Source organism: Candidatus Mycobacterium methanotrophicum (genome assembly GCF_023515995.1).
GTDB lineage: Bacteria > Actinomycetota > Actinomycetes > Mycobacteriales > Mycobacteriaceae > Mycobacterium > Mycobacterium methanotrophicum.
The window spans coordinates 57,672-115,342 of the sequence record NZ_CP097320.1 but is presented as its reverse complement, the minus strand read 5'-3'; the positions used below and the strand labels follow the sequence as shown (position 1 = coordinate 115,342).

General features: G+C 66.7%; 47 protein-coding genes and 6 pseudogenes (2 of these 53 cut by a window edge). 25 read left to right on the top strand and 28 right to left on the bottom strand.

From position 1 onward, the window contains the following. A protein-coding gene (locus M5I08_RS00545) for a GNAT family N-acetyltransferase (RefSeq protein WP_219066531.1) crosses the window boundary here: on the top strand, nt 1-636 show its 3' portion. 603 nt of this gene lie to the left of the window's left edge; only the last 636 of its 1,239 coding nucleotides appear in the window; its start codon lies off the left edge, out of view; the stop codon is at nt 634-636. A 176-nt stretch (nt 637-812) separates the two neighbouring features. On the opposite strand, the gene M5I08_RS00540 is transcribed toward M5I08_RS00545, so the two are convergent. The 13 genes from M5I08_RS00540 to glf all read right to left on the bottom strand — a co-directional run bounded on the left by M5I08_RS00540 (nt 813) and on the right by glf (nt 21,211). After that, nucleotides 813-1,235, bottom strand: a complete 423-nt coding sequence (locus tag M5I08_RS00540; protein WP_304502938.1) for an Hsp20/alpha crystallin family protein — start codon at nt 1,233-1,235, stop codon at nt 813-815. 247 nt (nt 1,236-1,482) lie between these two features. Continuing rightward, entirely contained in the window at nt 1,483-3,039 is a 1,557-nt protein-coding gene (locus M5I08_RS00535; RefSeq protein WP_219066532.1) for an acyl-CoA carboxylase subunit beta, read from the bottom strand. Next, nucleotides 3,036-8,321 (bottom strand): polyketide synthase Pks13, encoded by a 5,286-nt coding sequence (gene pks13 / locus M5I08_RS00530; RefSeq protein ID WP_219066533.1) that lies wholly within the window; start codon nt 8,319-8,321, stop codon nt 3,036-3,038. The genes M5I08_RS00535 and pks13 overlap by 4 nt, the downstream gene beginning before the upstream one ends. 7 nt (nt 8,322-8,328) lie before the next feature. After that, the gene (gene fadD32, locus M5I08_RS00525; protein WP_219066534.1) at nt 8,329-10,218 is read right to left on the bottom strand and encodes a long-chain-fatty-acid--AMP ligase FadD32; all 1,890 of its coding nucleotides are present in this window, start codon (nt 10,216-10,218) and stop codon (nt 8,329-8,331) included. Between the two features lie 239 nt (nt 10,219-10,457). Then, nucleotides 10,458-11,480, bottom strand: coding sequence for a carboxylesterase Culp6 (gene culp6, locus M5I08_RS00520; protein WP_219066535.1), 1,023 nt, complete (start codon nt 11,478-11,480; stop codon nt 10,458-10,460). A gap of 111 nt (nt 11,481-11,591) precedes the next feature. Beyond that, a complete protein-coding gene (locus M5I08_RS00515) occupies nt 11,592-12,482 on the bottom strand; it encodes an esterase family protein (RefSeq protein WP_219066536.1) in 891 nt (296 codons plus the stop codon). A gap of 157 nt (nt 12,483-12,639) precedes the next feature. Then, nucleotides 12,640-13,689 (bottom strand): esterase family protein, encoded by a 1,050-nt coding sequence (locus M5I08_RS00510; RefSeq protein WP_219066537.1) that lies wholly within the window; start codon nt 13,687-13,689, stop codon nt 12,640-12,642. A gap of 371 nt (nt 13,690-14,060) precedes the next feature. Beyond that, nucleotides 14,061-14,561 (bottom strand): SAM-dependent methyltransferase, encoded by a 501-nt coding sequence (locus M5I08_RS00505; protein WP_219066538.1) that lies wholly within the window; start codon nt 14,559-14,561, stop codon nt 14,061-14,063. 20 nt (nt 14,562-14,581) lie between these two features. Continuing rightward, entirely contained in the window at nt 14,582-16,567 is a 1,986-nt protein-coding gene (gene aftB / locus M5I08_RS00500) for a terminal beta-(1->2)-arabinofuranosyltransferase (protein WP_370328547.1), read from the bottom strand. Nucleotide 16,568: 1 nt separating this feature from the next. Then, complete coding sequence (locus M5I08_RS00495) at nt 16,569-17,492, bottom strand: decaprenyl-phosphate phosphoribosyltransferase (protein ID WP_219066539.1); 924 nt, start codon at nt 17,490-17,492, stop codon at nt 16,569-16,571. Then, nucleotides 17,489-18,049, bottom strand: coding sequence for a phosphatase PAP2 family protein (locus tag M5I08_RS00490; RefSeq protein WP_219066540.1), 561 nt, complete (start codon nt 18,047-18,049; stop codon nt 17,489-17,491). Before M5I08_RS00490 ends, M5I08_RS00495 begins: the two co-directional genes overlap by 4 nt. Continuing rightward, nucleotides 18,030-20,009 (bottom strand): glycosyltransferase, encoded by a 1,980-nt coding sequence (locus M5I08_RS00485; protein WP_219066541.1) that lies wholly within the window; start codon nt 20,007-20,009, stop codon nt 18,030-18,032. The genes M5I08_RS00490 and M5I08_RS00485 overlap by 20 nt, the downstream gene beginning before the upstream one ends. Then, nucleotides 20,006-21,211 carry a UDP-galactopyranose mutase gene (gene glf, locus M5I08_RS00480; protein ID WP_219066542.1) on the bottom strand — a complete coding sequence of 402 codons (1,206 nt, stop codon included), beginning with the start codon at nt 21,209-21,211 and terminating at the stop codon, nt 20,006-20,008. Before glf ends, M5I08_RS00485 begins: the two co-directional genes overlap by 4 nt. A gap of 285 nt (nt 21,212-21,496) precedes the next feature. Between glf and M5I08_RS00475 the strand changes: the two genes are divergently transcribed. Together M5I08_RS00475 and M5I08_RS00470 are read left to right on the top strand one after the other, a co-directional pair. After that, nucleotides 21,497-22,348 (top strand): hypothetical protein, encoded by an 852-nt coding sequence (locus M5I08_RS00475; RefSeq protein WP_219066543.1) that lies wholly within the window; start codon nt 21,497-21,499, stop codon nt 22,346-22,348. Between the two features lie 167 nt (nt 22,349-22,515). Further along, nucleotides 22,516-24,162, top strand: coding sequence for an N-acetylmuramoyl-L-alanine amidase (locus M5I08_RS00470; RefSeq protein ID WP_219066544.1), 1,647 nt, complete (start codon nt 22,516-22,518; stop codon nt 24,160-24,162). Between the two features lie 18 nt (nt 24,163-24,180). Here the strand turns inward: M5I08_RS00470 and M5I08_RS00465 are convergent, their stop codons facing one another. The 4 genes from M5I08_RS00465 to M5I08_RS00450 are packed head-to-tail and all read right to left on the bottom strand — an operon-like array spanning nt 24,181 to nt 27,382. Beyond that, on the bottom strand, nt 24,181-24,996 hold the full coding sequence (locus tag M5I08_RS00465; protein ID WP_219066545.1) for an HAD family hydrolase: 816 nt from the start codon (nt 24,994-24,996) through the stop codon (nt 24,181-24,183). A gap of 28 nt (nt 24,997-25,024) precedes the next feature. Beyond that, complete coding sequence (locus M5I08_RS00460) at nt 25,025-25,810, bottom strand: lysophospholipid acyltransferase family protein (protein ID WP_219066546.1); 786 nt, start codon at nt 25,808-25,810, stop codon at nt 25,025-25,027. A 35-nt stretch (nt 25,811-25,845) separates the two neighbouring features. Continuing rightward, on the bottom strand, nt 25,846-26,598 hold the full coding sequence (locus M5I08_RS00455) for a lysophospholipid acyltransferase family protein (protein WP_249763446.1): 753 nt from the start codon (nt 26,596-26,598) through the stop codon (nt 25,846-25,848). Between the two features lies 1 nt (nt 26,599). Next, on the bottom strand, nt 26,600-27,382 hold the full coding sequence (locus M5I08_RS00450) for a lysophospholipid acyltransferase family protein (RefSeq protein WP_219066586.1): 783 nt from the start codon (nt 27,380-27,382) through the stop codon (nt 26,600-26,602). 122 nt (nt 27,383-27,504) lie between these two features. Here M5I08_RS00450 and M5I08_RS00445 point away from each other — a divergent pair, with 122 nt between their 5' ends. Both M5I08_RS00445 and M5I08_RS00440 read left to right on the top strand, forming a co-directional pair. Beyond that, complete coding sequence (locus tag M5I08_RS00445) at nt 27,505-29,055, top strand: MBL fold metallo-hydrolase (protein ID WP_219066548.1); 1,551 nt, start codon at nt 27,505-27,507, stop codon at nt 29,053-29,055. After that, on the top strand, nt 29,052-29,393 hold the full coding sequence (locus M5I08_RS00440; protein WP_219066549.1) for a hypothetical protein: 342 nt from the start codon (nt 29,052-29,054) through the stop codon (nt 29,391-29,393). The genes M5I08_RS00445 and M5I08_RS00440 overlap by 4 nt, the downstream gene beginning before the upstream one ends. 211 nt (nt 29,394-29,604) lie before the next feature. Here M5I08_RS00440 and serS read toward each other — a convergent pair whose 3' ends face one another. After that, nucleotides 29,605-30,861 (bottom strand): serine--tRNA ligase, encoded by a 1,257-nt coding sequence (serS, locus tag M5I08_RS00435; protein ID WP_219066550.1) that lies wholly within the window; start codon nt 30,859-30,861, stop codon nt 29,605-29,607. A gap of 101 nt (nt 30,862-30,962) precedes the next feature. Here serS and M5I08_RS00430 point away from each other — a divergent pair, with 101 nt between their 5' ends. The 3 genes from M5I08_RS00430 to M5I08_RS00420 all read left to right on the top strand — a co-directional run bounded on the left by M5I08_RS00430 (nt 30,963) and on the right by M5I08_RS00420 (nt 32,946). Then, nucleotides 30,963-32,279: a septum formation family protein gene (locus tag M5I08_RS00430; RefSeq protein WP_219066551.1), complete on the top strand. Its 1,317-nt coding sequence runs from the start codon at nt 30,963-30,965 to the stop codon at nt 32,277-32,279. A 4-nt stretch (nt 32,280-32,283) separates the two neighbouring features. Next, the gene (locus tag M5I08_RS00425; RefSeq protein WP_219066552.1) at nt 32,284-32,634 is read left to right on the top strand and encodes a metallopeptidase family protein; all 351 of its coding nucleotides are present in this window, start codon (nt 32,284-32,286) and stop codon (nt 32,632-32,634) included. Nucleotides 32,635-32,754: 120 nt separating this feature from the next. Further along, nucleotides 32,755-32,946, top strand: a complete 192-nt coding sequence (locus M5I08_RS00420; protein ID WP_219066553.1) for a hypothetical protein — start codon at nt 32,755-32,757, stop codon at nt 32,944-32,946. A gap of 2 nt (nt 32,947-32,948) precedes the next feature. On the opposite strand, the gene M5I08_RS00415 is transcribed toward M5I08_RS00420, so the two are convergent. Beyond that, nucleotides 32,949-33,638: a histidine phosphatase family protein gene (locus tag M5I08_RS00415; RefSeq protein WP_219066554.1), complete on the bottom strand. Its 690-nt coding sequence runs from the start codon at nt 33,636-33,638 to the stop codon at nt 32,949-32,951. Continuing rightward, nucleotides 33,635-34,576 carry a prephenate dehydratase gene (gene pheA / locus M5I08_RS00410; RefSeq protein ID WP_219066555.1) on the bottom strand — a complete coding sequence of 314 codons (942 nt, stop codon included), beginning with the start codon at nt 34,574-34,576 and terminating at the stop codon, nt 33,635-33,637. The genes M5I08_RS00415 and pheA overlap by 4 nt, the downstream gene beginning before the upstream one ends. 174 nt (nt 34,577-34,750) lie before the next feature. Here pheA and M5I08_RS00405 point away from each other — a divergent pair, with 174 nt between their 5' ends. Together M5I08_RS00405 and M5I08_RS00400 are read left to right on the top strand one after the other, a co-directional pair. Further along, the gene (locus tag M5I08_RS00405) at nt 34,751-35,488 is read left to right on the top strand and encodes a CPBP family intramembrane glutamic endopeptidase (RefSeq protein ID WP_219066587.1); all 738 of its coding nucleotides are present in this window, start codon (nt 34,751-34,753) and stop codon (nt 35,486-35,488) included. 5 nt (nt 35,489-35,493) lie between these two features. Then, a complete protein-coding gene (locus tag M5I08_RS00400) occupies nt 35,494-36,609 on the top strand; it encodes an LCP family protein (protein WP_219066556.1) in 1,116 nt (371 codons plus the stop codon). Between the two features lie 16 nt (nt 36,610-36,625). Here the strand turns inward: M5I08_RS00400 and M5I08_RS00395 are convergent, their stop codons facing one another. The 3 genes and pseudogenes from M5I08_RS00395 to M5I08_RS00385 form a co-directional block, all read right to left on the bottom strand. Continuing rightward, a complete protein-coding gene (locus tag M5I08_RS00395; protein WP_219066557.1) occupies nt 36,626-37,429 on the bottom strand; it encodes a glycerophosphodiester phosphodiesterase in 804 nt (267 codons plus the stop codon). A gap of 4 nt (nt 37,430-37,433) precedes the next feature. Then, the gene (locus tag M5I08_RS00390; protein WP_249763013.1) at nt 37,434-38,192 is read right to left on the bottom strand and encodes a DUF4328 domain-containing protein; all 759 of its coding nucleotides are present in this window, start codon (nt 38,190-38,192) and stop codon (nt 37,434-37,436) included. 427 nt (nt 38,193-38,619) lie between these two features. Then, nucleotides 38,620-38,921, bottom strand: a pseudogene (locus M5I08_RS00385) (rhodanese-like domain-containing protein). 522 nt (nt 38,922-39,443) lie between these two features. On the opposite strand from M5I08_RS00385, the gene M5I08_RS00380 reads away from it, so the two are divergent. The 12 genes and pseudogenes from M5I08_RS00380 to M5I08_RS00330 all read left to right on the top strand — a co-directional run. Further along, nucleotides 39,444-39,602 (top strand): hypothetical protein, encoded by a 159-nt coding sequence (locus M5I08_RS00380; RefSeq protein WP_219066559.1) that lies wholly within the window; start codon nt 39,444-39,446, stop codon nt 39,600-39,602. 164 nt (nt 39,603-39,766) lie between these two features. Then, complete coding sequence (locus M5I08_RS00375; protein ID WP_219066560.1) at nt 39,767-40,390, top strand: superoxide dismutase; 624 nt, start codon at nt 39,767-39,769, stop codon at nt 40,388-40,390. Between the two features lie 204 nt (nt 40,391-40,594). Further along, a complete protein-coding gene (locus M5I08_RS00370; protein WP_219066561.1) occupies nt 40,595-41,128 on the top strand; it encodes a peptidase in 534 nt (177 codons plus the stop codon). A 392-nt stretch (nt 41,129-41,520) separates the two neighbouring features. Further along, nucleotides 41,521-41,919: a helix-turn-helix domain-containing protein gene (locus tag M5I08_RS00365; RefSeq protein ID WP_219066562.1), complete on the top strand. Its 399-nt coding sequence runs from the start codon at nt 41,521-41,523 to the stop codon at nt 41,917-41,919. An 86-nt stretch (nt 41,920-42,005) separates the two neighbouring features. Further along, a complete protein-coding gene (locus tag M5I08_RS00360; protein WP_219066563.1) occupies nt 42,006-42,662 on the top strand; it encodes a DUF6474 family protein in 657 nt (218 codons plus the stop codon). A 62-nt stretch (nt 42,663-42,724) separates the two neighbouring features. Further along, on the top strand, nt 42,725-43,420 hold the full coding sequence (locus M5I08_RS00355) for a YcnI family copper-binding membrane protein (protein WP_219066564.1): 696 nt from the start codon (nt 42,725-42,727) through the stop codon (nt 43,418-43,420). Next, nucleotides 43,417-43,929, top strand: a complete 513-nt coding sequence (locus M5I08_RS00350; protein ID WP_219066565.1) for a copper resistance CopC family protein — start codon at nt 43,417-43,419, stop codon at nt 43,927-43,929. The genes M5I08_RS00355 and M5I08_RS00350 overlap by 4 nt, the downstream gene beginning before the upstream one ends. Nucleotides 43,930-44,016: 87 nt before the next feature. Beyond that, the gene (locus tag M5I08_RS00345; RefSeq protein ID WP_304502939.1) at nt 44,017-44,547 is read left to right on the top strand and encodes an Rv3852 family protein; all 531 of its coding nucleotides are present in this window, start codon (nt 44,017-44,019) and stop codon (nt 44,545-44,547) included. 9 nt (nt 44,548-44,556) lie between these two features. Then, the gene (gene rraA / locus M5I08_RS00340; protein WP_219066566.1) at nt 44,557-45,057 is read left to right on the top strand and encodes a ribonuclease E activity regulator RraA; all 501 of its coding nucleotides are present in this window, start codon (nt 44,557-44,559) and stop codon (nt 45,055-45,057) included. Between the two features lie 78 nt (nt 45,058-45,135). Next, nucleotides 45,136-45,474: pseudogene (locus M5I08_RS00335) on the top strand (TetR/AcrR family transcriptional regulator); the annotation flags it as partial. Nucleotides 45,475-45,497: 23 nt separating this feature from the next. Then, nucleotides 45,498-45,614 (top strand): annotated as a pseudogene (locus tag M5I08_RS27215) (Y-family DNA polymerase); the annotation flags it as partial. Beyond that, nucleotides 45,612-45,776: pseudogene (locus M5I08_RS00330) on the top strand (DNA polymerase IV); the annotation flags it as partial. The pseudogenes M5I08_RS27215 and M5I08_RS00330, both read left to right, overlap by 3 nt. Here M5I08_RS00330 and M5I08_RS00325 read toward each other — a convergent pair. Both M5I08_RS00325 and M5I08_RS00320 read right to left on the bottom strand, forming a co-directional pair. Then, nucleotides 45,773-46,780 carry a PHP domain-containing protein gene (locus M5I08_RS00325; protein WP_219066567.1) on the bottom strand — a complete coding sequence of 336 codons (1,008 nt, stop codon included), beginning with the start codon at nt 46,778-46,780 and terminating at the stop codon, nt 45,773-45,775. The pseudogene M5I08_RS00330 and the gene M5I08_RS00325 sit on opposite strands and share 4 nt — an antisense overlap. A gap of 112 nt (nt 46,781-46,892) precedes the next feature. Then, the gene (locus M5I08_RS00320) at nt 46,893-47,327 is read right to left on the bottom strand and encodes a hypothetical protein (RefSeq protein WP_219066568.1); all 435 of its coding nucleotides are present in this window, start codon (nt 47,325-47,327) and stop codon (nt 46,893-46,895) included. 209 nt (nt 47,328-47,536) lie between these two features. Here M5I08_RS00320 and M5I08_RS00315 point away from each other — a divergent pair, with 209 nt between their 5' ends. Together M5I08_RS00315 and M5I08_RS00310 are read left to right on the top strand one after the other, a co-directional pair. Further along, entirely contained in the window at nt 47,537-47,956 is a 420-nt protein-coding gene (locus M5I08_RS00315) for a hypothetical protein (protein WP_249763012.1), read from the top strand. Continuing rightward, complete coding sequence (locus M5I08_RS00310) at nt 47,956-48,804, top strand: LLM class F420-dependent oxidoreductase (RefSeq protein ID WP_219066569.1); 849 nt, start codon at nt 47,956-47,958, stop codon at nt 48,802-48,804. The genes M5I08_RS00315 and M5I08_RS00310 overlap by 1 nt, the downstream gene beginning before the upstream one ends. Before the next feature lie 399 nt (nt 48,805-49,203). On the opposite strand, the gene M5I08_RS00305 is transcribed toward M5I08_RS00310, so the two are convergent. Together M5I08_RS00305 and gltB are read right to left on the bottom strand one after the other, a co-directional pair. Further along, entirely contained in the window at nt 49,204-50,670 is a 1,467-nt protein-coding gene (locus M5I08_RS00305) for a glutamate synthase subunit beta (protein WP_219066570.1), read from the bottom strand. Further along, nucleotides 50,663-55,264, bottom strand: coding sequence for a glutamate synthase large subunit (gene gltB / locus M5I08_RS00300; RefSeq protein WP_219066589.1), 4,602 nt, complete (start codon nt 55,262-55,264; stop codon nt 50,663-50,665). Before gltB ends, M5I08_RS00305 begins: the two co-directional genes overlap by 8 nt. 767 nt (nt 55,265-56,031) lie before the next feature. On the opposite strand from gltB, the pseudogene M5I08_RS00295 reads away from it, so the two are divergent. Next, nucleotides 56,032-57,087: pseudogene (locus M5I08_RS00295) on the top strand (MinD/ParA family ATP-binding protein); the annotation flags it as partial. Nucleotides 57,088-57,637: 550 nt separating this feature from the next. On the opposite strand, the pseudogene M5I08_RS00290 reads toward M5I08_RS00295, so the two are convergent. Further along, nucleotides 57,638-57,671, bottom strand: a pseudogene (locus tag M5I08_RS00290) (protein kinase domain-containing protein) (its annotated part continues 361 nt past the right edge of the window); the annotation flags it as partial.

Here is a 57,671-nt window from a genome sequence, read left to right as displayed (position 1 = left end):
ATGGAAGACAGAGTGACGCAGCGGGATAACGGATCGGCGCTTAACGTCATTACTCACCCGGACGGTTTCCTGACATACCGAGTGATCGGAGCCTCTCCACACGCGTTTCGCCGCCCTTTCGGCACCATGGTTGTCCAAGACTTCTGCCCGGTCACCCAGGAGGCACACTCTGAGCTGCTCGAGGCGCTCGTGGGTTTGAAGATGTTCGACAACATAGCGATCAACGTCCCGGTCGACGACCCGCTCCCGCTCAAACTCAAGGATCAGCTCGCCGCACAGCTGACCGGCGGCAGTGATTTTCTTTGGATGCGGATTATGGACGTGCCCGAAGTGCTTGGTAAGCGGGCGTATTCGGCTGACGTCGACGTCGTACTCGACGTCACAGATCCGCTTGGTGTCGCGGGGGGACGGTTTCTGCTCCAGGCTCGGGACGGCGCCGGAAAGTGCAGCCTCCATGACGGCCCCCCGGACGTCAAGATCGCTCTCGGCGATCTCGGGACGATGTTCATGGGTGCGCATCGAGCGTGGGATCTTGCGAACGCCAACCGCATCACCGAACTGCAAAGCGGTGCGCTAGACAAGCTGGATGCCGCCTTCAGCACCAACCGGGCACCCTATTGCGGCACGCTGTTTTGACATCCCCGCCGCCCAGGGAAGAGCAATGACGGGCAGCGGGGACCCGAACTCAAGGCGTCAATTGCGCGCGGCCCACGTCGCGGTATGCCACGGCGGCGGCGGCGACGGCCGGCGTGGCGCGGGTCGTTGTCACCCCCGTTCGATCTGAAGGCGGCGATACCGCTGCCGGCTTGCGGTTAGGCGGTGACCGCGGTCTTTTGACCGGTGTGGCTGATTTCGATGCGCCGCGGCTTGGCTTTTTCGGCGACCGGGATGGTGAGCCGCAAGACGCCATCGTGGTAGCCGGCTTCGATCTTGTCGGTGTCGAGGTTTTCCCCGAGGAACAGCTGGCGGCTAAACACGCCGCGGGGGCGTTCGGCGGAGACCATTTCGCGGCTTTGGTCTAGGTCTGGACGTTCGGCCCGTACCGTCAACACATTGCGTTCGACGTCGAGGTCAATCGAATCGGCGTTTACACCAGGCACGTCGAACTCGACGATGAAGCGGTCGCCGTCTCGCCAGGCGTCCATGGGCATGACCGCAGGCCGGGCTGACGTGCCGAATACCTGTTGGGTCAAGCGGTCCAGGTCGCGGTATGGATCTGTACGCATCAACACCATGTTTCACCTCCCGTTTACGGCAGACAATCTATGTCTGTGAAGCCAGTTTTGTGATATCACAGGCCGGCGGGGTTGTGCAAGTAGGAACGACAAGGTTTTTCTGGGCGGTCCAATGTCGCGACGTAGACGGGTGAGACGGCACTTGGCCGGCGGGACGGGCGCGCCTATTCGAGTGTGAGCAGAGGCGCCGCCCGATGACCTTTGTCTAAAGGCCCCCTGTCGGCTGACCTGTCGCCGAGCGGTGAACCTAGATCGGGATCAGGCCGTGCTTACGGCCGACTCGCCGGTGGATCTGCTTGTCGCGCAACAGATGTAGCGACTTGCGCAGCAGCAGCCGGGTGTCGTGCGGTTCGATGACGGCGTCGATAAAGCCGCGTTCAGCCGCGGTCCAGGGGATCGCCATGTTGAGGTTGTAGCCGTCGATGAAATCCTTTTTGATCGCCTGCGCCTCAGGCGTGTGCGGGTCGGGGAAGCGCCTCATCAGCAGTTGCGCGGCGCCCTCGGCGCCGATCACCGCGATGCGCGCGGTGGGCCACGCGAAGTTGAAGTCGGCGGTCAGCTGCCTGGAGCCCATCACGGCGTAGGCGCCGCCGTAGGACTTGCGCACGGTAATCGTCACCTTCGGCACGTCGGCCTCCACCACCGCGTACAGGAATCGCCCACCGCGCTTGATGATGCCGTTCTTCTCCTGCTCGACGCCGGGCAGAAAGCCCGGGGTGTCGACGACGAACACCAGTGGCACATCGAACGCGTCGCAGAACCGTATGAACCGGGCCGCTTTGTCGGAAGCCTCATTGTCGATCGAGCCCGACAGGTGCGTGGGCTGGTTGGCCACCACGCCCACCGGACGCCCGTCCACCCGGGCGAATCCGGTGATGATGGCCGGCCCGCTCTGCGCAGCGACGTCGAGGAAATCGCCGTCGTCGAAGATCCGCAGCAGAATCTCGTGCATGTCGTAGGCCATGTTGTCGGAGTCCGGCACAATCGAGTCGAGCTCAAGGTCGGTCGGAGTGACCTGCGGCTCCAGACCGGGGTTGACGATCGGCACCTTGTCGAAGCAGTTCGACGGTAAAAACGACAGGAAGTCGCGCACGTACTGGAAAGCGGCTTCCTCGGATTCGACGACCTGGTGCAGGTTTCCGTAGCGGGCCTGAGCGTCGGCGCCGCCGAGCTCGTCGAGGCTGACCTCTTCGCCGGTGACTTCCTGGATGACGTCCGGCCCGGTGACAAAGAAGTAGCCCTGGTCACGCACCGCGACCAAAAGGTCGTCTTGGATTGGTGAATACACCGCTCCCCCGGCGCATTTACCGAAAATGAGGGAGATCTGCGGCACCAATCCAGATAGCGCCTCGTGGCGGCGACCCAGCTCGGCGTACCACGACAGCGAGGTCACCGCGTCCTGGATACGGGCGCCGCCGGAGTCGTTGATGCCGACGATCGGGCACGCCACCATCGCGCACCACTCCATCAGGTCGGCAACCTTGCGCCCGAACATCTCTCCGACCGAGCCGCCGAAAACCGTCTGGTCGTGGGAGAACACCCCGACCGGCCGGCCGTCGACGGTCCCGCGGCCGGTGACCACGCCGTCGCTGTAGGGCGCGGTGGAATCCCCGGGGGTGCTGCGGGCCAGCGCCCCAGTCTCGAGGAAGCTACCCGGATCCAACAGGGCGTGAACCCGGGAACGGGCGCTCGGGAGGCCCTTCTTGTCGCGCCTGGCGATTGCCTTCGGATCACCGGGTTCCTTGGCAAGTTCCAGTTTTTCCCGGAGTTCGGCCAGCAGTTCGGCGGTGGTCTTGGTGGTCACTTAGGCTCGCTCTCAGCTTGAATCTTGCCCAGCGCCTGGGTCATGTGCGCGCCGACCTTGGCGATGATCGGCTCGTCGATGGCCTGGATGTGTTCGCCGCCGATCGGCACGACTTCCAGATCCGAAACGTACTCGCCCCAGCCGCCGTCGGGCTTGCGGGTGGCATAGCGCGGCTCGAACGTGATCGCGTCGTCGTGGTAACGGTCGGCCATGTACAGCGTGACGTGGCCGTCGTAGGGCCGGACTTTGACGGTGTCGATGGCCCGGTTGTCCAGATACGAGGTGCGCTGGTGTTCGATGATCCCGCCGGGGATCTGCACTCCGCTGGCCTTGACCGCCTCCAGCACCAACTTGACCTGGCCCTCGTCGTCGAGCTCTTCGAGTTGTTCGTACGGGATTTCGGGGATCTCGACGTTGAAGGTCCGCTCGGCGAACCGCGCGTAGCGCTCCCAGCGTTTGCGGGTCTCCTCCTTGGTCTGCGGGATCTCCTCGCCGGCGCGCACCGCGTCGATCAGCCCGACGAACGGAACGTCGCAGCCCTGTTGCTTGAGTCCGATCGCGCAGGCGTAGGCCAGGACCCCGCCCAGCGACCAGCCGACCAGGATGAACGGCCCGTCGCCCTGCAGCTCGCGCAGCTTGGGAACATACTGTGCGGCGCGCTCTTCGATGCTGCCCTCGACGCGCTCGAAGCCGTACATCGGGACATCCGGTGGCAGGCGGCCCAGCAGCGGCTCGTAGACCACCGTCGATCCCCCGGCGGGGTGGAACACGAACACCGGTGGCCTGGAAGGCCCAGCGGAGCCTTCGGGCCTGGCGCGCAGCGTCCGCACGAAACCGTCGATCTGACCCGCCTCGAGGTATTCACGCACGGTGGTCGCCAGCTCTTCGATGGTCGCGGCGGCGTTGACGTCGTCGGCGGTGATCGACCCCTCGGCGCGCTCGGAAAGCCGCTGCGCCAGCTTGTCGGCAGCGTCGTCGTCGAGCTTGGGCAACGGGTTGAAGATGCCACCCGGCGACTTGCCGGTGACGATCGCCCAGGCGGCGAACGTGACCCGCTCGGCCGCATCGCGTGGCGGCACGTCGGAGCCCAGCGCGTCGGCGACGGCCTGCTGGTTGAGCGCCTGCGCGGCGGCGGCCAGGTTGGGCTGCGCGGCGGCAGCCGGGCCGGCCGGGTTGCTCGGCGGCGGCGGGACCGGCGCGTCGGAAGCCGGCGGCGGGGCCTGCGTCTGCGGTTCGGCCTGCGGGTCGGCGGCCGGGCTCACCGAAGCTGGTGTGGCACCGGACAATAGCGCCGCCTGCTCCTTGGCGATCTCCTCGGGCGTTTGGGTCTTCTGGTGTTCGTACAGCTCCGCCACCTCGTCGCGGTGTTCGATCGCGTACGTGATGAGCTGCTCGACGGCGTAGAGGTTGGCGTCGCGGACGGCCTGCAGCTGGATCGGTGGCATGTCGAAGTCGTATTCGATGCGGTTCTTGATCCGCACGGCCATCATCGAGTCCAGGCCGAGCTCGATCAGCGGCACCTCCCAGGGCAGGTCCTCGGGCTCATAGCCCATCGCCATCGACACGATGGCGGCCAGCCGCTCGCGCACGGTTTCGCCGGAATCCGGTGACCACCGACTCAATCCGGCTACTTGCCGCGCGGTCAGGCTGTCGGTAAGGGTGTCGGCATCGTCTTGCTGATCAGCCGGCCCGGCAACCGCTGCAGGCGCAGCGATGGCCCCACCGGCGCCGACGGCCGTCGGCAGCGCCGACGACTGGCCGGCCCGCGATACCAGCGCGTCGTAGACCAGCGTGAAGGACTCGTCGATGCGCGCGTGGATCTGAACGGCCGCCCCGCCGGGGTGGCGGGTCAGCGTCGTCACCAACCTGGCGTTCTCGGCGGGCACTGCCCGCTGCTCGGAGGCCACCAATTGTGCATCCGGAAGTACTTGTGTCGCAGCGGCGTTCACCAAAGCGGCCAGGTCGGTCGCGCCACGCGGCGCGTACTCCCACACGTGCCGGCCATCGGGCATCGCCACGTGGGCGCCGGGCATCAGCACCGACCCGTCACCGGAGAAGTGGGCGCCCAGCCAGTGCTCCTTGCGGCGGAACCGGGTCGGCGGGATGTTCGCGTAGCCATCGGGACCGCTAGCGCGTGAAAATAACGTGCGGATGTCGAGGTCGTGCCCGTAGACGAACAACTGCGCCATCGCCGAGGTCATCGCGTCGACGTCGTCGGTCTTGCGGGCCAGCGTCGGGATCAGTTGCGGGTCCGGCAATCCCGCGGCAGCGGTGGTCAGACCGACCTGCATCAGCGCGACCGGGTTGGGCGCGAGCTCCAGGAAGGTGGTGTGGCCGCTGTCGACGGCGTTGCGGACGCCGTGGGTGAAGTAGACCGAGCGCCGCATTCCCTTGAGCCAGTAGGCGACATCGTGGATCGGTTCGCCGCCGGGCTTGATGTAGCGGCCCTCGTGCACGGTCGAGAAGATCCCGACGGTCGGGCTCAGCGGCGTGATGCCCTGCAGTTCCGCGGAGAACTCACCGAGCAGCGGATCCATCTGCGAGGTGTGGCCGGCGCCCTTGGTCTGAAGTTTGCGGGCGAAGCGGCCCTCCGCTTCGCAGCGCGCGACGATCCCATCGATCTGCTCGGGCGGGCCGCCGATCACGGTCTGGCTGGGCGCGGCGTAGACGCACACCTCCAGGTCGGGGAAGTCGGCGAACACGGTCTTGAGCTCGTCGGCGGAATACTCGACCAGCGCCATCAGCCGGATGTATTCACCGAACAGCATCGCTTCGCCCTCGCCCATCAGATGCGAGCGCGAGCAGATCACCCGGGTGGCGTCTTGCAGCGACAGCCCGCCGGAGAAGTAGGCCGACGCAGGCTCGCCCAGCGACTGTCCTACTACCGCAGCGGGTTTGGCGCCGTGATGTTTGAGCAACTCACCCAGCGCGATCTGGATCGCGAAGATGACGACGTTGCTGGTCTCGATGCCGTATTCGTGGGAGTCGTCGAGGATCAGCTCGAGCACCGAGTAGCCCCGCTCGTCCTGGATCAGCGCGTCGACCTTCTCGATCCACGTGGCGAAGACCTCGTTGCGCAGATACAGGCTCTTGCCCATCTTGCGGTGCTGCGCGCCGAAACCGGCCATCGCCCACACCGGGCGGCTGGCCACCGGCCCGTCGGTGCTGAACACGTTCGGCTTGGTCTTGCCGTCGGCGATCGCCCGCAGTCCCTTGATGGCTTCGTCGTGGTCGTGGGCCAGCACCACGGCGCGGGAACGGCCGTGGTTACGGCGCGACAGTGAGCGGCCGATCGACTCCAGCGACGACGCTTGGCCTTCCGGGCTTTCCATCCAGTCGGCCAGCTCCGCGGCGGCGATCTTCTTGCGGGATGTCAGAAACGCCGACACCGCCAGCGGCACCATCGGCGCCGGCAGCTCTTCGGCTGCAAGCTCTTGCAGAGCAATCTCTTTGAGCCGCAACGCTTCCTCGGTGATCCCGGGCAGCCTGTATTCGGCCGCCGCCGGCGCATGCTCGTCCTCGATGAACTCGCCGTACTCGTCGAAGCGCACCCCGCCGACAAACGAGCCGGGCTGCTGGTCCGCGGCCTTGGGCTCAGCACCGCACTGCGGCTCCGGTTCACGTTCCACCACGTCGCGCGGCAAGACCTCGCGCAGCACCACGTGCGCGTTGGCGCCGCCGAAACCGAAGCCGGATACGCCAGCCACCGCGTAACCGCCGTAGCGCGGCCAGTCGGCGGCGGTGTCCAGGACGCGCAGATGCGCCGTATCGAAGTCGATGTACGGGTTGGGCCCGGCGTAGTTGATCGACGGCGGCAGCTTGTCGTGGTGCAGGGCCAGCACCATCTTGGCCAGGCTGGCCGCGCCGGCGGCCGATTCCATATGTCCGACATTGGTTTTCACCGCGCCCAGCAGCGCCGGCTTGTCGGCGGCACGTCCGCGACCGATCACCCGGCCGAGCGCCTGCGCCTCGATCGGGTCGCCGAGCACTGTTCCGGTGCCGTGCGCCTCGATGTAGTCGACCGTGCGCGGGTTGATGCCGGCGTCCTTGTAGGCCCGGCGCAGCACGTCGGCCTGCGCGTCCGGGTTGGGCGCGATCAAGCCGTTGGACCGCCCGTCGTGGTTGACCGCGCTGCCGGCGATCACCGCGAGAATCGCATCGCCGTCGCGGCGGGCGTCGTCGACCCGCTTGAGCAGCAGCATCGCGCCGCCTTCGGAGCGGGTGTAGCCGTCGGCGTCGCAGGAGAACGATTTGATCCGGCCGTCGGGCGCAAGTACCTGACCGATCTCGTCGAAACCGAGCGTGACCACCGGGGTGATCAGCGCATTGACCCCACCGGCGACGGCCATGTCGCATTCACCGCTGCGCAGCGCCTGCACCGCCTGGTGCGTCGCGACCAGCGAGCTCGAGCACGCGGTGTCGACCGCGACCGACGGGCCGTGGAAGTCGTAGAAGTAGGAAACCCGGTTCGCGACAATCGAACTCGCGTTGCCGGTGATCGCGTACGGGTGAGCGACGGTCGGGTCCGACATCGCCAGGAAGCTGTAGTCGGCGACGGAGGTGCCGACGAACACGCCGACGGATTCGCCGCGCAGGCTCGACGCCGGGATGCGGGCGTGCTCGAGCGCCTCCCAGGTCAGCTCGAGTGCCATCCGCTGCTGCGGGTCGATGTTGTCGGCTTCGGTCTTGGACAACGCGAAGAACTCGGAGTCGAAGCCCTTGATGTCTTTGAGGTAGCCGCCGCGGGTGCGGGCCTTGCTAACCCGCTCGGCGATCCGCGGCTCTTCGGTGAACTCCGACCAGCGGCCCTCGGGCAGATCGGTGATGGCGTCGCGACCCTCCAGCAACGCCTGCCACGTCTGTTCAGGACTGTTCATGTCGCCGGGGAGCCGGGTGGCCAGGCCCACCACCGCGATGTCGACCCGCTCCACCGGCCCGCTGCGCGTCCAGTCGGTGTCGTCGGAGGTCGCATCGTCGTCGGGATCGCCCTCGACGATCCAGGTAGCCAGCGCTTCGACAGTCGGATGCTCGAAGGCGGCCGCGATCGACACCGTCACCCCGGTGCGGTCCTCGATGTCGGCGGCCATCGCCACCGCATCGCGCGACGACAGACCCAGCTCCACCATCGGCGTCGCCTCGTCGATGGCGTCGGGCGCCTGCCCGGTGGCGGTGCCGATCCAGTTGCGCAACCACTGCCGCACCTCGATGACGGTCATGTCGGTGCGCGCTGATGCGACAGCGCCGTCGGTCACTGGTTGGAAATCGGTGTCTGTATCAGTCATGTTGGGCTCAGTCAGCTTGGTCGGGGAAAGCATTGGGGACCGCCGTGCCGCTGCGCAGGCCGCCATCCAGATAGGCGGTGCGGCAGGCGCGGCGCCCGATTTTGCCGCTGGAGGTTCGCGGAATCGATCCGGACGACACCAGCAGCACGTCGCGGACGGTCACCCCGTGCCGGACGGCGATCGCGGTGCGGATGTCATCGGCGATGGGTTGATGGTCCAGCTTGTGCGCGCCGGTGGCCCGTTCACTGACGATCACCAACTGCTCGGAAGTGTCATCCGGGTCGTATCTGAGGCCCGCGTGCGGATTGTCGAACACCTCGGCGGGCAACTGATTCAACGGCACCGAGAAGGCGGCCACATAGCCGGCCCGCAACGCCCGGTTGGCTTCCTGCGCCGAGTACTCGAGGTCCTGCGGATAGTGGTTGCGGCCGTCGATGATGACGAGGTCCTTGACCCGCCCGGTGATGTAGAGCTCGCCCTCGTGGAAGGTGCCGAGGTCGCCGGTGCGCACCCACAGCCCGTCATCGGGAGCCCCTTCGGCGTGCGACGGGCTGGTACGCGACTTGAGGATGTTTTTAAAGGTCTCGGTAGTCTCTTCTTCCCTGTTCCAGTAGCCGGCACCCATGTTGTTGCCGTGCAGCCAGATTTCACCGATCTGACCGTCGGGCAGTTCGCTGGCGCTCTCGGCGTCGACGATGACCGCCCACTCGTCAACGCCGATCTTGCCGGCCGAGGCCTGCGCAACGCCGTTCTCCGCTTCGGCGGCCACCTTTACGAACCGCTTGTTGTTCAGCGCCTCGCGGTCGACGTAGACAATCCTGGGCGCGTCCGACATCGGGGTGGTCGAGACGAACAATGTCGCCTCGGCCAGGCCGTAGGACGGCTTGATCGCTTTCTCTTGAAAACCGTAGGGCCCGAACGCGTCGTTGAACTTGCGGATTGACGACGCCGAGACCGGCTCGCTGCCGTTGAGGATGCACTTGACCCTGCTCAGGTCGAGCGACTCGCCGTCCTTGGGCAGGCCACGCAGCGCGGCGTGCTCGAAGGCGAAGTTCGGGGCTGCGGAGATGGCCCCGCCGGTATCGCCTTCGTTGCCGGCGAGCGCACGCATCCACCGGGTGGGTCGGCGGACAAACGCCGCCGGCGTCATGAAGGTGTTCGAATATCCGATCACCGAGGACAGCAGGATCGTGATCAGGCCCATGTCGTGGAAGAACGGCAGCCAGGAGACGCCGAAATCGCCTTCCTGACCTTCCAGCGCGCTAAGCACCTGCACCACATTGGTCGGCAGGTTCAGATGAGTGATCATCACGCCCGTTGGGGTGCGGGTGGAGCCGGAGGTGTACTGCAAGTAGGCGACGGTATCCCGCTCGGCCGGCACGAGCTCCCACGTGGAGCCGACGTCGGCGGGCACCGCGTCGACGGCGATGACGCGCGGCCGCTCCTTGGCCGGGCGGCTGCGGAAGAACTTGCGAACCCCCTCGGCGGAATCACTGGTGGTCAGGATCGCCGACGGCTGGCAGTCGTCGAGCACCGCGTGTAGACGCCCGACGTGACCCGGCTCCGCCGGATCGAACAGCGGTACCGCGATCCGGCCGGAGTACAAGACGCCGAAGAACGCGACCAGATAGTCCAGGTTCTGCGGGCATAGAACCGCGATCCGGTCACCGGGCTGGGTGATCTGCTGCAGCCGGGCGCCGACGGCGCGGTTGCGCGCGCAGAAGTCGGCCCACGAGATCTCCTTCGCGACGCCATCGCGTTCGGTGGAGAAGTCCAGGAACCGGTAGGCCAGCTGGCCTCCCCGCACCCGGGCCCACTTCTCGACGTGACGAACCAGATCGGTGTTCTCCGGGAACCTGATCTTTCCGTTCACGACGAACGGGTTGTGGTACGGCACGCCACTCTCCTGTCACACAGTTCTAGGTTCTAGGTTCTAGGTCGGGCCACATCCGTCTGGGCTGCCCCGACGGTTACGTCCGGTACGGTCGGCCGGCAGGACGCAGTCGGCATGCGGAGCACACCGGCAATCCGCAACGCGTCGACTCGCCCACCGACCACAGCTGTTCTTAAATTGTTCTTAATGTTAGTGGGCCTTGCGCCGCGAACCAAACCTGACGGTACCGCTTGTCGGAATTGTTACCCGTGTTTGGGATGCGGCGCGTTCTCGATCACGTCGTGCGCCCAATTCGACGTCCACAGGGTCGCCGGCTGTCCATCCAGGCTCCAGAACTGGGTGGTGGCATACAGCGCGTGAACCGGCTGGCCGGCGCCGCCGGCCAGGACATCCAGCGTCTTGGGCAGGTTGGCCAGGCTGAACGCGTCCTGCGGGGCAGCGCAGATCAGGTCACCGACTCCGCAGATCTCGTTGGTCTTGCTGTTGAGCGAACCGAAGCCACCCGGGCGCGGGCCGGTCATCGTCAACCCAAGCCCGGACAATACCGGCACCTCCTGCAGGGTGATCTCGGCGCCCTCGCCCGGTGGATTGGGTCCGATCTCCTGGCCCACCCCTTGCTGGCGGCGGCCATCGGCGATCAACGTCACACCGAGCACCAGATCGTCGTCGACCGGGCCGCGGCCATTGCCGACATCGCTGGCGATGTCGCCGGCGATCACCGCCCCTTGGGAGAAGCCGACCAGCACATAGCTGGTCAACGGGCACTTGGCGGTCATATCGGTCATCGCCTTGACCGTGGCGCGGGTTCCCTCGGCCCTGCTGTCGTTGTAGGACATTTGAGTGTCCCCGCTCAGCGGGTTGTGGAATTGCGCGGTGTAGGCAACGGTGTACGTCTCGACCCGGCTGGGGCTGAACTGCTGGCTGATCCGCCGGGTCACGTTGAGCAACAACGCCTTTGGGAAGTCGACGGGGTTGAGCGGATTGTCCTGCAGCGACGACTCCCAGGTCCCGGGGACCGCGATCAGCTGCACGTCAGGGCAGCTGGCGTCCTGAAAGGCCGGTCGCGGCTTGTGCGGGCGGGCCGCACTGCTGGTCGGCGGGACGATGCTGGGCGGCACCGCGCTCGGTGGGTTCTTCGGTTGCCGCAGGATCGTCACCACCGCGTAGATGACCAGCGCGACCACGAGCGCTGTTGCGCAGGCGGCGATCAACGCCAAGGTGCGGTGGCGCTTGCGCCGAGAACTACGCCGGGAACTTCGGGCCATGGTCTCCTGCTAACAGAGTCATTCAGTCGCACAGGCGACTCATTCGACAGCGGGCAGCCGTAACGGCTGCTGCACCCCTTTACGGTACCGGGTCACGGCACCGCCTCCGGTCTAGCGGATGGCGCCGACGACGTCGCCGGACATTGCGCTCAGCTGCCCGCCCCACGAGCCCCAGTCGTTGCTGCCGCCGCCGGGGAAGTCGAAGTGGCCGTTGTGCCCACCGACGTTGCGGTACTGCTGGTAGAACATCCGGCTGTTACCCATCGCCTCGCCGGCCTGGCCGATCATCGCGGCGGCGTCACCGCCCATGTTCGTCGGGCTCCACACCCAGATCCGCGAGTTGTTCTGGGCGAGCAGGTCGGCATGCACCCATGGGTCGTGCCACTTCCAGCGACCCAGCTGCGGGGCGCCCCACATGCCGTTGCCGTCGACGCCGCCGAATTGCTGCAGACCGGCCAGGATCGCGCCGCTCGTGGTGGTGTTCGACGGGTACAGGAAGCCTGACAGCGAACCGGCGTAGCCGAAGCGCTCGGGGTGGAAGCAAGCCAGGGCCATCGCCCCGTAGCCGCCTTGGGATGCACCCACCACGGCGTGGCCGCCGGGCGCCAGGCCCTTGTTGGCGGCCAGCCAGTCCGGCAACTCGGTGGACAGGAACGTCTCCCACTGTTTGCTGCCGTCCTGCTCCCAGTTGGTGTACATGCTGAACGCGCCGCCGGCCGGTGCCGCCACCGAGATTCCCTTGCCGGCCAGCGTGTTCATCGCGTTACCGGCTGTCACCCAGTTGCTGACGTCCGGCGCGGCGTTGAACGCGTCCAGCAGATAGACCGCGTGCGGGCCACCCGCCAAGAACGCCACGGGGATGTCGCGGCCCATCGACGCCGAGGGAACCATCAGCGTCTCGTAGCCCGCGGCGCGGGCGGACCCGGCGCGGACGGCGCCTGCGATCCCGATCGTCAGCGCCGCGGCGCACAGCAGCCGCAGCAGCATCGACAGGCGTCTCATAATGACCTCACTTGTCGCTCGACCACCATCCCCGAGACCCGCGCGGATCGTTCTCGTCCCGCAAGGTAGCTAACCACACCGCCGCTGACCGGACGCCGGAAACGGCGAACGGCGACGACCCCGCAAGGTCGTCGCCGTCAGCCGCGCCGTTGCTATCTCAGGTGTGCTGGCCTGCCGCAGTCGCGGCCGGAGCTGCAGCCGCGGTGGCCGGGCCCGCGCCCGGAGTCGCGCCGAGGTGCTGCTGCAGATCGGGCAGCATGGCGTGCAGTTGTGCACCCCAGTACGGCCAATCGTGCGTGCCGTTGGCGTCGAAGTTGAACACCGCGTTGTGGCCGCCGGCCGCGTTGTAGGCGTCCTGCCACTTGATGTTGCTGGTCCGCACGAAGCCCTCGAGGAACTTCGCCGGCAGGTTGTCGCCGCCGAGGTCCGACGGCTTGCCGTTACCGCAGTACATCCACACGCGGGTGTTGTTGGCGACCGTCTTGCCGACGTTCAGCAGTGGGTCGTTGCGCTGCCAAGCCGGGTCATCTTTCGGGCCCCACATGTCGGCGGGCTTGTAGCCGCCGGCGTCGCCCATCGCCAGACCGATCAACGACGGTCCCATACCCTGCGACGGGTCCATCAAGCCGGAGAACGAGCCAACCTCGATGAACTGTTCGGGATGGTAGTTGGCCAGGTTCAGCGCCGACGCCCCAGCCATCGACAGACCGACCGCCGCGCTGCCAGTGGGCTTGACCTGCTTGTTGGCCGACAAGTACTGCGGCAGCTCGCTGGTCAGGAAGGTTTCCCACTTGTAGGTCTGGCAGCCGGCCTTACCGCAGGCGGGCTTGTACCAGTCGGTGTACCAGCTGGACTGCCCACCCACTGGCATCACGACCGACAGACCCGACTGGCTGTACCACTCGAAGGCGGGAGTGTTGATGTCCCAGCCGTTGTAGTCGTCCTGGGCGCGCAGACCGTCGAGCATGTACACGGCCGGCGAGTTGGCGCCGCCGCTTTGGAACTGGACCTTGATGTCGCGGCCCATGGCCGCCGACGGCACCTGCAGGTACTCGACGGGCAGACCCGGCCGGGAGAACGCTCCCGCGGTCGCGGTCTCGCCCACGACACCGGTCAGACCCGGTATCAGGGCAGCTGCGGCGGCTCCCAACACAAGTCGGCGCGGCATCTTCCTCGCCGCGCTGCGAAACCTGTCAACAAAACTCATTCGTGATTCCTCAATCTCGTCGGGCCCACGTTCGTTGGGTCGGACTGCATGCGCCAGCGTGATCGCTCTACTGCACTGCGGCGCCTGCTCAGTCAACCACATCTTGGGGCGTGTCCTGTCCGCGGCATGGGTTCGTCCGCGGGCCCAACCCGCGCACAGACCCGCTCTATTCGGCTGCCGACCGCCCCGCTGTGCATGCGCCGACGATCGCTCGCATGCTGGTGAGGAGACATTTGCGGCGTTGCTGGGCACCGGCCGGGGCGATCGGGGCGGGCAGCCGGAACAGTCACCGTAGTTTCGCTGCCAAGACTCGTTCCTGCCCACCAGAGCGGATTGCCGGCCGACGCGGCTGTCGTCTGCCACGTCCGGGTTCAGCCCAGCGCCCGCCGAGCGGCGACGAAAAGATTCGGCATGAGGTCCTTGGCTTCGTCGTTGCGATCGTAGCGGGTCAGCCACTCCCGCAGGGTCGCCGTCGACGTTTCCCAACCGTGGTCGGCGAGCCATTCGCCGACATCGGTGCGCTCCTGCGGGTACCACAGTTCTTCGAGGTCGACGACGTCGGTGCCGAGCACCCGGGCGGCTTCTGAGCGCAGACGCCGCATCTGGTCACGCTGGCGCGCCAACCTGTCCGCATCCGCGGCCTCGGCGCCGACGGCATTGGTGGCCAATTCGCTGCCGGCCGCGCTGAGCGCGTGGATGCGTTGGAACAGCAGATCTTGGTCTGACGGGGTCAGATAGCGAAGCAGCCCCTCAGCCGACCAGCCGGCGGCTCTGGCCGGGTCGAAGCCGGCGTCGCGCAGCGCCCGCGGCCAATCCTGGCGCAGGTCCTCGGGGAACACGCGCGGCCACGCAGGCTCGGCGCTTCCCCTCACCGAGACAGCCCCCAGCACGACTAGGGTCCGGTCGCCGGCAGGCCGGTGTATGGCACACCGCCGGTTTCCGGCATGGCCAAGCCGCACCTGATGAGTTCATAGCGGGGAACCCGGTCGATTCGATACCGGGTGAACTCAAAGGAGTGCAGCAGATTCGACACAAACCGGTGAAAACCCATCGGAGCACGCACCGAATTCAGCATCGCCTTGGTCGCCGGACACTTCAGGGCCGCCTCTGCCTGAGCCACCCATTGCGCGTCGAGGTAGCCCGGAACACCCGGATACCACTTCACCCAGGGTCCGTCGGCGATCGCCCAGTCCGGGAACAGGTTCTTGTCGTGGCCGATCCGGCCGTGCTGCAACCGGGCGGTGTGAGCGGCCAGCGGGTTGGCCAACCCGATTTGGTCGATCACCCGGACATCCAGCCCGACGTTCATGCCCACCATGCCGAGATTGGTGAAAAACACTGTGTGAGGCCCCTTTTCAGAAAGGCCCGGCTGCGCCTGCGGCGCGGTGGGCGGGACCAGGTCCCACTGGTCGTAATTGCCCGACGGCAGCAGCAAGGCCCCTTGCGGTGTGTTGTTGAGCGCCACCAGCACCGCGCGCATCCGCGGGTAGTCCAGATAGTCGGCGGCCGTCAGCGGATGCGCGTGACCGGTCGCCTGCGCGTAGAAGCGGCGCTCGTCGACGATGCCTGAGTAGGTGACCCGGGTGGCGTCGTCGCCCATTCCCGGCGAATTGGCCGCCCACAGCGACCAGCCCGCGATCGCCATCCACAGCGCACACACCGCGCCGGCCAACCAGTAGCCGGCTTCCCGGGACAGTCGGGTGCCGTGCGGGAACACCACCGGAACCACCGCGACTGGCGCCAGCAAGCACAACAGCGGTACCAGCAGCACCCGGCCATGCATGAAATCCCCGCCCTGCCGAATCCAGTACAGCGCCTGCAGCAGACCGCTGAGGAGGATGAACACCACGACGGCGGTTGGGCTTTGCGCCGACCGGGCCAGCGGTCCGGGCGCGGACGCGGGCGGATACCGAATTCCGTTGCGGCGGCCGGCTGGGCCACGACTCCAGACCACCGACCCCAGCCCCACCAGCAACACCGCCGGTATCCACAGCGCGTACGGGCGGTTGAAGTTGCACAGGTAGATCACGCCCTGCGACCACTTGTCGCCGGCCGCATCCTTGGCCAGCGCGGTGCCGGGAAACAGCAACCCGTAGTAGCCCATTCGGAAGATCTCGTACCCCACCGGAAGCAGCCCACCGGCCACCACGATCAGCACTCTGGCCCGCCGGCCCTTGGCGGCGATCAGCATCATGATCAGCGCCAGGCCGCCGATCAGCGCCAGCTCGGGCCGCACCAAGACGCTGCACCCGGCGACAAACGCCAGCACGCCGGTGAACACCCGCCCGGGAGAGGGCAGCCCGCCGGGCCGGGGATGGGCCTGCGACCAGCAGACCATCATCCACCACAGCAGCCCGAGATAGGCCATCACCAGCCCGCTTTCCAGACCGGAGGTGGCGAAGTCACGCGCCGGCGGGACCGCGATGTACACCAGCGCGCCAGCCGGCAGCATCACCGCCCGGCGGCCCAGCAACCCTGGCGCGAACAGCCGGCCGGTGCCCAACATCAGCATCGCCAGCCCCGCCACGCTCAGCATCAGCGCCAGCACCAGGGCCACATACTCCAGGCGCATCGGGCCGCTCAGCCAACTTGCGGCATAGAGCAGATACGTCCACACCACCGAGGTGTTGGCCTCTACCCGCTCGCCCGCGTTGAACACCGGGCCGTTGCCGGCCAGCAGGTTTCGCACCGTGCGCAAGACGATCAGCCCGTCGTCGGCGATCCAGCGCCGCTGCCAGGCCCCCCACCCGAACAACACGGCGACCACGGCCACGCTGACCCACAGACTGGTCCTGACGGTGATGTCATACGGGAATGCCGGCCGGCCTACCGCTCCGGTTATCGGCCGGCCAGGCGGCGCCGGAGTCTTCACGGCCACGTCAGCCGAGGAAAACCGCAACACCGACGGTTCCGATCAAGGCCAGGAACAGCACCTGCAGCACCCGATCGCGCAGCGCGATGTCCTCGGGCTCGCCGGCCAGGCCGCCGTCGATGTCCACCGCATACCGCAGGATCCCAATGGTCGCCGGGATCATCGACACCGCGAACCAGCCGGCCCGGCCGTGATCGCGCTCGAAGGCCCACAGCCCGTAGCAGACCACCATCGCGGTGGCCGACATCGTCCAGACGAACCGCAGGTAGGTGCTGGTGTAATTCTCCAGCGACTTGCGGATGCTGGCGCCGGTGCGCTCGGCCAATTGCAGCTCGGCATAGCGCTTGCCGGCCGCGATGAACAATGAGCCGAAGGCCAATGTCAGCAAAAACCATTGCGACAGACGGATATTGGTGGCCGCACCACCGGCGATGCCGCGGATCAAAAAACCCGACGAGACGATGCTGATGTCGATCACCGCTTGATGCTTGAGGCCGAAGCAGTAGGCCAGCTGGATGCCTATGTAGACGGCCATCACCACCGCCAGGTTCGGGGTGAGCCACCACGCCACGCCGAGCGACGCCGCGCCCAGCACCGCCGCCAGTGTGTAGGCCAGCCACTCGGGCACCACGCCGGCGGCGATCGGGCGGAACCGCTTGGTGGGATGCGCGCGGTCGGCCTCGACGTCGCGGACGTCGTTGACCAGGTAGATGGACGAGGCCGCCAGGCAGAACACCACGAAAGCGACCGCCACCTCGAAGAGCACCTTGAGCCAGTCGTAGTGGGCGTCGGCGCCCCAGGCGGCCAGCGGCGCCAACAGCACCAGGATGTTCTTCAGCCATTGCCGCGGGCGCATCGCGGTGATGACGCCGACGATCAGGTTGGCCGGCGGACCGGTCACCGGCGCCTCGTCTTTGATGTCCTCACTCATGTGCCACCTCCGCGCGAGAGCACGCCGTCCATCCGAGCGGCTAGCCTTTCCACGGCCGCTGCGACTATGGCGCCGACGACCACGCCGGTGACCACATCGCTGGGATAGTGCACGCCGAGCAACACCCGCGACAGCGCCATCGGCGGCACCAGCATGACAGGCAGCGGCGCTCCGGTGGCACGGGCCAGCAGGACGGCCGCCGCGGTGGTCGAGGTGGCGTGCGCCGACGGGAAGCTCAGGCGGCTCGGTGTGCCGACGTTCACCGCGACCGCCGGATGATGCGGCCGCGGCCGCCGCACCACTCGCTTGATCAGCACTGCGGCCGCATGCGCGCACAACGCTCCGGCGCCGGCCACCAGCCAGGCCCGCCGCCGGGCCGGCGCCACGATCGCGCCAGTCGCCGAAACCGCCAGCCAGCCGATGCTGTGCTCACCGAAATGCGAGAGCGCCCTCGCGGCGGCCAGCGCACCGGGACGCCTGGCCAGCGCCGATTGAATCGCTACGACCGCAGCCACTTCGCCGTGCGGCGGCATCGAATCAGCTGCGATGTCGGCCATTGCCAGACACATGGTTTTCTGCGTTTTCGGCCTCCGGAGCGGGCAGCAGCACCGTCTCCCACTTCTCCTTGCTGGACAGCACCGGCAGCGCCTCGCGGTAGACGCGGCGCATCTCATCGAAACGGCTCAGAAGCTGCCGCTGACGCCGCAGCGACTGCCACAGCAACGCAAACATTCTGGCCCGGTCGCGCTGCCGGTAGACCGCGCCGCGCCCGTCCGCTGTCGTGACGGTGGCGCCGTCGAGTGTGCACAGCCGAAACCACCGGGCGTCTTGAGTCGGCACGTTCAGCTGCGGGCGCCGATGATGCGCCCGGTCCGCCTGGGTGAGCTGGTGCAGCGTTCCACGCAGCAGCCGGTAGGACACGGCCAGCGGGTGCACCGGCGGCTTCATCTCGTTGTTGCGCCGCGACGGCGTCGGCAACTCGTCGGACGATCCCAACACCACCGCATCCGGGTATGCCTTGCGCATCCGATGCACCTCGGGCAGCGCTGTTTCCAGTATCGAGAAGATGTGCTCCGGCCCGGCAAGGAAGTCGTCGATCGCCTTGTTCTGGATGGCTACCGTCGAATATTCAAGGCAGGAAAGGTGTTTGAGCGTCGCCTTGAGGTGGCTGCGGACCAGGCCGGACACGTCGCCGTCCCAGTGCATCGCCGCGACCACCAGCCGGTTGCGCAGATGGAAATAGGCCTGCCAGTCGATCGCGTCGTCCTTGTCGCTCCAGGCCATGTGCCAGATCGCCGCGCCGGGCAGGGTGGCGGTGGGGTATCCGCGTTCGGCGGCGCGCAACCCGTAATCGGCGTCGTCCCATTTGATGAACAGCGGTAAGGGCTGACCGAGCTCCTCGGCGACCTGTCGCGGGATCATGCAGGTCCACCAGCCGTTGTAGTCGACGTCGACGCGCCGGTGCAGCAGTTGGCTGCGAGGGTTGTTGTCGCACAACGGGTATTCGGCAAAGTCGTGGTCGTATTCGGTGAACGGCGCGGCGGTCCACATGAAATTCTCCCGGTCGACGATCTCGCCCATGATGTGCAGGTGCGACGGCTCCTGCAGGTTGAGCATCTGGCCGCCGACCAGCATCGGCGCCTTGGCGAAGCGGTGCATCGCCAGGATGCGCAGAATCGTGTCGGACTGCAGCTGGATATCGTCGTCCATGAACAGGATCTGCTGACAGTCGGTGTTTTTCAGCGCCTCGTACATCACCCGGCTGTATCCGCCGGAGCCGCCGAGGTTGGGCTGGTCGTGAATGGAAAGCCGATCGCCCAGCGGCGCGGCGGCGGCGGCGAAATCCGGGTGGTCGCGCACCTTCGAGGTGCCCTGGTCGGGCACAATCACTGCACCGATCACCTTGTCCACCAACGGATCTCCAGTGAGCTCGCGCAACGCGTTGACGCAGTCATTCGGCCGGTTGAAGGTGGGGATGCCGACCGCGACGTTCGCGACGCCCGGCGCGGGCTTGTCGGAATACCACCCGGCACTGCGCAGGGTCACGTCGGTGTCGGTGGTGATGTCGAACCAGATCCACCCGCCGTCTTCGAACGGCTCGAGCCCGACCTGGCATTCGAGGATCGCCGGCTCGCTGCCCGTTCCGGCGAATTTGCGTCCTTCGACAAAGATCCGGGCGCCGGTCGCCTTGGTGCGGTAGACGTCGACGCGCCCCGTGCCGCTCAATTCTGCGTGCAGCACCACCGAGGTGCACGTCGTCCACCGCCGCCAATAACTGGCCGGAAACGCATTGAAGTAGGTGGCGAACGACACCTCGGATTCGGCGGCGATCTGCAGCGACGTGCGGTCGGCCGCGTGCGCGTGCCGGGAGTTGGTGATCGACTCCTCTACATAGAGCTTGCGCACGTCGAGCGGCTCACCCGGGCGGGGCATAATGACGCGCGCCAGCAAGCTCACGGCCTTGCCGGGTTGCCGGGTAGCGGCGTGGCTCGCATCGTCGGCGGTGGTCTTGCTCATCCGCGAATGCTTCCTTTGTTGTTCTCGTCGAGAGCAGCACCGTCGCGCAAGTGGGGCGCCAAGGTGTTGTCGTACATGTTCAGCGCGCTGGCGATGGCCATGTGCATGTCGAGATACTGATAAGTGCCAAGCCGTCCACCGAAAAGCACCTTCGACGAAGCGGTTTCATCTTTGGCCCTGGCCCGGTAGGCGGCCAGCACAATGCGGTCTGCCTCGGTGTTGATCGGGTAATAGGGCTCGTCGTCATGCTCGGCGAATCGCGAGTACTCCCGCATGATCACCGTCTTGTCGGTCGGGTAGGCCCGCTCAGGGTGGAAATGGCGGAACTCGTGAATGCGGGTATAGGGCACGTCGAGGTCGTTGTAGTTCATCACCGATGTGCCCTGGAAATCTCCGATCGGCAGCACCTCGACCTCGAAATCCAATGTGCGCCAGCCTAAGTGACCGTCCACGTAGTTGAAGTAGCGGTCCAGCGGGCCGGTGTACACGACTGGAGCGTCCGGGTTGGCGGCACGCAGTTGGTCGCGGACCTCGAACCAGTCGGTATTCAGCCGCACCTCGACGCGATCGTCGGCGGCCATGTTCTTACACCAGGCCGTGTAGCCATTGACCGGCAGGCCCTCGTAGGTGTCGTTGAAGTAGCGGTTGTCGAAGGTGTAGCGCACCGGCAGTCGGGTGATGTTGGCCGCGGGTAGCTCTTTGGGATCGGTCTGCCACTGCTTGGCGGTGTAGTGCTTCACGAACGCCTCGTAGAGCGGCCGGCCGATCAGCGAGATGGCCTTCTCTTCGAAGTTCTGTGCATCGTCTGACTTGATCTCGGCGGCCTGCTCGGCGATCAGCGCCCGCGCCTGGTCGGGGGTGAAGTAGCGGCCGAAGAACTGGGACACCAGCCCGAGCCCCATCGGGAATTGATAGGCCTGCCCGGCGTGCATGGCGAAGACCCGATGCTGGTAGCCGGTGAACTCGGTGAACTGCCGCACGTAATCCCACACTCGCCTGTTGGAGGTGTGGAACAGATGCGCGCCGTACTTGTGCACCTCGATGCCGGTCTGCGGCTCGGCCTCGGAGTAGGCGTTTCCGCCGATATGCGGGCGCTTTTCGACGACGAGCACGCGCTTGTCGAGCTGACTGGCCACGCGCTCGGCAATCGTCAGGCCAAAGAATCCGGAGCCGACGACGAAGAGGTCGAAACGAGTGGTCATCGGTTGCCTAGGGTATCCGACTACGCGCCCGTCGCCCGCTTGGCTGCAGCGTTGGCCCGGGGTGTTCTGCGTTCGGGGTGCGAATAGCAGCGCCGCGCCACACGATTGAGCGCATTTTCAGTGACGAAGGTCGCGATTGGCTCACGATTCGATCTCGCCACTCCAGTCACACTATTCACGTCAGTACCATCAATCACGTGGCCCGAGGATCGCATCTCGGGCACCTTGCTCGCCCGCAGCGGGCAGGAAACCGCAGATCACATAGTCCAGATTGAGGAGACTCCAGTGCCGAACCGACGCCGACGCAGGCTCTCGACAGCCACGAGCGCAGTCGCCGCTCTGGCAGTCGCGTGTCCTTTTGCTTACGTTGCGGTTTGCAACGTGTCAGCCGACACCAAGCCGGCCGCCCAGCACCGCGAGTTCGTCCGGGCCGCGGGGATGACCGACCTGCCCGGCGAATTGATGTCCGCGCTGTCCCAAGGACTGTCGCAATTCGGGGTCAACCTTCCGCCGGTGCCGAGCCTGACCGGTGCCACCAGCCCCGGCCTGACCTCGCCCGGCCTGACCTCACCGGGCTTGACCTCGCCCGGCCTGACCACTCCGGGCTTGACCACTCCGGGCTTGACCTCGCCCGGTCTGACCTCACCGGGCTTGACCTCGCCCGGCCTGACCACTCCGGGCTTGACCTCGCCCGGCCTGACCACCCCGGGTTTGACGCCGGGTGTGACGCCGGGCACCGCCCCCGGCCTCACACCGGGTGCGGCCGGTGGCCTGACCAGCCCATCGCTGACCAACCCCGGCCTGACCAGTCCCACCGGTCCCACCGGTCCAACCGGTTTCGACCCGTCGTCCGGCGGGCTGACTAATCCGAGCGAATTGCCGATCAGCGACCCGATCGGGCTGGACCCGGGTGCCGGCGGCACCTACCCGATCCTCGGCGATCCCTCGCTCGGCGCCGCACCGGCTTCCGGCGCAAGCGGAGGGCTGGTGAGCGACCTGATGAGCGCGGCTAATCAGTTGGGCGCTGGTCAGGCCATCGATCTGCTCAAGGGCGTGCTGATGCCCGGCATCATGCAGGCCGCCCAGGGCGCCAATCCGGCCGCGGCTCTTCCCGTACCGGCGCCGCCGGTGCCCTGATCGGAGGCCGGCCTTTCCGGCTACCACCCGAAACGGCGCCGCAGCAGTGAGGTCCGGCGCGACCAGCGCCGACCCGTCTCTGCGGTGTCGTGCCGTGGGTTCACATAGTTCACTTATGTAGCGTGTCGAATCATCTGCAACAGCAGACACATAAGTAACATCGGGTTGTGCCGCTCCGCCGTCCCGCGCCGACGACGCTGGTCACCGTCATCGCGGCGACGGCGGTGATTCTTCCGTGGGCGGTTGACCCGGCCACCGGACATCGGGACCAGCGGCATCAGGCGGCCCGGCCCGGCGACACTCACCTCGCCCGGCAACCGTTGGTCGGCCTCGGCGGGGGCGTAACGATCCGCGAAGTCGGCCAACGCACACCGTTTTCCATGGTCGCGCTGACCGGCGACGACCTCAGCGGCACGTCGGCACGGGTACGCGCCCGCCGCACCGACGGCTCGTGGGGGCCCTGGTACGAAACGCATGAGGCCGAGGCGCTGCCGGGCCCGGGCGACCACGACCGAATACCTCGTCGATCCGGCACCGATCCGGTATTCGTCGGCAAAACCACAACCGTGCAGATCGCGGTCAGCCGCCCGCCGGGCGCGGCGCCCACCTCGCAACCGATCGGCTCGACGCCGGCAGCAGCTGACCGGGGATACCTGCCCGCCACCGTGGAACAACCGCTGGCGCAGAACATCTCGGCTGTCCTGATTTCGCCGCCGCAGGCACCGGTCGACACCCAGTGGACGCCGCCGAGCGCCGTCATCGCGGCAGGTCAGCCACCCAACATCATCCCCCGCACGCAGTGGGGCGCCGATGAACTGGTGCGCTGCGGGAACCGGCCGTTCGGTGCGCCCATCCGCGCCGCCGTCGTCCATCACACCGCCGAGAACAACGACTACCAGCCGCAGGACTCGGCGGCGATCGTGCAGTCCATTTTCGCGTACCACACCCAGATCCTGGGCTGGTGCGACATCGCCTACAACGCGCTGGTCGACAAGTACGGCCAAGTGTTCGAGGGCAGAGCGGGCGCGCTCACCGGGCCGGTGCAGGGCGACCACACCGGCGGCTTCAACCGCGAGACCTGGGGTGTGGCGATGATCGGCAACTTCGACGACGTTGCGCCGACGCCGGTCCAGCTGCACACGGTCGGGCGGCTGCTCGGCTGGCGGCTAGGACTGGATCGGGTCGACCCCAAAGGCACGGTCACATTGGCCTCGGCCGGCGGCGCCGACACCCATGTTCCCGTCGATGCCACGGCGAGCCTGCCGACCATCTTCAGCCACCGCGACGTCGGCGCCACCGACTGCCCGGGCAACGTGGCCTACGGGCTTTTGGACGAGATCCGCGATACCGCAGCTCGTTTCAACGGCCCGCCCAGACCGGAAGACCTGGCCTTGTCGCTGCAGGGTGGCGCGATCTACGACCGCTGGCAGTCGATGGGCGGGCTGAACAGCGCGCTGGGCGCACCGACATCCCCGGAGGCGACCGGGGCAGGCTCCGCGCGCTACGCGACTTTCGCCAACGGCGCGATGTACTGGTCGCCAGACACCGGTGCTCAACCCGTCACCGGAGCCATCTATGACGCGTGGGCCTCGCTCGGCTACGAGAGAGGCGCTCTGGGATTGCCGACCAGCGGCGAGTTGCAGGAGCCGCAATGGGTGAAGCAGAACTTCCAGCACGGCACGCTGGACTTCGATCGGCTCAGCGGACGCGTCAGTCGGGTGATCGACGGCGTCGCCGAGGAGCTGCTGCCGTCGCCGCCGAGCGGACCGCCGATTCAGCTGGAGCGGTTCTCACCGGTCCATCCCGCCGACTAAGCCCCGGCCGATAGCCAGTCACAGCCACCAGCGTTCCAGCACCCGCGCCACCCCGTCGTCGGTGTTGGGTGTGGTCACCTCATCAGCGACGGCGATCGCCTCGGGGTGCGCATTGCCCATCGCCACCCCGTGGCCGGCGCGCAGCAGCATCGGCGCATCATTGGGCATGTCACCGAACGCCACCACCTCGTCGTCGGGAATGCCCAGTGGGCGTGCGAGTTCCGCGATGCCCGTGGCCTTGCTGATGCCCAACGGCACGATTTCGATCAGCCCGTTGTTGGTGGAGTAGGTGATGTCTCCCTCGATGCCGACATGCCTGGCGAGCTCGGCGGCCATGTCGGCGCTGCTTGCACCGGTCTTGCGGATCAGTAGTTTCACTGCCGGGGCGCTCAGCAGATCTTCTTTTGACACCTCGGTGTTGTCAGGATTGAGCCAGGCATGCTCGTAGCCCGGTGAGCTGACAAACTGCGGCGTCGCGGTGTCGTGCGCGCTGCGGCCGATCCGCTCAACGGCCAACCCGGCGCCCGGGATAGCGCGCGTGGCGATCTCAGCCAGTTCGCCCAAGGTCTCGACGGACAGTGTCCAGGCGCACAACACGCGGTCGGTCGCGGGATCGTAGATTACCGCGCCATTGGCGCACACGGCCATTGGCGCGAAGCCCAGCTCGTCGACCACCGGCTGCACCCAGCGCGGTGGGCGCCCAGTGGCCAGCACGAACTGCGCCCCGGCCTCGACGGCGGCGCGCACTGCGTTGCGGGTGCGCGGTGTGATCTTCTCGTCGCCAAGGACGAGGGTGCCGTCCACATCGCACGCGATCAGGGCGGGCAGAGTCACCGCGTCGATCCATCTTGGCGGCCAGCGGTCAATGTATTCCGCTTTGGGCTTGCCCGGGCCGCGTCACGCCGTCGGTTCCTCCTGTGCGCATGCGCTTTTGCGATTCGGCCAACCGGAGCCCCTTGGAATCCTCCCGGGTTGGGGCGCTGCCACCCAGTCGCCGGGGGACCCAGAACTCGCCCGGTGGGTGCGGGTATTCCTCTTGCACCCGGTAGGGCAGCTGGTTCGTCGCTTCGCGCAGCGCAACGTTGAGTTGTTCGGCCGTACCGCGCGGGGCCAGCGGCCGGCCCGCGGCCACGGTGACCGGAATCTTGTTGCCGAACACCTTTTTCGGGTGGTCTTTCGGCCAAATACGATGGGCGCCCCAGACGACCATCGGGACGATCGGCGCCCGCGCCGCCAGCGCCATTCTGGCCGCGCCGGTCTTGAAATCGCGGAGCTCGAAACTGCGGCTGATAATGGCCTCGGGATGCATCCCGATCAGCTCGCCATCGCGCAGCCGCCGCACGGCGACCTCCAAGGCGTCGTGCCCGTTCCTGCGGTCCACCGGGATGAGCCTGGCGTGTTTGATGACGTAGTTCGCCGCCTTCACTTCCGTCATCTCGGCCTTGATCATGAAATACATCCGTCGGCCCCGCTCCCGGACCGCAAACATCGACGGAAGCCAGTCCACGTAACTGGTGTGGTTCTGGGCGAGTATTGCGCCGCCCCGCTCGGGGATGTTGTCGAGGCCTTGGAACGTGAACTTGGTTCCGTTCATCGCGACGACCGGTGGCACGACCCACTCACAGAAGCGGTAAAGCGGCTCTGCCATGCTCGGTGTCCTTTCGGGTAACTCGGCCCGCCACGTCATGGACTGCGCTCCGCGCGTCTGCGGGCGCGATCGGCCCTTTCAGTGTCCTGAAGAATCTTTGCCTCCGCCACCGTAGGTGCGCTTCCGCCAAGCCGTCGCGGCACCCAAAACGCGCCTTCCGGGTGGGGATATTCCTCCTGCACGCGGTGCAGCAACGACGTCATTTGCTCGCGCAGCGCCGCGTCAAGCCGCTCGACGTCACCGGCGGGCGCCAACGGCCTACCCGCCGCCACGATCACCGGGATCTTCCTGCGGCCCAGATTCCGCGGGTGGTCTTTCGTCCAAATCCGCTGGGCGCCCCAGACGATCAGCGGAATCATCGGGACGCCGACCTCCAGCGCCATCCGCGCTGCCCCGGTCTTGAAGTCCTTGAGTTCAAAACTTCGGCTGATCGTCGCCTCGGGCATCAGGCCGACCACCTCGCCGGCCTGGAGCAGTCGGACGGCCTCCGCGTAGGCCTGGCCTCCGGCGCCGCGGTTGACGGGGATGGTCTTGGTGTGCCTGATCAAGAAGTTGACCGTCCTCACCTGCTGCATCTCGGCCTTGATCATGTAGCGGATGCGCCGCCCGCGCTGATGCACCGCCAGCGCCGCCGGCAGCCAGTCGACATAGCTGGTGTGGTTGATCGCCATCACCGCACCGCCGGTGCGCGGAATGTTTTCCAGGTTCTCATACGTGATCCTGGTGCCGGTGGCCTTTACCACGGCCTTGGCCGCGATCTCGAGAGTTCGGAAAACCGGCTCCATGATGCTACTCCGGTGCGCTCGGCGGACCTGCTCGGTCACGAGCCGCCCGGGCGGCGGCGCGTTGGTTGGCTTCCTCAGCCTCCAGCCGGGCCGCCTCCGCGAGCGTGGGTGCGCCGCCGCCCAGCCGGTGCGGCACCCAGAACTCGCCGGCCGGATACGGGCTATACGAGTCCTGCACCCGCTCCAGCAGTTGCCGCATTCGGGAGTGCAGCAAAGCCGTCAGCTCGGGCGCGGGCAGCGTCGGCAGGATCGGCTCGCCGACCGCCACCTCGATCGGCACCTTGGGACGAAGCAGCTTCTTGGGATAGTCCTTGGTCCAGATTCGCTGGGCGCCCCACACGATGTGCGGGACGATCGGCGCGTCGGCCGCGATCGCCATCCGGGCGGCGCCGGACTTGAACTCCTTGATTTCGAAGCTGCGACTGATCGTCGCTTCGGGATAGACGCCGACCAGTTCACCGGCCTTGAGCGCTTGCACCGCCGCATCAAACGACGCGGCGCCGCTCGCCCGATCCACCGGGATGTGTCGCAGCTTGCGCATGATGGGCCCGGCGATCTTGTGATCGAAGACCTCTTGCTTGGCCATGAACCGCACTTTGCGCCCGAGTCCCTGCTTGTAGGCGGGCAGCCCGGCGAAGGTGAAGTCGAAATAGCTGGTGTGGTTGATGGCGATGACGGCGCCGCCGGTGGTGGGCAGGTTGTCCACCCCGTCGAGCGTGAAACGTAGACCCTGCAATCGCCACGCCAAACGGGCCAGTTGGACGATCGTCCCGTATACCGGTTCCACGATGCTCAACCCTAAATGTTTCCGGCTGGGCGGCTGTCACGGGTCGGGCGTTTCGTTCGGCTCTGCCGCTAAGCTCGGGTGGGGCAGATCAGTCTCCTCCGACCAGGTTTTGAAGGGCATCAGTGCAGGTCACCAGTGTCGGCCATGCCGGCTTTCGGATCGACACCCAGGCGGGCGGCATTCTGTGCGACCCCTGGGTCAATCCGGCCTACTTCGCCTCCTGGTTTCCCTTCCCCGACAACAGCCAGCTCGATTGGGACAGCCTGGGCAACTGCGACTACCTCTATATCTCGCATCTGCACAAGGACCACTTCGACGCCGAATTGCTGGCACAGCACGTCAACAAAGACGCCGTGGTGCTGCTGCCGGACTTTCCGGTGCCGGACTTACGGAACGAGTTGGCGAAGCTGGGGTTTCACCGGTTCTTCGAAACCACCGACTCGGTCAAGCACCGGATCAGCAGGCCGAAGGGCGACCTCGACGTCATGGTGATCGCGCTGCGGGCGCCGGCCGACGGCCCGATCGGCGATTCTGCGCTGGCGGTCTGCGACGGCGTGACGACAGCGTTCAACATGAACGACGCCCGACCGGTCGATCTAGACGTGTTGACGTCCGAGTTCGGTCACGTCGACGTGCACATGCTGCAGTATTCGGGAGCGATCTGGTACCCGATGGTCTACGAGATGCCGGCGCGCGCCAAGGAGGCGTTCGGCATTCAGAAGCGGCAGCGCCAGATGGACCGGGCGCGCCAATACATCGCACAGGTCGGCGCCAGCTGGGTGATTCCGTCGGCGGGGCCGCCCTGCTTCCTGGACCCCGAGCTACGCCACCTCAACGACGACCACGCCGATCCGGCCAACATCTTCCCCGACCAGATGGTGTTCCTCGACCAGCTGCGCCGGCACGGGCGCGACCGCGGCCTGCTGATGATGCCCGGGTCGACCGCCGAATTCTGCGGCGCGCAACTGGACTCGCTGAGTCACCCGCTGCCCACCGACGAGGTGGAAGCGATCTTCACCACCGGCAAGGCGGCCTACATCGCCGACTACGCCGCCCGCATGCAGCCGGCGTTGGCAGCCGAGAAAGCCAGTTGGGCGCCCGCCGCCGGCGAGTCGCTGCTCGAGCCGCTGCGGGCGGTGTTCGAGCCGATCATGTTGGCCGGCGACGAGATCTGCGACGGTATCGGCTATCCGGCCGAACTGGTGCTCGGCCCCCAACGGGTGGTGCTCGACTTCCCGAAGCGCACTGTGCGGGAGGCTATTCCAGACGAGAAGTTCCGCTACGGGTTTGCGATCCCGCCGGAACTGGTGCGCACCGTGCTGCGCGACAACGAGCCCGACTGGGTCAACACCATCTTCTTGTCCACCCGGTTCAAAGCGTGGCGCGTCGGCGGCTACAACGAATACCTGTACACGTTTTTCAAGTGCCTGACCGACGAACGGATCGCCTACGCCGACGGCTGGTTCGGCGAGGCGCACGACGATACCGCGTCGATCACCCTGGACGGCTGGGAGATTCAGCGCCGATGCCCGCACCTGAAAGCCGACCTGTCCAAGTTCGGGGTGGTCGAGGGCAGCACGCTGACCTGCAATCTGCATGGGTGGCAGTGGAATCTGGAGAACGGCCGCTGTCTCACCACGCGAGGCCACGAGCTGCGGAGCTGCCGGCCATGAGCGACTCCTACGACCCCTACGATGACGGCCTGATCCAGTTGGACCGCGAGGCAATCACGCTGCGCCGCTACCACTTTCCGTCGGGCACCTCGAAGGTCGTCGCGCTGGAGCGGATCCGCGGTTACACCGCCGAACCATTGGGGCTGCTGCTGCACCGGTTCCGCATCTGGGGCAGCTCAGACCTACGCCGGTGGTTGCCGCTAGACATGCGCCGTCCACTGCGCTCAACGCTGATCACCCTGGACGTGCCGGGGGCCAGGACCTGCCCGGCGTTCACACCGGCGGACCCGGACAAGTTCACCGCGCTGCTGGACCGGCTGCTGGACCTACAGGATTAGTGTCCTGAGTCGTTAATTCGCTCGCGGTGGCTTCTGCGGCGCACTGACACCGACATCGACCTTTTGCAGGCGGTCACTCGTACTTTCGCTGCAAAGCGTCGCTTTCGAAGGCCGGCCAGCGCCGGGCGTGCGGTCTTCGAACGAATTCGTAGCGAATTTCGCGCATAACCCGCACACTCGACGGCCCTTCGTCGGTCAGCGCCCGGGCGTCTCAGACGGCCTCCAGCAGCTCGGTGCCGACGAACGGCACCAGGGCATCGGGAACCCGCACGCTGCCGTCGGGTCGTTGGTGGTTTTCCAAAATGGCGACCAGCCACCGGGTGGTGGCCAGTGTGCCGTTGAGCGTCGCGGCGATCTGCGGCTTGCCGCCGGTATCGCGGTAGCGGGTGGCCAGTCGCCGCGCCTGGAACGTGGTGCAGTTCGACGTCGAGGTCAGCTCGCGGTAAGTGCCCTGAGTCGGTATCCATGCCTCGCAGTCGAACTTTCGGGCCGCTGACGAGCCGAGATCGCCTGCGGCCACGTCGATTACCCGATAGGGCACCTCGATGAGGGCCAGCATCTGCCGCTGCCAGCCCAACAGCCGCTGATGTTCGGTCTCGGCGTCGGCGGGCGTGCAGTAGATGAAGCCCTCGACCTTGTCGAACTGGTGCACGCGGATGATGCCGCGGGTGTCTTTGCCGTGGCTGCCGGCCTCGCGGCGAAAGCACGACGACCAGCCCGCGTAGCGCAGCGGACCGCCGGACAGGTCGAGGATCTCGTTGGCGTGGTAGCTGGCCAGTGGTACCTCGGACGTCCCGACCAGATACAGGTCGTCGGCATCCAGGTGGTACACCTCCTCGGCGTGCGCGCCGAGGAATCCGGTGCCCGACATCACCTCCGGACGCACCAGCACCGGCGGAATGACCGGGGTGAAGCCGTTGTCTGCCGCCAGTCGGATCGCCAGCTGCAACAATCCCAGCTGCAGTAATGCTCCCTGCCCGGTCAGGAAGTAGAACCGCGAACCCGATACCTTGGCCCCGCGCTCCATGTCGATCAGACCCAGCGCCTCGCCCAGTTCCAGGTGATCTTTCGGATCGTCGATCGCGGCCGGTTCACCGACGACGTCGAGGACGGTGTAGTCGTCCTCCCCGCCGGCCGGCACCCCGTCGACGATCACGTTCGAGATAGCCAGGTGCGCGGCGGTGAACGCCGCCTCGGCGTCGGCCTGCTTGGCCTCTGCCGCCTTGACCTGCTCGGCCAGATCGCCGGCCTGCCGCAGCAACGCCGGGCGCTGTTCGGCCGACGCCCTGCCCACCTCCCTGCTGACGGCCCTGTGATCGGCCCGCAGCGAGTCGGCCCTGGCGATCGCGGTCCGGCGTGCGGTATCGGCTGCCAGCAGCGCGTCGACCAACGCGGGGTCCTCGCCTCGACTGGTCTGGGAGCGGCGCACGGCGTCTGGGTTTTCGCGGAGCAGCTTCAGGTCGATCACGGCCTAGAACCCTACGCGGAAGCGGCCGGCCCGCGATAACCACAGAGATTACTTCTGCATCAGCTGTCACGGGACCCGGCCAGCCTGTCAGAATAGGGCCAATGTCTAAAGCATCCGAGGTGCTCGAGCGACTGGCCCGGGGGCTTAGCTTGCCGCGGGTCGAGTGGCTCGGCGCCCTGCATGCCTCGGCCACCCGGCGCGCGTTGCTGCTGACGGCTCTGGGCGGTCTGCTCATCGCCGGCCTGGTCACCGCGCTGCCGATCGGCAATGGTCCCGGTCGGCTGACCGGTTACATCGACCCGGTCCCGAGCACGGGCTCCAAGGGCAATGACGCTTTCAACCACGCGGCCAGCGGCAACTGCCTGATGTGGCCCGATCGAATGCCCGAAGCTGCGAGCATCGCCGACTGCAAGGACGAGCACCGGTTTGAGGTGGCTGAGTCCATCGACATGCGCACGTTCCCCGGTTCGGAGTACGGCCCCGACGCCCCGCCGCCGTCGGCCACCCGTATCGAGCAGATCAGCCAGGAGCAGTGCGAGTCGGCGGTTCGGCGCTATTTGGGCGCCAAGTTCGACCCGAACAGCAAGTTCATCATCAGCATGTTGTGGTCCGGCGATAAGGCGTGGCAGCAGTCCGGAGAGCGGCGGATGCTGTGTGGGTTGCAGCTGCCCGGCACCGGCAACGAGCAGCTCGCAGTCAAAGGCCAGGTCGCCGATGTCGACCAGTCCAAGGTGTGGCCGGACGGCACCTGCCTGGGCATCGACCCCGCGACCAATCAACCCACCGACATCCCGACCGACTGCGCGGCACCGCACGCGATGGAGGTCACCGGCACGGTGAACTTGCTCGCCAAGTTCCCGGGCGCGCTGCCGCCCGAGCCCGAACAAGATGCCTTCATCAAGGACTCCTGCACCCGGCTGACCGACGCCTACCTCGCGCCGGTCCAGTTGCGCGGCACCACCCTGACGCTGATCTACAGCACGCTGTCGCTGCCCAGTTGGTCGGCCGGCAGCCGGGAGGTTGCCTGCAGCATCGGCGCGACCCTGGGCAACGGCGGCTGGGCGACGCTGCTCAACAGCGCCAAGGGCCAGCTGCGGATCAACGGTCAGCCGCCCGTCCCGCCCCCCGATATTCCACAGGAGCGGCTCAACCTGCCGCCGATACCGGTCACTCCGAATACCGGCGAATCGTCGACGTCGTCGACGTCGTCGACCGGATCGACCGGTTCGAGCAGCCAGCGACAGGGCAACGAACACCTACCGGGCCAGCCGGCCGCGGCGGAGCAGCCCGCACCGGCAGCGCCGCCAGCACCAGCAGCGCCGGCTCCCGAAGCACCACCGCCCCCACCACCGGCTCCCCCGCCACCACCCGCGCCGCAGCCTCCGCCGGCGCCACCACCACCCGCACCGGGCGAGTAGCCCGGTGACTGTGCGGATGGATCCGCAACGGTTCGACGAGTTGGTGTCCGACGCACTCGACTTGATCCCACCGCAGCTGGCCGCCGTGATGGACAACGTGGTTGTGCTGGTCGCCGACCGTGACCCCGAGGACGCCGAACTGCTCGGCCTGTATGAGGGTGTGGCGTTGACCGAGCGCGATTCCAACTACGGCGGTTCGCTGCCGGACACCATCACGATCTACCGCGAGGCGTTGCTGGACATCTGCGCCGACGAGCAGGAGGTCGTCGACGAGGTGAAGATCACTGTGGTTCACGAGATCGCCCACCACTTCGGCATCGACGACGACCGGCTACACGAACTGGGCTGGGCCTGAGCAACTTAACCAGGATCCGCCGGGCGCGGCGACGAGGGCCTGTCGGCGATCGGTGCTAAGAACGGCGAATGGACCGCGCTGCGATGATGCAGAGCGAAGCGATGAGGAGGAGCCGCGCACGTGAGCACAGGCTGCCCCGACTGCCGAGCAGGGTTAGAACACTGTCACGGCACGATCATTCGCCACTTGTTGCGCCGAGCGGAGTGCACCGAGGAGGGCTGCACCAGCCCGGAGCTGATGCCGCACGCCTTCGTCGTCGACTGCGACGCGGTCGGTTGCCGCTGCGCTGAGGCCGACGCGCTCGCCGGCTAGATTCAGCCCATCGGGTCGGTGCCCGACTCCACCGCGTCAGCAACCGGAGCGGCGTCGGGCTCCGAGTAGAACGGCGGCGTCACGGTTCCCCACTGCACACAGCTCCAGCGTCCGTCGGTCACCGGCGCCAGCACCACCGCCTCGGTGTTGTCGAGGTGGTGATCGAGCACAAAGCTGCTTTCCACCCCGGCCAGCACGGCGGCTGTCAGCCGGATCGCCGCCGCGTGGCTGACGACGACGATGTCGTTGGTCCACTCGCGGTCGTCTAGGTAACGCAGCCGTAGATCGGTCAGCACCGGCACGTAACGGTCCAGCACCTGGTTGGCGGTCTCGCCGCCCGGCAGCGGCACATCCCGCTCCCCTTCATGCCAGCGCTGGTAGATGGCGTTGAACTCGGCGACTGCGCCGTCGTCGCTGCGGTTTTCCAGCTCGCCGACCTGCACCTCGTGGATGCCGGTCACCTCGCTGGGCGGCACGTCGACCTCGGCGCTGATCTCGGCCGCGGTCTGCGCCGCGCGGGTGGCCACCGAATGCAGCAACAGCCCGGGCCGGCTCACCCCCTGGCGCGCGAAGTGTCGCGCCTGGTCGCGGCCCAACGGGGTCAGCTCGGACCCCGGGGGTCGGGTGTCCAACCGACGCTCGACGTTGCCGAAGGACTGGCCGTGCCGCACCAACACCAGACGACCGCTCATCGCGCCGACCCCGCACCGGCCGAGCCGTCACGCATCCGGGCCAGCCAGCGCGACGCTTCGTCCAGCTGCGGCGGGGGCGCGCCGACCAGGCTGCCGGTCGGCCAGGAACCCAAGTAGCGCACATCGGTACAACGCCGGTGCAGCGCCTTGAGTGCCTCGGCGACCGCATCGTCGCCGATGTGGCCGACACAGTCCAGGAAGAACACATAGGTGCCCAATTCGGTTCGGGTCGGCCGAGATTCGATGCGGGTCAGGTCGATACCACGGATACCGAACTCGGCAAGGGCCGACACCAGCGCGCTGGGCGCGTTGGCGATCCGCAACACCACCGACGTGCGGTCGGCGCCGGTGCGCGCCGGCGGCGGGCCCGGCGGACCGACCAGGACAAAGCGAGTGCACGCATTGGCTTCGTCGACCACGTCGTCGGCCAGCGCCGACAACCCCCGCTGGGTGGCGGCCAGCGGTGAACTCACCGCGGCGTCGACACGGCCGTCGGCGACTTGCTGTGCGGCATCGGCGTTGGAGTTGGCCGGACGCAGCTCGGCGGATGGTAGATGGGCGGCCAGCCACCGCCGCACCTGCGCGGCGGCGACCGGGAAGGCGGCCAGGGTGCGCACGTCGGCGGCCGTGCGGCCCGGTTTGACGGCGATGCTGAACGCCACCTCCAGCGTCAGCTCCGTGAAGATCTGCAGCGGCGTCCCGATCGCCAGGCTATCCAGGGTGGGCGTCACCGAACCGTCGATCGAGTTCTCGATCGGCACACAAGCGTAGGAGGCCGCGCCGTCGCGAACCGCATCAAGGGCAGCGGTCGTGCTGTCGACCGGCAGCGGCCGCACGTCGCCCGGACCGTGCTGCGGGACCATGCCGGCGTCGGTCATCTGCCGCAGCGCCGCTTCGGTGAACGTCCCCTCGGGACCGAGATACGCGATGCCCGCCACAGCCAAAACCCTATCGGGTCGTGTCTCTTGCGCCGCTCGATCAACTCTAGTTACGTTAGGCTTACCTATTTTCGAAGGATGGTCGGCGATGACACCTGCCAACTGCCCGGCGCCCCGGCTGGCGGTTACCGTGAATCGGTGACCTGGCCCAGCGGTGCCGCCGAGTTCGAGCCGATGCAGCGCCGCGCGTTGCGTATCGAGCTTGTCCTCGTACTGGCCGTGACGTTCGGTCGGTCCGCCGTCACCGCGATCCTGCAACTGGCCGACTCGGTCTTGCGCAACCTGAGCGCTGCGCGGATCCCGCTCAATCCGCGACGGTCGTACTTCGACCTGATCGACCTGGGCCTCAACGCGACGTTCGTCGTGCAATTGGTCGCCTGGGGCGCACTTGGTCTATACCTGTTGTGGCGCAGCGGATTAAGCCCGGACCGGATCGGGTTGGCGCGCTTCGGTTGGCGCGCCGACCTGGGCGGCGGCGTCGGGCTGGCCGCGTTGATCGGCTTACCCGGGCTGGCGCTGTATCTGGTGGCGCGGGCACTGCACCTCAATGCGTCGGTGATCCCGTCCAGCTTGAGCGACACCTGGTGGCGGGTGCCGATGCTGCTGCTGGTCGCCTTCGCCAACGGCTGGGCCGAAGAGATCATCGTCGTCGGTTATCTGCTCACCCGATTAGAGCAGCTGGGCGCTCGCGCACGGGTGGCGCTGGTGTGGTCGAGTCTGCTGCGCGGCGCCTATCACCTCTACCAAGGCTTCGGGGCCGGGCTGGGCAATGTCGCGATGGGCCTGGTGTTCGGGTATGCCTGGCAGCGCACGGGCCGGCTGTGGCCGCTCGTGATCGCCCACGGCATCATCGACGCCGTCGCGTTTGTCGGCTATGCCCTGCTGGCCGGCCATCTGCGCTGGCTGCACTGAAGGACATGAACGGCGACCTTGCCCCGGGCCAGCGCCGGCTCCCGCCGCGGACACCGCGGGAACCGTCGCAAGTCATTCGGCGCGACGCCGGCCATCCGCCGCCGCCGGCCAAGCCACCGCCACGGCCGCGCACGCCGCGGCCGCGGCCGCGTCGCAAACGAGCTTGGGGCCAACTGATTTCGCTGAGCCTGGTGGTGATCGTTGCGCTGTTCGGTGCCGGCATCCCGGGCGGGACGCTGTGGATGGAGACCGCGCTGCGCCGCGAGCCGGTGCTGACCGACTACCCCGGCCGGCCGGCGCCCGGGCGGGGCAGCACCTGGTTACTGGTCGGCTCGGACAGCCGCCAAGGCCTCACCGTCGAGCAGCAGCGGGTGCTGGCGACCGGCGGCGACACCGGTAACGGCCGCACCGACACCATGCTGCTGGTACACGTGCCGGCGTTCGGGTCAGGCACTGGAACCACAATGGTGTCCATCCCGCGCGACTCCTACGTGGCGATTCCCGGCTACGGCCGCGACAAGATCAACGCGGCGTTCGCGACGGGCGGGGCAGCGCTATTGGCGCAGACGGTCGAGCAAGCCACCGGATTACGGCTCGACCATTACGCCCAGGTCGGGTTCAGCGGGTTCGCTGTCCTGGTCGACGCGCTGGGCGGGGTCACCGTCTGCCCGAGCGCGCCGATCAACGATCCACTCGCCGGCGTCGACCTACCGGCCGGGTGCCAAACACTCGACGGCCGCGCGGCGCTGGGCTACGTCCGGTCCCGAGACACTCCGCGCGCCGACCTCGACCGCATGGTCGACCAGCGGCGGTTCATGGCGGCGATGTTGCACCGTGCCGCAAGCCCGGCGGTGTGGTGCAACCCGTGGCGGTGGTACTCGGTGGCGCGTGCGGCGGCCGGCGCCCTGACCGTCGACCGCGGCGATCATGCCTGGGATCTGGCCCGGCTGGGCTGGGCACTGCACGGATCCACCACCGCGTTGACGGTTCCGATCGGTGAGCTCACCGGCAGCGACGTCGGCTCGGTCGTGGTGTGGGATCACGACAAGGCCGCCCGGCTCTTCGACGCAATAGCTGCCGACCAACCGGTGCCGTCGGCTGTGCTCGAGAACCCGGTCTAGCGAAGGTCGGCGCTGGTCAGACGTTTTCGAGCCAGGCCTTGACGCGGCCGGGATGGTGGGTGGCCAGCCATGCCACCCCGACCTCTTGGCAGAATCGGACGTCGTCATAGTGGTCGGCGCTCCAGCAATAGAGCGCCCGACCCTGGGCCGCCGCACGGTCGACGAGCTCGGGATGTTCGCGAAGGACGGCCAGCGACGGCCCGACTGCGGTGGCCCCGATCGTGCTGGCCGCGCTGCTGACCAGGTAACGATGGCTGCGGCCGAGCAGCACCGTGGGTAGCAGCGGCGCCGCCCGCCGAACCCGCCACAGCGCCGAAGCGGAAAACGACATCACCACCGCGCGCGAGCGGTCGGCGGATGCGGGTGCCGCGATGCCGAAGCGATGCAGCAGCGCCAACACCTTGCTTTCCACCAGCGCGCCGTACCGGACGGGATGCTTGGTCTCGACGAAGATCTTCACCGGCCGTTTCCAGTCCAGCACCAGTGCGACGAGGGCGTCCAGCGTCAGCAGGCCGGTGTCGCCGTTAGCGCCGTCAGCGCGCCAACTACCGTGCCACGCGCCGTATTCCAGCTCACGCAGCTCGGCCAGCGTCATCGTGCTGATCAGGCCGGCGCCGGTCGACGTTCGGTCCAGCCGACGATCGTGCACGCAAACCAAGTGCCCGTCGCGGGTGAGCCGGACATCGCATTCCACGCCGTCGGCGCCCTCTCGCAAGGCGAGATCGTATGCGGCCAGCGTGTGTTCCGGCAGGGCGGCCGACGCGCCGCGATGCGCGACCACAAACGGATGCCCAGACACCACCCGGTCGGCCCGCGTCATGCCACTATGCTGCCGGTTGTTCAGCCGTCGACTCAACCGCAGGAGCCGATTTCGGCGCGCCGGTTCCGTCGCCGGCAACCACGACCCAGCGATGGGCCGGGCGTTCGACCGGTTTGCGCTCAAATCCCTCGTAAACCTTCGCCGTGGCGGTCACGGCGGCTAGGGCCACCAGGTAGGCGACGATCATGGCCACCGTGTTGTTGGCAATGCCCTGGACGTCCTGCGCTCGGCTGGTGACCGATGCGAAAACCGACGTCAAGCTGCTGAGCAGCCACAACAGCCACCATCCCCAGATCGTGCCGCGCAGCCGGTGGTAGTTGTCCTCCGTTTTCGCCAGCTCGATGACATAGACCAGCGACCACACCATGGCCAGCAGGGGCAAACAGCAGATCACCACACACCCGGCCATCAGCGTCCAGCCGGGTGAATGGCCGACGGACACCAGGATCGCAGCGCAGGTGACGGCCAGCGCCATCGCAGCCGACGGCGGCAACAGAGTGCCGAGCCTCAGCGCCCACGGCGTACGGGTCTCGGACCTGCCGCGCTGGGCGAAAGCCGCGGCGCGGCGGGCGATCAACCACCGGGTCAGCAGCAGGGCGTAGGTGATCACCGCCGCGATCACGGCCAGGCTGGCCAACACACTCAGCAGCGCCGCCGCGTCGGCCACCAGCCAATTCAGCAGCGAATTGCGGTTGATGATCAGCAACAGGTAGCGAATCAGGTGAACCAGCACCGCGCCGCCCAGCGTCATCACCGTCGCCACGAGTGCGGCACGCACCCTAGCCGGCGGCGGCGCTTGCCGAACGGCCGGCCGATGCCCGGGACCATCCGGCTCGACGCGGTCCTGCAGGCCCCAGCGCGGTATCACCGGGTATCGGGGGGTCGGCCCGAGCGGCCGACGCCGACGTCGCGGAGGAGGTGGCGGGCCGGGACGCACCGCAATCCAGCGGTAGCCCGGCGGCAACCGCGGCGCTGTTCGCTGGCCGGCATTCGAGCGCCGATCGACATCGGACGTCTCGGGTGATGGCGCCAGCAGCGTCCCACGGCAGCGTGGACACCACACACGTTGCCGATCACGGACATTCCAGCGTATGCCGCACTGGGAGCACGCTTGGATCACGGGCGCCGCTCCTCCTCATCGCTGCGCTCTGTATCGTCGCTGACGCGGATCACGGGCGCCAGCCTAACGCTCAGATGCTGCCGGCACTGCCGTCGTCGGCGATCACCGGACGTCCGGCGTTGGCCATGCCAGCATCCCGCCGCTGACGTTGACGGTTGCATACCCGTTGCGGGCCAGATACTCGGCCACTTTCTGCGAGCGTCCGCCGGCCTTGCATACGACGTACAGCTTCGCTTGTGGGTCGATCTCGCTGACCCGTGCCGGCACCTGGCCCATCGGGATGTGCTGGGCGCCGGCAGCGTGGCCCTGACGCCACTCGTCGTTTTCACGCACGTCCAGCAACACCGCCGTGACGCCGAACTCGGCAGGCAGTCCGGCAGCCTATCGGTCTGGGCCATCACAGGTGGACTGTCCATGGGTTCGACCTTGGCATGGGGCGGCATGCCGGGCAGCGGGCCTGTCCCAGCTACCGCCCGGTATCCACAGTTTCCACAGGTTTATCCACAGGTAGCCGTGCGGGCTCAGGGCGTTTGACACGCGGTAAATACGCTCCTCCCGGTAATCGCTGTGGATAAGAACCAGCGGAAACCAGGCGTGATCGACGGATCCGGCGCGTGCTCAGCGAATTCTTAGCGCCCCTTTGGCCGTTCGTGACGTCGCCGTTATGGGGGATGTCACACCGAATCGGCCCGGCGGGCCTCCGGGCGCACCTGCCGCGACGACGTCCATCGCCGCTTCCCCGCAGCCGTTAGCCAGCAAAAGAGATGCTGGCCAGCTATCCACGCGCGGTTGGATTTTCCCGTCAGTTCACAAAAGGGTTATGATCGCGTCCGCTGGGACTAACTGTGACTCATCTCACTGGGGAGAGTGGAACGTGAAGGCCGGAGCCATCCGATGACAACGCAACCGATCGGGCCGCGGTCCGCGGGCCCGTCATCGCATTGGTATGCGAGCTCGGCGGCATGCAATCGCTCCTACTTGCTCGCCGGTTTGCGCGCCGGCCTGATCGCCCTGGTTTTGCTGGCGATCCTCGCAGCCATCGTTTGGTTCTAGCTCCCACCGCGGGGGTATTCGCGCATCGCACTCGTTGTTGCGGTGCGCGCGGTGATGGAGCAGGGTTGGTCATGGTTGAGCAATCCAAGCCGCCGCTCCGCTGACACCCTGCGAGCGGAGCATCAAAAAGCAGATCGGCAACGATCGTCGAAGGAAGGAATCTCGTGGCTGAATACACTTTGCCCGACCTGGACTGGGACTACGGCGCGCTGGAGCCGCATATCTCGGGTCAAATCAACGAGCTTCACCACGACAAGCATCACGCCACGTACGTCAAGGGCGCAAACGATGCACTGGCCAAATTGGAAGAGGCGCGCGCCAAAGAGGATTTCTCGGCGGTTCTGCTGCACGAGAAGAGTTTGGCGTTCAACCTAGGCGGTCACGTCAATCACAGCCTGTGGTGGAAGAACTTGTCCCCCAACGGCGGCGACAAGCCGACCGGCGAGCTCGCGGCCGCCATCGACGAGGCCTTCGGGTCGTTCGACAAGTTCCGCGGTCAGTTCACCTCGGCGGCCACCACGGTGCAGGGGTCCGGCTGGGCGGCGCTCGGCTGGGACAGCCTTGGCCAGAGGCTGTTGGTGTTCCAGGTTTACGACCACCAGACCAATTTTCCGCTCGGCGTCGTACCCTTGCTGGTCCTCGACATGTGGGAGCATGCGTTCTACCTGCAGTACAAGAACGTCAAGGCCGACTTTGCCAAGGCATTCTGGAACGTCGTGAACTGGGAGGACGTGCAGGCGCGCTACGCGACGGCGACGTCGAAGGCCAAAGGCCTGATCGCCGGCTGAGCTCGGCGTTGATTCGCCCGTTCGGGGCGTCGCGCCATTCGTGCGGCGCTCCGTTCACTATTGAGCCGTATTTCTTTTCTCGACGAAGTCGGGCATTGGTTGCTCGTGTCAGCTTGCGGGTAGTCACCTGCTGACGCATGCTGAGTTAATCGACCCACCGGCGTATCGCTGGATACCCGAACTGGATCGTGGGCGGAGGGCGGAATGGAAAGCGGGTCAGGCCGGGCCATCGAAGTGGCCCCATTCCATTCTCATGGCGCCCTGAAAGGGTTCGTGATTTCCGGGCGGTGGCCCGACTCGACGAAAGAGTGGGCGCAACTGCTCATGGTCGCCGTGCGCGTCGCGTCGCTACCTGGGTTGCTAGACACCACAACGGTATTCGGTGCTCGCGAGGAACTGCCAGAGGCTCCGGTTCCCGGCACCGTCGGCCTGGTGCTGGCAGAGGGTCCGGTGGTGGGTGCATCCGCCATCCAGCCAGGTTATTTCGCTGATCATCAGCCGCCGGCATTACTGATGCTGCACCCGCCCTCCGAAACCACCCCGTCCTTGCCCGAATGCAGCGGCGCGGCGTCGGGATGCGTGCTGCTACCAGGGCTGCCACATCTGGGTCTGGAACACCGCGCCGCCTGGGTGGAAGCAGAAGCCGACGGGACCATCACCTCGATGGTGAGCCGCGTCGGTGTCGACCCGATCAGCCATCCCGACACCGCGATTCTGGCGATGCTGCTCGCTGCCTGAAGACTTCCACCGAGCTCGGTTCGGACCGTGAACACGGTCGGAAACCGCGCTCACAGTTACCAGAGCAGACGACGGCAGCAAATCCGCTTTTCGAGACGCCGGCGCACCGGTTCGGTTGCCATAAGATCCGATCCGCTCGACCAACGAAACCTTGCGCTGCGATCAGCCCACGCGCAGACCGTGCATCGCGACACGATCCGCTTGCGCCACCATGAGAATTCGCTGAATATCGAGCGTAGCGCGCTCTAACGGCGTCGCCGACTTGCTCCACGCCGGCGAGCAGCAATTCTCGCCAACTTTGCACTTGGTTGCGGCGATAACACTCGCTACGATGATCAGCAAATATCACAAATGGAAATATTCGGTCGGCCGACCCGGTGGAGGTCATATCGATGAGCACGACGTTCGCTGCCCGCTTGAACCGGCTGTTCGACACGGTTTATCCGCCGGGACGCGGACCGCATACCTCTGCTGAGGTAATCGCGGCGCTCAAGGCGGAGGGCATCACGATGTCGGCTCCCTACCTGTCGCAACTACGCTCCGGCAACCGCACAAACCCGTCGTCTGCCACGATGGCCGCGCTGGCAAACTTCTTTCGCATCAAGCCCGCCTACTTCACCGACGACGAGTACTACGAAAAGCTCGACCAGGAGTTGGTGTGGCTGACGATGATGCGCGAGGAGGGCGTTCGACGTATCGCGCTTAGCGCCAGCGGTTTGTCCCCAGAGGCGCAGGAGGACATCATGCAGCGCGTTGACGAGCTCCGCCGCAAGGAACACCTGGACGCATAGCACCGCGGCGAGTCCAGTTAGGGTTGGCCCATCGACGGGGCATACGCACCTCGATAATCGACGAGATACCGGGGAGGCGGCCGGGGATGGGCCTGTTCGGCAAGCGAAAATCCCGCGCGACGCGTCGTGCCGAGGCCAGAGCGATCAAAGCCCGGGCCAAACTCGAGGCCAAGCTGTCTGCGAAAAACGAGGTCCGCCGGTTCAAAGCCGCGCAGCGCGCCGAGGCGAAGGCGCTGCGGGACCAGATGAAGGCGCAGCGAAACAGCGACCGGGCGGCGTTGAAGGTCGCCGCGACCCAGCTCAAGGCGGCGCAGGACGGCAAGTTGTTCTCGCCGACGCGGATTCGCCGCATGCTGACGGTGTCTCGGCTGCTCGCCCCGATCGTGGTGCCGTTGGCCTACCGGCTAGCGATAGCTGTGCGCGGGCTGATCGACCAGCGGCGCGCCGATGCGCTCGGGGTTCCCTTAGCCCAGATCGGTCAGTTTTCCGGGCACGGCGGCCGGCTGTCAGCCCGCGTCGCCGGCGCCGAGCAGTCGTTGCGCTCTGTGCAGGAGAACAAACCCAAGGGTGCCGAGACCAAGCAGTTCGCGGCCGCTATTTCCGAACGGCTCACCGACTTATCGGCCGCCATCACCGCTGCCGAGAACATGCCCGCCACGCGCCGCCGTGCCGCGCACGCCGCGATCTCCAGACAACTCGATGAGATCGATGCCGACCTGATGGCACGGCTGGGATTGACCTGAAGTCCGTGGTTGCCTGCCGACACCACCTGATCCGCCCGCATAGATAAAGGACTAGCAATCGGATGACACGACACCCCAGTCTGGTTCGGCGCGCGCTCGTCTCGGCCGCCGCCGCCGCCGCGCTCTACCTCGAGTCGACCGCCGCCATCGCGCTGGCATCGGCCCACGTTCATGCCAGCAGCGACGACGCCGTGCGCGGCGGCATAGCGGTAGTCACCTTCGAGGTGCCCAACGAATCGACGAAAGGGGCGGCCACCACCGCTCTTACCGTCAACCTGCCCGACCTCACTTCGGTACAGGCCGAAACCAAGCCCGGCTGGACGACCAAACTCGACCGCGACTCCGCCTCCGGCACCGTCCGCTCGGTGACCTGGACGGCAGCGCCGAACGGCGGAATCGGTGTCGACCAGTTCGGGCTGTTCCGGATATCGGTGAAGCTGCCCGACGCCGATACCGTCAGCTTCCCCACGACCCAGGCCTACGCCGACGGATCGGTGGTCAAGTGGGATCAGCTGCCGCAGCCCGGCGGTGCTGAGCCCAGCAATCCGGCGCCCGTGCTGACGCTCGCCGATGGCCCGACGCCTCCGCCAACCCAGCACGCACATCCAAGCAGCGCCGCGGCGCCGACCGGCGCGCCCGCGTCGACAAGCCAAAAGCCAAGGGCAACAGCCGATAACACCGCCCGGGTGCTGAGCGGAGCCGCGCTGCTGCTCGCTGCGTTGGGTATCGGTGTCGCACTGGTGGCCCGGCGGACATGAGACGAACACGCGCGGCGGCGGTCAGCGTGCTTTTCGCGGCGATTGCATTCGCCGCCACCATCACCGCCGGAGCCGCAAGCGCACACGCCGCCCGAGTGTCGACCGACCCCACGGACAACGCCACCGTCAGCACCGGTCCGGCACGCGTCAGCGCGGTGTTCAACGAGCGGTTGCAAACCACCTTCGCCGCGATGACGGTTGTCGGTCCGGACGGCAACCTGTGGTCGTCCGGGCAGCCGCAGGTGCAGGGCGCAGTCGTCAGCGTCGGCGTACGGCCCCTGGGCCCCGCGGGAAAGTACACAGTGAACTACCGGGTGACGTCGGCAGACGGGCACGTGGTGTCCGGGTCGTGGTCGTTTGACCTGACGACCGCCGGGACAGGCACACCCGGACCGACGGCCGAACCCTCGGACAATTCCAGCGGCGACTTCCCCATCTGGCCGTTCATCCTCGGCGCGGTGGTGCTGGTCGGCGGCGCTCTGCTGTGGCAGTCGCGCAATCGCCGATGACTGCTCGGATCAGCGGTCCTGGCATGATGGGTTCGACTGGCACGTGCTCGGTGAGGCGAGAAAGAAACTGCAAAAGGAGCTCCCTAGATGGAAGACCCGCAGGATCCACCAGACAAGACAGCTGACATCGCACCCGAACGCGCGCCCGGCGCCGGCCGTACACCGCCCGCACCGCCCACGCCACCGGAACACCCGGCGGAAATGTCAACGCCGCCGGCCAAGGCTCCGGATAAACCGGCGAAGAAGGCTCCCGCCAAAAAGGCGCCCGCTAAGGCTGCCAAAGCGGCGCAAAAGGGCCAGCAGGCGGCACCCCAGAAGGCGGCAGCTAAGAAAGCGGCGGCTAAAAAAGCGGCCCCTAAAAAGGCGCCCGCCAAGCCAGTAAGCCCCTCTTCCACGCCACCACGGTCCGAGACCGACGGCCAGCTTGCGCAGGTAGCCAAGGACGTCGCGGCACAGGCAAAGTCGACCGTTGAAGCGGCGAGCAACCCGGTGTCGCGGGAAGCGGGCCTGCCGTCGGCCGGCCGCTCACCATTACCTTTGGTGATGGCGATCGCGGTGAGCCTGCTGGCCTTGCTGCTGGTGCGACGGCTTCGTCAACGTGGGAGTCGCGACGGCTAGCGTGGCCCGGTGAACGTGATTTTCCGGCCGACAGCCGACCTCGTCGACGATATCGGACCCGATGTGCGTAGCTGCGATGTCCAGTTCCGCCAGTTCGGCGGACGGACCCAATTCGCCGGCCCGATCAGCACGGTGCGCTGCTTGCACGACAATGCGCTTTTGAAGTGGGTGCTCTCGGCGCCGGGCGACGGCGGTGTGCTGGTGATCGACGGCGACGGCTCGTTGCACACCGCGCTGGTCGGCGATGCCATCGCCGAGTTGGCCCGCTCGAACGGTTGGGCCGGGCTGGTGGTGCACGGTGCCGTTCGGGACGCCGCCGCTCTGCGCGAGCTAGATCTCGGCATCAAGGCGCTCGGCACCAATCCCCGCAAGAGCGGCAAGACCGGTGCCGGCGAAAACGGCGTCGCGGTCAGCTTCGGCGGGGTGACGTTCGTGCCCGGCGACATCGCCTACAGCGACGACGACGGAATCGTCGTCACGGCAAGCAATGCCTCAGCCGCTGCCGGCTAAACCACCAGGACGGCAGGTTTTTTCGCGAACTGCAGGGCCTCGTCGTGGACCCGACCGCACCGAAGCAGCCGCAGGTGCCATGGCATCAAGGCGTTCTTCACAGCGTTCCTCTCGCACCGAGCGGTGGCCAGAGCAGGCACGGAAGCGCTGGCCACCAGCCCGGAGGTCCGGGCCGTGTGGTCGGGCTTCATGCAGAAGTGGATCGACCAGACGGCGGCCATGATCACCGCCGAGCGCGCGCGCGGTGCCGCACCGGAGACCATCCCCGCGGCAGACCTTGCGACGGCGCTGAACCAGATGAACGAGCGGACGATGACGGCCACCCTGTCTGCTGAAGCGCCAGCCGTCGCCGAGGACCACCTCGTCGACACCCTCGCTCACATCTGGGTCACCAGCATCTACGGAGACTGCCCTTAGACGTCACCGGTTGGCGCGAACATATGTTCGTGCGGACCGAGGCGTCGATCCTTTACGCGGACCTCGACTCGTTCTGCGCGTTCGTCGAACAGCGCGATGATCCCACCCTGCGCGGCCGGCCGGCGATCGTCGGCGGCGGCGCCGAGCAGCTGATGCTGCCGTTTACCGGGCCGCGACGCCAGGCCGCGACCGTCGACGCGGCAGTCGACCGGGTCCGTCGCCGGTACGGGAAATCGGCGCTCACTCGCGGCGTGCTGGTCGGCCGCGACCCAGGCCTGGAGATGTCGCACCTACCCGACTAGCTCGCGGCCGTCCACTCCAGCAGTTTGTCGACCGGCCATGTGTTGACGATCCGATCGGCCGGCACGCCGGCATCCAATGCGCGCTGAGCGCCGTAGCCGAGAAAGTCGAGCTGGCCCGGCGCGTGCGCGTCGGTGTCGATGCTGAAATCACACCCGACCTTCAACGCGAGGTTCAGCAGCCGGGTTGGCGGGTCACGACGTTCGGGCCGCGAGTTGATCTCGACGGCGGTGCCGTGATCGCGGCAGGCGGTGAACACCGCTTCGGCGTCGAACTTCGACTCCGGCCGGATGCCGCGGTTGCCGGCGACCAGCCGGCCCGTGCAGTGACCGAGGACGTCGGCGTGGACGTTGCTGACGGCGCGCACCATCCGGCGGGTCATCGACGTCGCTTCCATCGACAGCTTCGAATGCACGCTGGCCACAACGATGTCGAGGCGATCCAACAGCTCGGGCTCTTGGTCCAGGCTGCCGTCGTCGTGGATGTCCACCTCGATGCCGGTGAGGATTCGCATCGGCGCGAACCGATCGCGCATCTCCTCGATCACGTCCAGTTGCTTACGCAGCCGCTCCGGCGAGAGCCCGTTGGCGACGGTCAGCCGCGGCGAGTGGTCGGTCAGCGCGCAATACTCGTGGCCAAGCGCGGCCGCGGTAGCCATCATCTCCTCGATCGGCGCCGAGCCGTCCGACCAGTTCGAATGCAGATGCAAGTCGCCGCGCAACGCCGCCCGGATGTCGCCGCCGCCGAGATCCGATGCGGCAGCACGTAATTCGGCCAGGGTGTCGGGTTCGCGCCCGGACCACGCCTGGTCAATCACCTTCGCGGTCTTGGGCCCGATGCCCGGCAACGACTGCCAGCTGTTGGCCTGGCCGTGGCGCTCGCGCTCCGCGTCGTCCAGGCTCTCGACGATGTCGGCGGCGTTGCGGTAGGCCATCACCCGCCGGGGGTCCTCGCGGGCTCGGTCCTTGTAGTAGGCGATCTGTCGCAGCGCGATCACCGGGTCCATGGCTCCAGTGTGCCTGGCCGGCTGACCAAAGGGCCGTGGCGAGATCGACGTTTTGCACGCCGCCACTCGCACTTTCCCGGCAAAACGTCAATCTGGGCGCCGGGGAACGCCGCTACACGACGAGTTGGCCGGCGATGAACCCGGTGAGCAGCACCGCAAAGCCGCCGATTTCACCGACAATCAACACGATCATCTGCACTCGCAGTGCGCGGTCGGGGCTTTCGAATTGGTTGACGGTGTCGCGGCGCATGCCGTGGCTGATATAGCTCGCGATGGCGGCGGCGAACAAGAACACCACCACCATGGCTGCGCTCAGATTCACCCACGCCGGCCACGCGCTCAATTCAGCGAAGGCCGCGAGCAGCAGAGTCGCAAACGAGTACAGCAACGCCGCCCGGTGCGCGATGTCGACGTAGGGGTGTGCGCGGTGATCCGCCGCAGCCATGATCTGCCGGTACTTCCAGACCCCGAGCACCAACGCGAGCAGAAATACCAGCCCGGCCGCCAGCAAGGTGATTCGAGTGTCGATGCCCAATTGCCCATTCATTGCCAGGCCGAGTCTAGTTCGGTGCCAGTTCCCCGTCGAGCCGCTAGCCCGGCCTTCGCCCCAGCCCGACGAGGCATGCCGTTGGTCACTGTTGGTTTGGGGGCTGCGGTCGGCGGGTGAAGACCGTGACCGGCGGACCGGCCCGGTGGATGAACCGTCATAACGGTTGGTTGGCCGACTGGCCGTCTCATCTCCGTCCGGAGCTCATCATGACCGTAACGCGATCTGTCGCCGATGCCTTGTCCGAGCATGTGGCCTTTGAGGTCGAATGCATCGACCGCATGTTCTGCAACGTCTACGTGCCGGGTTTGCAGTACGCGCCCGGCCTGGTGGCCTGTGCGCATCGGCAGCTGGGGTTGCCGATCGCCTCGACCGCGCCGCTGGCCCGTATCGCCGAGGCGTTCGATAAGGCGGTGCACCGCGGCAAACAGCTCATCGACAAACCCGGCCGGACTCGCCGCTACCACGTCCCGCCGGCGGCCGCGCGAACCATCGCCGCCCTGCTCACCCTCCGCGATCGAAACACCGCTAGCCGCTTGAGGTTTCGGCGCATCCTGCGCCATCCCGCATCACCAACGAATTGTCGAAAGTTGACCCTCAAGCGGCTAGCGAAGCTAGTGTCGGTGTAATGCGATTCGCGTTCAAAACGTCACCGCAAGACACCACTTGGGCACAGATGCTCGCCGTCTGGACCGAAGCCGACGGCATCGACGTCTTCGAGTCCGGGTGGACCTTCGACCACTTCTACCCGATCTTCAGCGACAGCGCCGGGCCCTGCCTGGAGGGCTGGACCACGTTGACCGCGCTGGCGCAGGCCACCAAGCGACTACGGCTGGGTACCCTGGTCACCGGCGTCCACTACCGGCACCCGGCCGTGCTGGCCAACATGGCTGCCGCCCTTGACGTCATCTCCAACGGACGACTGGAGCTGGGCATCGGTGCGGGATGGAACGAGGAGGAATCCGGCGCATACGGTATTGAGCTGGGCAGCATCAAGGAACGCTTCGACCGGTTCGAAGAGGCCTGTGAGGTGCTGACCAGCCTGCTCAGCCGGCCGACCACCAACTTCGACGGCAGCTACTACCAGCTCAAGGACGCCCGCAACGAGCCCAAGGGCCCGCAGCGCCCGCACCCGCCGATCTGCATCGGCGGCAGTGGCGAGAAGCGCACACTGCGCATCACCGCTCGCTACGCGCAGCACTGGAACTTCGTCAGCGGCACACCCGAGCAATTCGCCCACAAGCGCGACGTGCTGTATGGCCACTGCGCCGATATCGGCCGTGATCCCAAGGAGATCAGGCTCTCCGCCCACCTTCGGTTGGACCCAGACCGCAACTACACCAAGGTCATCGAGGACGCGGCCGGCCTGGTCGCCGAGGGCCTGGATCTGGGCATCGTGTACATCTCGCCGCCGCACGACCCGGCCGTGTTGGAACCGCTTGCTGAGGCGGTCCGGGATTCCGGGCTGGTCAGCTAGCCCGGAATCGAGAATTCCGAGGTTTCGATCCCGAGAACCGCAGATAAAAAATTGATTACCATCAGCAAACGCTGACGATTGGTCTTGAGACCACGGCGTTAAGACCTACACGCCGAAACGCAACAGCTCCTCAGCAGTCACCAGGCGCTCATGCTTGGCGGGAAATTCTCGGCTCTTAACTGGATGACGAAACAATGACCAGGCGATTCTCCCCACTCGTGACCGGGTCACCGGATTGATATGCACGGTGCTCACTCCTGCGATAGGTCCACATGCCGAGCACCACGCCGCTCGGCCGGCACCTGGCATCCTATACGAGCAATTAGACACCCTACTTCTGGCAAACAGTGTAAGACGCGCCGAGCGCTTTATCAAATGTTGCTGGCATGACAGTAGTGACTAACGTTGCGGAGCGGCCGTCGGCGTGATCGGCGCTGGCAGAGCCGTCCGGCCCATCAGGAACCGGTCTACACCTGCCGCGGCCGCACGGCCCTCGGCAATTGCCCAGACGATCAAGGATTGTCCTCTACCCATGTCGCCCGCGACGAAGACGCCGGGTACCGATGTCTCGAAGTTGTTACGGCGTGCGACGTTACCGCGATCGGTGAACTCAACGCCCAAGTCGGAAAGAAGGCCGGCCCGCTCAGGTCCAATAAAGCCCATCGCCAACAACACCAGATCGGCTTCGATTTCGGAATCGGTGCCCTCGATCTTGACGAACTTCCCCTCCTGCATCGTCACCTCGTGCACTTTCAGCGCGGTGACATGCCCGTCCCGGCCGACGAATTCCTCGGTGTTGACCGAGAACATCCGCTGGCCGCCCTCTTCGTGCGCCGCGGACACCCGAAACATCAGCTCGTAGGTCGGCCACGGGGTGGACGGCGCGCGGGTGTCCGGGGGACGCGGCATGATTTCGAACTGGTGCACGCGGGCCGCACCCTGACGGTGTGCGGTCCCCAAGCAGTCGGCGCCGGTGTCACCGCCGCCGATGATGATGACCTTCTTGCCTTTTGCGGTGATCGGGGGCTCGCCGTCGGGGCCGAGCACGTCGTCGCCTTCCTGCACCCGGTTCGACCACGGCAGGTATTCCATCGCCTGGTGGATACCGTCGAGCTCACGCCCGGGGATCCGCAGATCGCGCCAGGCCGTCGCGCCGCCGGCCAGAACCACCGCGTCGAACTCGGCGCGCAACTGCTCGGCGGTGATGTCGACACCGACGTTGACGCCGGGGCGAAATTCGGCGCCTTCGGCCCGCATATGCTCCAATCGGCGGTTCAGGTGGCGTTTTTCCATCTTGAACTCGGGAATGCCGTAGCGCAGCAGCCCGCCGATGCGGTCGGCGCGCTCGAACACCGTCACCTGGTGTCCGGCCCGGGTCAGTTGCTGCGCAGCGGCGAGACCGGCGGGGCCTGAGCCCACCACCGCCACGGTCTTGCCGGTGAGCTGATCCGGCGGCAGCGGTACCACCCAGCCTTCGTCGAAGGCGTTGTCGATGATCTCCAGCTCGATCTGCTTGATGGTCACCGGATCCTGGTTGATCCCGAGCACGCAGGCTGATTCGCACGGCGCCGGGCAGAGCCGGCCGGTGAAGTCCGGGAAGTTGTTGGTTGCGTGCAGGCGTTCGATCGCGTCGCGCCAACGGCCGGTGCGGGTCAGGTCGTTCCACTCCGGTATCAGGTTGCCCAGTGGACAACCGTTGTGGCAGAACGGAATTCCACAGTCCATACACCGAGCGGCCTGGTGCTGCAACGCCTCGTGCGGGAAGTCTTCGTAGACCTCGTTCCAGTCGCGCAGCCGCAGTGGCACTGGTCGGCGTTTCGGCGTTTCGCGATGGGTGTGGCGCAAAAAGCCCTTCGGGTCAGCCACTGGCAGCCGCCATGATCGCCGCATCGGGGTCGATACCCCTGCGCTCGGCCTCGCCGATCACCTCCAGTACCCGCTTGTAGTCGCGGGGCATCACCTTGGCAAAGCACCGTTGCTCGGCGGCCCAGTCGGCCAAGATGCGCTGTCCGATCGCGGAGTCGGTGGCGTCGACGTGCGCCTGAATCATGCCGTGCACCCAGGCCAAATCGTCATCGTCGAGCGCCTCCAGTTCCACCATCTCCGAGTTGAGGTTGTCCGGCAATGCGCCGTCGGGGTCATAGACATACGCGACGCCGCCGGACATGCCCGCCGCGAAATTGCGGCCGATGCGACCCAAAATGACCACCTTGCCGCCGGTCATGTATTCGCAGCCGTGATCGCCGACCCCTTCGACCACCGCGTGGGCACCGGAATTGCGTACGGCGAATCGCTCGCCGACCACACCGCGCAGAAACGCCTGTCCGCTGGTGGCGCCGAACAGGATGACGTTGCCGCCGATGATGTTGTCCTCGGCGACGTAGTCGGCCGGCGCGTTGTCGGACGGCCGCACCACGATCCGGCCGCCGGACAATCCTTTGCCTACGTAGTCGTTGGCGTCGCCATACACCCGCAGCGTGATGCCCGAGGGTACGAACGCACCAAAGCTGTTGCCAGCCGAACCCTCGAAGGTGATGTCGATGGTGCCGTCCGGCAATCCTTGGCCGCCGTAGGCTTTGGTCACCTCGTGGCCGAGCATGGTGCCAACAGTCCGGTTGACGTTAGCAATCGTGGTGGAAAACCGCACGGGCTTGCCAGAATCCAGCGCCTCGCGGCTCATCACGATCAACTGTTGGTCCAGCGCCTTGTCCAGCCCATGGTCCTGGCTGGAACTGCAGTACAAGTCCTGGTTCATGAACGCCGATTCCGGCTCGTGCAGCACCGGCGACAAGTCGAGTTTGTGCGCCTTCCAGTGCGCGCGGGCCAGTGTGGTGTCCAGCGAACCGACTTGGCCCACAGCCTCGTTGAGGGTGCGGAAGCCGAGTTGCGCCATGTATTCGCGGACCTCTTCTGCGACGAACAAGAAGAAGTTCTCCACGAACTCGGGCTTGCCGTTGAACCGCTCCCGCAGCACTGGGTTCTGGGTGGCCACTCCGACGGGGCAGGTATCCAGGTGGCATACCCGCATCATGATGCAGCCGGACACCACCAGCGGAGCGGTGGCGAAGCCGAACTCCTCGGCGCCGAGCAGCGCCGCGATCATCACGTCGCGGCCGGTCTTGAGCTGACCGTCGACCTGCACAACGATGCGGTCCCGTAACCCGTTGAGCAACAACGTCTGCTGAGTTTCGGCCAGCCCCAGCTCCCACGGCGCGCCGGCGTGTTTCATCGACGTCAACGGCGTCGCGCCGGTACCGCCGTCATGCCCGGAGATCAACACGACGTCGGCGTGCGCCTTGGAGACACCGGTGGCCACCGTGCCGACACCGTTCTCGGAAACCAGCTTGACATGGATACGCGCCGACGGGTTGGCGTTCTTCAGGTCGTGGATCAGCTGAGCCAAATCCTCGATCGAGTAGATGTCGTGGTGCGGGGGTGGTGAGATCAACCCGACGCCCGGGGTCGAGTGCCGCACCTCGGCGATCCACGGATACACCTTGCCGCCCGGAAGTTGGCCGCCCTCACCGGGTTTGGCACCTTGCGCCATCTTGATCTGGATGTCAGAGCAGTTGGTCAGGTAGTGCGAGGTGACGCCGAACCGCGCCGAGGCGACCTGCTTGACGGCGCTGCGGCGCCAATCACCGTTCGGGTCGCGGTCGAACCGGCTGACGTGCTCACCACCCTCGCCGCAGTTGGACCGGCCACCGAGCCGGTTCATCGCAATGGCCAGCGTCTCGTGCGCCTCGGCGGAGATCGAGCCGTAGCTCATCGCGCCGGTGGCAAAGCGTTTGACGATCTCGCTGGCCGGCTCCACCTCGTCGAGAGGAACCGGCGGGCGGACTCCCTCGCGGAACTTCAACAGGCCGCGCAGCGACGCCATCCGCTCGCTCTGGTCGTCGACCAGCCGGCTGTAATCCTTGAAAATCTTGTACTGGCCGGTGCGGGTGGAGTGCTGCAGCTTGAAGACGGTGTCCGGGTTGAACAGGTGGTATTCGCCTTCCCGGCGCCACTGGTATTCGCCGCCCACCTCGAGTTCCCGGTGCGCGCGTTCGTCCGGCCGATCCAAAAACGCCAGCTCATGGCGGGCCGCGACGTCGGCGGCGATGTCGGCCAGACCGATTCCCCCAGTGGGACAGGTCAATCCGGTGAAGTACTCCTCGAGGACATCCCCGGAAACACCGACGGCCTGGAACAGCTGGGCGCCGGTGTAGGAGGCCAACGTCGAAATGCCCATCTTGGACATCACCTTCAGCACACCTTTGCCGGCGGCCTTGACGTAGTTCTGCAGCGCGGTTTCGCGGTCGAGACCCTCTAGCACGCCACGGTCCAGCATGACCTCGATCGACTCGAACGCCATGTACGGGTTGATCGCCGCCGCGCCGAACCCCACCAGCGCTGCCATGTGGTGCACCTCGCGGGCGTCGCCCGACTCGACCACCAGTCCGACTTTGGTGCGGCTGCGCTCGCGCACCAGGTGGTGGTGCACGGCGGATACCGCTAGCAGCGACGGGATGGGGGCCATCTTCTCGTCGGACTCCCTATCGGACAGGATGATCAGCCGCGCGCCGTCCGCGATCGCCGCCGACGTCTGCGCGCGCACCTCGTCCAGCGCCGCCTTCAGCCCGGCGCCGTTTTCGGCGACCGGGTACAGGCAGCGAATCACCTTGGACCGCAAACCGTGCCAACGCCCGTTGACCTCGACCTCCGGGTCGAGGTTGATCAGCTTGGCCAGTTCGTGATTACGCAGAATCGGTTGCGGCAAGGCGATTTGGCGACAGGAGTCCTCGCCTGGGTTGAGCAGGTCGCCCTCCGGGCCGACGGTGCCCTGCAGGCTGGTCACCACCTCTTCGCGGATGGCGTCCAGTGGCGGGTTGGTCACCTGCGCGAACAACTGCTGAAAGTAGTCGAACAGCATCCGCGGTCGCTGGGACAGCACCGCAACCGGCGTATCGGTCCCCATCGAGCCGATCGGTTCGGCGCCGGTGCGGGCCATCGGCGCCACCAACAGGTTGAGCTCTTCGTAGGTGTAACCGAAAACCAGCTGCCGCAAGAGAACCCGATGAGGTGGCATCCGGACGTAGTCGCCCTGGGGCAGCTCGGCCAGCGGAATCAGGCCGTTGTCCAGCCACTGCTGATAGGGATGTTCGGCGGCCAGTTCGGCCTTGATCTCCTCGTCGGCGACGATGCGGCCCTGTGCGGTGTCGACCAGGAACATCCGGCCGGGCTGCAGCCGCATCCGGCGCACCACCGTCGACGGGTCGAGGTCAAGCACGCCGGCCTCGGAGGCCATCACCACCAGGCCGTCGGCGGTGACCCAGATCCGCGACGGGCGTAGGCCATTGCGGTCCAGCACGGCGCCCACCAGGGTGCCGTCGGTGAACGTCATCGACGCCGGGCCGTCCCACGGCTCCATCAGCGAGGCGTGATATTGGTAGAAGGCCCGCCGCGCCGGATCCATCGACTCGTTGCGCTCCCACGCCTCGGGGATCATCATCAGCACCGCGTGCGCGATGCTGCGGCCGCCCAGGTGTAGCAGTTCGAGCGCTTCGTCGAAGCGGGCGGTGTCTGAGGCGCCCGGGGTGCAGATCGGGAACAGTTTGACCGGGTTTTCGGCGGCGCCGTGAGACCCAAAGACGTCGGTCTTTATCAACGCCTCGCGGGCGCGCATCCAGTTCTCGTTACCGGTGACGGTGTTGATCTCACCGTTGTGGGCGATCCGGCGGAACGGGTGCGCCAGCGGCCAGGACGGGAAGGTGTTGGTCGAGAAGCGGGAGTGCACGATCCCCAGCGCACTGGTCAGCCGGTCGTCTTGCAGATCGAGGTAGAAGGCCTTGAGCTGCGGGGTGGTCAGCATTCCCTTGTAGACGAATGTCTGCCCGGAAAGGCTTGGGAAATAAACGGTTTCGCGACCGGGACCGTCCTGCCCAGGGCCCTTGGTGCCGAGTTCGTGCTCGGCACGCTTGCGGACGACGTAGGCGCGGCGCTCTAATTCCATGCCGCCGGCACCGGCGATGAACAGCTGGCGGAAGGTCGGCATCGCGTCGCGGGACAACGCGCCCAGCGACGAGTCGTCGGTCGGCACGTCGCGCCAGCCGAGCGTGCGCAGGCCCTCGGCTTCGACGATCTTCTCTACCCCAGCACAGGCCGTCGCCGCTTCTTTCGACGACTGCGGCAAAAACGCGATACCGGTGGCGTAGTTGCCGGCTTCGGGCAGCTCAAAGTCAACAACCGAACGCAGAAAGTGATCGGGAACTCCAATCAGGATGCCGGCGCCGTCTCCGCTGTGCGGTTCGGCGCCTTGTGCGCCGCGATGCTCGAGGTTGAGCAGCGCGGTGATCGCCTTGTCCACGATGTCGCGGCTGCGGCGACCGTGCATGTCGACGACCATAGCCACCCCGCACGAGTCGTGCTCGAATGCGGGGTTGTAGAGCCCTGTAGAGCCCGAGCGGTTGGGCACCATTCCCACCTGACCCTTCACCAAAAACTTTCTGCCGCGGAATTCATGAGTCGTCCCCGCTGGCGCCGTGCCCGGAAAGCTTGCGGGCTAGGCGCCGTCGGTCTTGTCGATACGCTGGTCGCCTGGTGGCGGGTTATCCGGTTTGGGGATGCATCCGTGCAGCGCTGGACGGTGGCCCATACCGGAGTTTTCGACAAGTCGTAAAACGATACGACAAAACCCGCCTGACATGCCAACTTGATCAATACTAACCGCCAGCCCGGGGTGCTGCTTGATTGCGGCGGCTCCGGCCGGCGCCTTTGCCGGCTGCCGGCCTGCGCAAGGTGCTGAGGCAATTTGCTGCGACAAAAACCGAACGACCCGCAGATCACTGAACTGCTCACCGCAGGGCCGACGCGCCCGGTGATCCAGCTCACCATAAGATCCAGCTCACCATAAGACGTGGCAGCGGCGCTTGGCGAGCCGATTCGGCCTCAGTTGCCGGCCGTTTGGCCCGCCGGGGCGGGTTGATGGCTACTTTGCGTAAGAAGTCTCCGGGATTTTCTCGCGCCGCATCAATGCCGTTTGCGTCGAGAATGCACTCAGGGCGCTGAGCGTGCGCCGAGCGCCTCGATTTCACGACTTCCGCGCCCTGACCGCAGGATGCTGGATGCGTCCGTCGGCAGCCGTCGACCTACGATGCCTAAGAATGCCCGCGAATGCCTACCGAATGCACTGCCGGGCGCAGCCAACGGACCGATGAACGAACCTGAGACTTTCTCCGCGACCGGCTGGGCCGGTTAGAATCTGCGGCCCCCGCCGGTCCGCCAGCGCGACCGCCGCACCCGCAGGCCGACCGCCCGCGATCCGCGCCGCCCCAGCGGCCCGCCGCGCCGCGGCCTCCCACCGCACCTCACCAACCGTCGTGGGGCGATATCGACCTTTCGCCGCATACGCCGAAACCGCGGCCACCCATTCCCAGATACGGCTGGCGGCGCATCGTGTGCAAGGCCACTTTCGGCCTGGTCAACCCCGGACCGTCGCCCGTGGAAAAACTGGAAGCCGACTACGAGGCCACCATCGGCGCCGTGCTTCGCGGCAACTACAAGGTGGGTGTGCTCGGCAAGGGCGGTGTCGGCAAAACCACCATCGCGGCCAGCGTCGGGTCGATGTTCGCGGAGCTGCGCCGCCAGGACCGCGTGGTCGCGGTCGACGCCGACACCGCGTTCGGCCGGCTCGGTAGCAGGATCGACCCGCAAACCAGAGGCTCGCACTGGGAACTCGCCGCCGACCGCAATCTTGCGTCGTTCTCCGACGTGAGCAGTCACGTCGGCAGCAATTCGGCGGGTCTGTACGTGCTTGCCGGGGAGCCGACGGCCGATCCGCGCCGCGTGCTGGATCCCGCCCTGTACCGCGAAGCCGCGTCGCGGCTCGACCGTCACTTCACGATCGCGATCGTCGACTGCGGTTCCACCATGGACGCGCCGGTCACGCAGGAGGCGCTGAGTGACCTGGACGCGCTGATCGTGGCGTCGTCGCCGTGGGCAGATGGCGCCGCGGCAGCGGCGCAGACCATGTAATGGCTCGCAGCACATGGCCGTACCGGCCTGCTGCAGCGCGCGGTGGTGGTGCTCAACGATTCCGACGGGCACTCCGACAAACGCACCCGTTCAGTGCCAGCGCATCAGTTCATCGACCGCGGGCAGACGGTGGTGGAGGTGCCGTTTGACCCGCACCTGCGGCCCGGCGGCGTCATCGACGTCAGGCACGAGATGGCTCGCACGACACGGCGCAAATTCCTGCAAATCGCGGCCGCGGTCGCCGGGTTCTTCGCGTCGCGGCCGGCCGGCACGCTGAAAACCGTTAGCCTGCAGCTCGTGCCCACGCGGAGACGCACTCGTTTTCCGCGAGAGGGACGGGGCCGTCGATCGCCGCTGAAGACGCGGTACCGACCACCGGATGTGAAACGCCTGCAATGGGAATCATGTCGCCGGCGGACAACAGCAACCCGGGCGACGCTGACACCGGCACCGTCGGCGGAGGCGGGCGCGGCTTGGTTGGGCTCGGCGCAGCCGTCGGCGAAGGCTGCAGGGTGTCGTCTGACCGTGGAGATCTCCCGATCATCGACAATGCGGTCACCGTCCCTGCCGCAAGCAGCACAACGCCGGACAACGTCGCGATCACCCACCACCAACGCCGCGGGTGCGGTCTGGCGAGCGCAGTCGACTCTCGTGACGAATTGGCGCGGGCCGACGCGTGAAAGTCTCGCGGCGCCATCGTCGTTCGCCGCTTGCTCACGTGCCACCACCACGAACGCGTATCCGTATCCGAGCCGAGGCCGAGATATGGACTGACCTCTGAGCGGGCGATCGGTTGTCGAGACGCAGTTTTTGCCTGCACGACACGGTGCTGGTGGGCGTAGTCGAGCGCC

Coding starts and splice junctions, on each gene's coding strand:
- M5I08_RS00540 (WP_304502938.1), bottom strand. CDS start 1,235: ATGGTGTTGATGCGTACAGATCCATACCGCGACCTGGACCGCTTGACC.
- pks13 (WP_219066533.1), bottom strand. CDS start 8,321: ATGACTGATACAGACACCGATTTCCAACCAGTGACCGACGGCGCTGTC.
- culp6 (WP_219066535.1), bottom strand. CDS start 11,480: ATGGCCCGAAGTTCCCGGCGTAGTTCTCGGCGCAAGCGCCACCGCACC.
- M5I08_RS00515 (WP_219066536.1), bottom strand. CDS start 12,482: ATGAGACGCCTGTCGATGCTGCTGCGGCTGCTGTGCGCCGCGGCGCTG.
- M5I08_RS00510 (WP_219066537.1), bottom strand. CDS start 13,689: ATGAGTTTTGTTGACAGGTTTCGCAGCGCGGCGAGGAAGATGCCGCGC.
- M5I08_RS00495 (WP_219066539.1), bottom strand. CDS start 17,492: ATGAGTGAGGACATCAAAGACGAGGCGCCGGTGACCGGTCCGCCGGCC.
- M5I08_RS00490 (WP_219066540.1), bottom strand. CDS start 18,049: ATGGCCGACATCGCAGCTGATTCGATGCCGCCGCACGGCGAAGTGGCT.
- M5I08_RS00485 (WP_219066541.1), bottom strand. CDS start 20,009: ATGAGCAAGACCACCGCCGACGATGCGAGCCACGCCGCTACCCGGCAA.
- glf (WP_219066542.1), bottom strand. CDS start 21,211: ATGACCACTCGTTTCGACCTCTTCGTCGTCGGCTCCGGATTCTTTGGC.
- M5I08_RS00460 (WP_219066546.1), bottom strand. CDS start 25,810: ATGGCAGAGCCGCTTTACCGCTTCTGTGAGTGGGTCGTGCCACCGGTC.
- M5I08_RS00440 (WP_219066549.1), top strand. CDS start 29,052: ATGAGCGACTCCTACGACCCCTACGATGACGGCCTGATCCAGTTGGAC.
- M5I08_RS00430 (WP_219066551.1), top strand. CDS start 30,963: ATGTCTAAAGCATCCGAGGTGCTCGAGCGACTGGCCCGGGGGCTTAGC.
- M5I08_RS00415 (WP_219066554.1), bottom strand. CDS start 33,638: ATGAGCGGTCGTCTGGTGTTGGTGCGGCACGGCCAGTCCTTCGGCAAC.
- M5I08_RS00405 (WP_219066587.1), top strand. CDS start 34,751: ATGCAGCGCCGCGCGTTGCGTATCGAGCTTGTCCTCGTACTGGCCGTG.
- M5I08_RS00400 (WP_219066556.1), top strand. CDS start 35,494: ATGAACGGCGACCTTGCCCCGGGCCAGCGCCGGCTCCCGCCGCGGACA.
- M5I08_RS00395 (WP_219066557.1), bottom strand. CDS start 37,429: ATGACGCGGGCCGACCGGGTGGTGTCTGGGCATCCGTTTGTGGTCGCG.
- M5I08_RS00380 (WP_219066559.1), top strand. CDS start 39,444: ATGACAACGCAACCGATCGGGCCGCGGTCCGCGGGCCCGTCATCGCAT.
- M5I08_RS00370 (WP_219066561.1), top strand. CDS start 40,595: ATGGAAAGCGGGTCAGGCCGGGCCATCGAAGTGGCCCCATTCCATTCT.
- M5I08_RS00365 (WP_219066562.1), top strand. CDS start 41,521: ATGAGCACGACGTTCGCTGCCCGCTTGAACCGGCTGTTCGACACGGTT.
- M5I08_RS00360 (WP_219066563.1), top strand. CDS start 42,006: ATGGGCCTGTTCGGCAAGCGAAAATCCCGCGCGACGCGTCGTGCCGAG.
- M5I08_RS00355 (WP_219066564.1), top strand. CDS start 42,725: ATGACACGACACCCCAGTCTGGTTCGGCGCGCGCTCGTCTCGGCCGCC.
- M5I08_RS00350 (WP_219066565.1), top strand. CDS start 43,417: ATGAGACGAACACGCGCGGCGGCGGTCAGCGTGCTTTTCGCGGCGATT.
- M5I08_RS00345 (WP_304502939.1), top strand. CDS start 44,017: ATGGAAGACCCGCAGGATCCACCAGACAAGACAGCTGACATCGCACCC.
- M5I08_RS00325 (WP_219066567.1), bottom strand. CDS start 46,780: ATGGACCCGGTGATCGCGCTGCGACAGATCGCCTACTACAAGGACCGA.
- M5I08_RS00320 (WP_219066568.1), bottom strand. CDS start 47,327: ATGAATGGGCAATTGGGCATCGACACTCGAATCACCTTGCTGGCGGCC.
- M5I08_RS00315 (WP_249763012.1), top strand. CDS start 47,537: ATGACCGTAACGCGATCTGTCGCCGATGCCTTGTCCGAGCATGTGGCC.
- M5I08_RS00310 (WP_219066569.1), top strand. CDS start 47,956: ATGCGATTCGCGTTCAAAACGTCACCGCAAGACACCACTTGGGCACAG.
- gltB (WP_219066589.1), bottom strand. CDS start 55,264: ATGGTGCCCAACCGCTCGGGCTCTACAGGGCTCTACAACCCCGCATTC.